This window comes from Rothia sp. HMSC066G07, from assembly GCF_001814485.1.
GTDB lineage: Bacteria > Actinomycetota > Actinomycetes > Actinomycetales > Micrococcaceae > Rothia.
Map to the genome: position 1 here is coordinate 1 of NZ_KV816926.1, position 57671 is coordinate 57671.

40 protein-coding genes are annotated in these 57671 nt (G+C 60.1%); 23 read left to right on the forward strand and 17 right to left on the reverse strand.

Features of this window, described 5'->3' with window-relative positions:
- Nucleotides 1-134 precede the first annotated feature (134 nt).
- Nucleotides 135-1136 carry an aldo/keto reductase gene (locus HMPREF2971_RS05015; protein WP_070691716.1) on the forward strand — a complete coding sequence of 334 codons (1002 nt, stop codon included), beginning with the start codon at nucleotides 135-137 and terminating at the stop codon, nucleotides 1134-1136.
- 225 nt (nucleotides 1137-1361) lie between these two features.
- Nucleotides 1362-2804, forward strand: a complete 1443-nt coding sequence (locus tag HMPREF2971_RS05020) for a sugar porter family MFS transporter (protein ID WP_070691718.1) — start codon at nucleotides 1362-1364, stop codon at nucleotides 2802-2804.
- An 83-nt stretch (nucleotides 2805-2887) separates the two neighbouring features.
- Here HMPREF2971_RS05020 and HMPREF2971_RS05025 read toward each other — a convergent pair whose 3' ends face one another.
- Nucleotides 2888-3169: a type II toxin-antitoxin system prevent-host-death family antitoxin gene (locus HMPREF2971_RS05025; protein WP_070691721.1), complete on the reverse strand. Its 282-nt coding sequence runs from the start codon at nucleotides 3167-3169 to the stop codon at nucleotides 2888-2890.
- Between the two features lie 175 nt (nucleotides 3170-3344).
- Between HMPREF2971_RS05025 and HMPREF2971_RS05030 the strand changes: the two genes are divergently transcribed.
- Nucleotides 3345-3638 carry a type II toxin-antitoxin system RelE family toxin gene (locus tag HMPREF2971_RS05030; protein ID WP_070505728.1) on the forward strand — a complete coding sequence of 98 codons (294 nt, stop codon included), beginning with the start codon at nucleotides 3345-3347 and terminating at the stop codon, nucleotides 3636-3638.
- Between the two features lie 219 nt (nucleotides 3639-3857).
- Complete coding sequence (locus HMPREF2971_RS05035; RefSeq protein ID WP_005509049.1) at nucleotides 3858-5069, forward strand: cytochrome P450; 1212 nt, start codon at nucleotides 3858-3860, stop codon at nucleotides 5067-5069.
- Nucleotides 5070-5258: 189 nt separating this feature from the next.
- Here HMPREF2971_RS05035 and HMPREF2971_RS09445 read toward each other — a convergent pair whose 3' ends face one another.
- Both HMPREF2971_RS09445 and HMPREF2971_RS05045 read right to left on the reverse strand, forming a co-directional pair.
- The gene (locus tag HMPREF2971_RS09445) at nucleotides 5259-6149 is read right to left on the reverse strand and encodes a lytic transglycosylase domain-containing protein (RefSeq protein ID WP_080974198.1); all 891 of its coding nucleotides are present in this window, start codon (nucleotides 6147-6149) and stop codon (nucleotides 5259-5261) included.
- A gap of 214 nt (nucleotides 6150-6363) precedes the next feature.
- Nucleotides 6364-9258: a multicopper oxidase domain-containing protein gene (locus tag HMPREF2971_RS05045; RefSeq protein WP_070691723.1), complete on the reverse strand. Its 2895-nt coding sequence runs from the start codon at nucleotides 9256-9258 to the stop codon at nucleotides 6364-6366.
- Between the two features lie 340 nt (nucleotides 9259-9598).
- Here HMPREF2971_RS05045 and HMPREF2971_RS05050 point away from each other — a divergent pair, with 340 nt between their 5' ends.
- Both HMPREF2971_RS05050 and HMPREF2971_RS05055 read left to right on the forward strand, forming a co-directional pair.
- Complete coding sequence (locus tag HMPREF2971_RS05050) at nucleotides 9599-10987, forward strand: glycosyltransferase 87 family protein (RefSeq protein WP_070691725.1); 1389 nt, start codon at nucleotides 9599-9601, stop codon at nucleotides 10985-10987.
- Complete coding sequence (locus HMPREF2971_RS05055; RefSeq protein ID WP_070691727.1) at nucleotides 10984-12525, forward strand: glycosyltransferase 87 family protein; 1542 nt, start codon at nucleotides 10984-10986, stop codon at nucleotides 12523-12525. Before HMPREF2971_RS05050 ends, HMPREF2971_RS05055 begins: the two co-directional genes overlap by 4 nt.
- A 119-nt stretch (nucleotides 12526-12644) precedes the next feature.
- Here the strand turns inward: HMPREF2971_RS05055 and HMPREF2971_RS05060 are convergent, their stop codons facing one another.
- Nucleotides 12645-14828: a hypothetical protein gene (locus HMPREF2971_RS05060; protein ID WP_070691729.1), complete on the reverse strand. Its 2184-nt coding sequence runs from the start codon at nucleotides 14826-14828 to the stop codon at nucleotides 12645-12647.
- A 242-nt stretch (nucleotides 14829-15070) separates the two neighbouring features.
- Here HMPREF2971_RS05060 and HMPREF2971_RS05065 point away from each other — a divergent pair, with 242 nt between their 5' ends.
- On the forward strand, nucleotides 15071-16051 hold the full coding sequence (locus HMPREF2971_RS05065) for a CPBP family intramembrane glutamic endopeptidase (RefSeq protein ID WP_012904303.1): 981 nt from the start codon (nucleotides 15071-15073) through the stop codon (nucleotides 16049-16051).
- A 144-nt stretch (nucleotides 16052-16195) separates the two neighbouring features.
- Nucleotides 16196-17503 carry a M18 family aminopeptidase gene (locus tag HMPREF2971_RS05070; protein ID WP_049346505.1) on the forward strand — a complete coding sequence of 436 codons (1308 nt, stop codon included), beginning with the start codon at nucleotides 16196-16198 and terminating at the stop codon, nucleotides 17501-17503.
- A gap of 99 nt (nucleotides 17504-17602) precedes the next feature.
- On the opposite strand, the gene HMPREF2971_RS05075 is transcribed toward HMPREF2971_RS05070, so the two are convergent.
- Complete coding sequence (locus HMPREF2971_RS05075) at nucleotides 17603-18349, reverse strand: hypothetical protein (protein WP_070541689.1); 747 nt, start codon at nucleotides 18347-18349, stop codon at nucleotides 17603-17605.
- 311 nt (nucleotides 18350-18660) lie between these two features.
- On the opposite strand from HMPREF2971_RS05075, the gene HMPREF2971_RS05080 reads away from it, so the two are divergent.
- Nucleotides 18661-19230: a hypothetical protein gene (locus HMPREF2971_RS05080; protein WP_044143532.1), complete on the forward strand. Its 570-nt coding sequence runs from the start codon at nucleotides 18661-18663 to the stop codon at nucleotides 19228-19230.
- 326 nt (nucleotides 19231-19556) lie between these two features.
- Nucleotides 19557-20222, forward strand: a complete 666-nt coding sequence (locus tag HMPREF2971_RS05085) for a hypothetical protein (RefSeq protein ID WP_049350438.1) — start codon at nucleotides 19557-19559, stop codon at nucleotides 20220-20222.
- Between the two features lie 110 nt (nucleotides 20223-20332).
- On the opposite strand, the gene pdxT is transcribed toward HMPREF2971_RS05085, so the two are convergent.
- Entirely contained in the window at nucleotides 20333-20971 is a 639-nt protein-coding gene (gene pdxT, locus HMPREF2971_RS05090; RefSeq protein WP_070691732.1) for a pyridoxal 5'-phosphate synthase glutaminase subunit PdxT, read from the reverse strand.
- Between the two features lie 115 nt (nucleotides 20972-21086).
- Nucleotides 21087-21992 (reverse strand): pyridoxal 5'-phosphate synthase lyase subunit PdxS, encoded by a 906-nt coding sequence (gene pdxS / locus HMPREF2971_RS05095; RefSeq protein WP_005507298.1) that lies wholly within the window; start codon nucleotides 21990-21992, stop codon nucleotides 21087-21089.
- Nucleotides 21993-22427: 435 nt separating this feature from the next.
- Between pdxS and HMPREF2971_RS05100 the strand changes: the two genes are divergently transcribed.
- Both HMPREF2971_RS05100 and HMPREF2971_RS05105 read left to right on the forward strand, forming a co-directional pair.
- Nucleotides 22428-24068 carry a Na+/H+ antiporter gene (locus tag HMPREF2971_RS05100; protein ID WP_070691734.1) on the forward strand — a complete coding sequence of 547 codons (1641 nt, stop codon included), beginning with the start codon at nucleotides 22428-22430 and terminating at the stop codon, nucleotides 24066-24068.
- Nucleotides 24069-24280: 212 nt separating this feature from the next.
- Nucleotides 24281-25789, forward strand: a complete 1509-nt coding sequence (locus HMPREF2971_RS05105; protein ID WP_070691736.1) for an MATE family efflux transporter — start codon at nucleotides 24281-24283, stop codon at nucleotides 25787-25789.
- Between the two features lie 114 nt (nucleotides 25790-25903).
- On the opposite strand, the gene nadE is transcribed toward HMPREF2971_RS05105, so the two are convergent.
- On the reverse strand, nucleotides 25904-26737 hold the full coding sequence (gene nadE / locus HMPREF2971_RS05110; protein ID WP_049343527.1) for an ammonia-dependent NAD(+) synthetase: 834 nt from the start codon (nucleotides 26735-26737) through the stop codon (nucleotides 25904-25906).
- A 229-nt stretch (nucleotides 26738-26966) separates the two neighbouring features.
- Here nadE and HMPREF2971_RS09345 point away from each other — a divergent pair, with 229 nt between their 5' ends.
- Nucleotides 26967-27338 carry a recombinase gene (locus HMPREF2971_RS09345; RefSeq protein WP_246825051.1) on the forward strand — a complete coding sequence of 124 codons (372 nt, stop codon included), beginning with the start codon at nucleotides 26967-26969 and terminating at the stop codon, nucleotides 27336-27338.
- A 191-nt stretch (nucleotides 27339-27529) separates the two neighbouring features.
- Here HMPREF2971_RS09345 and HMPREF2971_RS05120 read toward each other — a convergent pair whose 3' ends face one another.
- The 5 genes from HMPREF2971_RS05120 to HMPREF2971_RS05135 form a co-directional block, all read right to left on the reverse strand.
- A complete protein-coding gene (locus tag HMPREF2971_RS05120; RefSeq protein WP_239663408.1) occupies nucleotides 27530-27784 on the reverse strand; it encodes a recombinase in 255 nt (84 codons plus the stop codon).
- A gap of 364 nt (nucleotides 27785-28148) precedes the next feature.
- Nucleotides 28149-28289, reverse strand: coding sequence for a hypothetical protein (locus HMPREF2971_RS09320; protein WP_168165832.1), 141 nt, complete (start codon nucleotides 28287-28289; stop codon nucleotides 28149-28151).
- A gap of 95 nt (nucleotides 28290-28384) precedes the next feature.
- Nucleotides 28385-32158 carry a S8 family serine peptidase gene (locus HMPREF2971_RS05125; protein ID WP_246825052.1) on the reverse strand — a complete coding sequence of 1258 codons (3774 nt, stop codon included), beginning with the start codon at nucleotides 32156-32158 and terminating at the stop codon, nucleotides 28385-28387.
- Nucleotides 32159-32810: 652 nt separating this feature from the next.
- Complete coding sequence (locus HMPREF2971_RS05130; RefSeq protein ID WP_070691738.1) at nucleotides 32811-36797, reverse strand: S8 family serine peptidase; 3987 nt, start codon at nucleotides 36795-36797, stop codon at nucleotides 32811-32813.
- A 241-nt stretch (nucleotides 36798-37038) separates the two neighbouring features.
- Entirely contained in the window at nucleotides 37039-40986 is a 3948-nt protein-coding gene (locus tag HMPREF2971_RS05135; protein WP_371440849.1) for a S8 family serine peptidase, read from the reverse strand.
- Between the two features lie 470 nt (nucleotides 40987-41456).
- Here HMPREF2971_RS05135 and HMPREF2971_RS05140 point away from each other — a divergent pair, with 470 nt between their 5' ends.
- The 6 genes from HMPREF2971_RS05140 (at nucleotide 41457) to HMPREF2971_RS05165 (ending at nucleotide 47812) form a co-directional block, all read left to right on the forward strand.
- Entirely contained in the window at nucleotides 41457-41978 is a 522-nt protein-coding gene (locus HMPREF2971_RS05140) for a hypothetical protein (RefSeq protein WP_246825053.1), read from the forward strand.
- A gap of 99 nt (nucleotides 41979-42077) precedes the next feature.
- The gene (locus HMPREF2971_RS05145; protein WP_070691743.1) at nucleotides 42078-43058 is read left to right on the forward strand and encodes a hypothetical protein; all 981 of its coding nucleotides are present in this window, start codon (nucleotides 42078-42080) and stop codon (nucleotides 43056-43058) included.
- A 183-nt stretch (nucleotides 43059-43241) separates the two neighbouring features.
- Nucleotides 43242-44342 (forward strand): pyruvate ferredoxin oxidoreductase, encoded by a 1101-nt coding sequence (locus HMPREF2971_RS05150; RefSeq protein ID WP_070691745.1) that lies wholly within the window; start codon nucleotides 43242-43244, stop codon nucleotides 44340-44342.
- A 275-nt stretch (nucleotides 44343-44617) separates the two neighbouring features.
- A complete protein-coding gene (locus HMPREF2971_RS05155) occupies nucleotides 44618-45088 on the forward strand; it encodes a DUF4870 domain-containing protein (RefSeq protein ID WP_012904287.1) in 471 nt (156 codons plus the stop codon).
- 236 nt (nucleotides 45089-45324) lie between these two features.
- Nucleotides 45325-46617, forward strand: a complete 1293-nt coding sequence (locus HMPREF2971_RS05160; protein ID WP_049338292.1) for an adenylosuccinate synthase — start codon at nucleotides 45325-45327, stop codon at nucleotides 46615-46617.
- 169 nt (nucleotides 46618-46786) lie between these two features.
- Complete coding sequence (locus tag HMPREF2971_RS05165; protein ID WP_049357905.1) at nucleotides 46787-47812, forward strand: magnesium and cobalt transport protein CorA; 1026 nt, start codon at nucleotides 46787-46789, stop codon at nucleotides 47810-47812.
- Nucleotides 47813-47878: 66 nt separating this feature from the next.
- Here HMPREF2971_RS05165 and HMPREF2971_RS05170 read toward each other — a convergent pair whose 3' ends face one another.
- The 3 genes from HMPREF2971_RS05170 to HMPREF2971_RS05180 all read right to left on the reverse strand — a co-directional run bounded on the left by HMPREF2971_RS05170 (nucleotide 47879) and on the right by HMPREF2971_RS05180 (nucleotide 51218).
- The gene (locus tag HMPREF2971_RS05170; protein ID WP_070641763.1) at nucleotides 47879-48562 is read right to left on the reverse strand and encodes an integrase; all 684 of its coding nucleotides are present in this window, start codon (nucleotides 48560-48562) and stop codon (nucleotides 47879-47881) included.
- Nucleotides 48563-48868: 306 nt separating this feature from the next.
- On the reverse strand, nucleotides 48869-49921 hold the full coding sequence (locus HMPREF2971_RS05175; RefSeq protein WP_070634262.1) for a FecCD family ABC transporter permease: 1053 nt from the start codon (nucleotides 49919-49921) through the stop codon (nucleotides 48869-48871).
- 25 nt (nucleotides 49922-49946) lie between these two features.
- On the reverse strand, nucleotides 49947-51218 hold the full coding sequence (locus HMPREF2971_RS05180) for a FecCD family ABC transporter permease (protein ID WP_070691747.1): 1272 nt from the start codon (nucleotides 51216-51218) through the stop codon (nucleotides 49947-49949).
- 123 nt (nucleotides 51219-51341) lie between these two features.
- Between HMPREF2971_RS05180 and HMPREF2971_RS05185 the strand changes: the two genes are divergently transcribed.
- Complete coding sequence (locus HMPREF2971_RS05185; protein WP_070691865.1) at nucleotides 51342-52364, forward strand: ABC transporter substrate-binding protein; 1023 nt, start codon at nucleotides 51342-51344, stop codon at nucleotides 52362-52364.
- Nucleotides 52365-52630: 266 nt separating this feature from the next.
- A complete protein-coding gene (locus HMPREF2971_RS05190; protein ID WP_070691749.1) occupies nucleotides 52631-53530 on the forward strand; it encodes a YwqG family protein in 900 nt (299 codons plus the stop codon).
- A 93-nt stretch (nucleotides 53531-53623) separates the two neighbouring features.
- Here the strand turns inward: HMPREF2971_RS05190 and HMPREF2971_RS05195 are convergent, their stop codons facing one another.
- Nucleotides 53624-55225 (reverse strand): ATP-binding protein, encoded by a 1602-nt coding sequence (locus HMPREF2971_RS05195; RefSeq protein WP_070691752.1) that lies wholly within the window; start codon nucleotides 55223-55225, stop codon nucleotides 53624-53626.
- 389 nt (nucleotides 55226-55614) lie between these two features.
- Here HMPREF2971_RS05195 and HMPREF2971_RS05200 point away from each other — a divergent pair, with 389 nt between their 5' ends.
- Both HMPREF2971_RS05200 and HMPREF2971_RS05205 read left to right on the forward strand, forming a co-directional pair.
- Nucleotides 55615-57072, forward strand: coding sequence for an O-acetylhomoserine aminocarboxypropyltransferase/cysteine synthase family protein (locus HMPREF2971_RS05200; protein ID WP_070691754.1), 1458 nt, complete (start codon nucleotides 55615-55617; stop codon nucleotides 57070-57072).
- The gene (locus HMPREF2971_RS05205) at nucleotides 57072-57578 is read left to right on the forward strand and encodes a CoA-binding protein (protein WP_049343553.1); all 507 of its coding nucleotides are present in this window, start codon (nucleotides 57072-57074) and stop codon (nucleotides 57576-57578) included. Before HMPREF2971_RS05200 ends, HMPREF2971_RS05205 begins: the two co-directional genes overlap by 1 nt.
- Nucleotides 57579-57671: the final 93 nt, after the last annotated feature.

Consider the following 57671-nt stretch of genomic DNA (forward strand, 5'->3'; position numbering starts at 1 on the left):
GTGGGTGTGTGGTGGAGCAAGGAACCTACCAAGACCTAACGACCGACCCTACATCACGCTTCAGGAAGCTCTTCGCCTCCCAACTGGAGGGGAAATAACCACGCAACATACCCACACAACGTAGAGTTAAAAGCATGGAACGTATTGAATCTCCCGTCTACCGCAGGCTCGGCAACTCCGGCCTCGTCGTACCCAGCGTCGGCATCGGCTGCAACAACCTCGGCCGCCCCGGCACCCCCACCCGCACCCAAGAAGGCACCAACGAAGTCATCGCCGCCGCAGTCGACGCCGGCATCAGCTTCTTCGACATCGCCGACCTCTACGGCGCCGAACCCGGCCTCTCAGAAACCATGTTCGGCACCGCCCTCACTCAGCTCGGCCTCGATCGCGACGAACTGACCATCGTCACCAAATTCGGTCTGCCCGTCGGCGACCTCAACGGCAACGACCGCAACGCTCGCGGATCCCGCCGCTACATCATGCGCGCCGTCGAAGGGTCCCTCCGCCGCCTCGGCACCGACTACATTGACCTGTACTTCTACCACAGCCCCGACCCCAACACCCCCATCGAAGAAACCCTCAGCGCCCTCGACCAGCTCGTACGCGACGGTAAGGTCCGCTACCTGGGCCACTCCAACTTCTCCGGCTGGCAGCTCGCCCACGCCGAACACTGCGCCCACGAACTCGGCACCGAACGGTTCATCGTCGCAGAAAACCACTACAACCTGCTCGACCGCCGCGCAGAACTCGAAATCCTGCCCGCCGCACAGCACTTCGGCATGGGTGTACTGCCGTACTTCCCGCTCGCTAACGGCCTGCTGACCGGCAAGTACCGCCGCGACAACATTCCCGCCGGTTCGCGCCTGTCCCACTCCAAGAAGAACGTGCTCGACGCCGCCAACTGGGACCAGCTCGAAGCCTTCCACAGCTTCTGCACCGAACGCGGCATCACCGAGGTGCAGGCGGCGTTCTCCTGGCTCGCACAGCAGTCGCCGGTCACCTCCGTCATTGCCGGTGCAACCAGCGCCGAACAGGTGCGTGCCAACGCACAGGCGGCATGCCTGCGCTTCGACGCCGAGGACCTCGCCGCCCTGGACGCCATCTTCCCGGCACCCGAGAAGATCGCGCTGTTCTAAACGGTGCTCCTTCTTAAAGGGGCACTCATGCGGTCGCATATGTTGGCCGTAATATACGCTGAAAAATGTCCGTGGTGAGAAATAAATATCACCCGCCGAACGTTTTCGCTAGGATTAGGTGAGGTGCGTCTAACCTGACGCACCTCACCTTACCTATGTACCCACCCCTGCCGCCTGGAACCAGCTCCGGCAGGACCACCCGCCACCGGCACATCAAAGGACACCATGAGCGCACAGAGCACCGCCTCCACCCTGCCCCCTCTGGGCACCGGGAAGCACAGTCGATACCTCGGCATTATTGCACTCATCGCCACCTTCGGCGGTCTGCTCTTCGGCTACGACACCGGAGTGATCAACGGCGCGCTCGAACCCATGAGCCGCGAACTCGGCATGGACTCCACCGCCCAAGGCTGGGTCACCGGATCGCTCGCCTTCGCCGCCGCTATCGGCGCACTCGGATGCGGCCGCATCTCTGACCGGTTCGGCCGCCGAACCACCATCATTGGGCTCTCCACCATCTTCTTCATTGGTGCCCTGACCTGCGTGTTTGCACCCAATGTCGCCGTACTCATCACCGGACGCACCCTGCTCGGCCTGGCGGTCGGCGGCGCCTCCGCCGTAGTGCCCGTATTCCTCGCAGAGCTCGCACCCTACGAAATTCGAGGCTCCCTCTCCGGCCGCAACGAGCTCATGGTCGTGGGCGGTCAGCTTGCCGCGTTCATCGTGAACGCCCTCATCGGCAACGTATGGGGCGAACACGACGGCGTGTGGCGCTGGATGTTCGCCATCTGCACCCTGCCCGCCATCGGCCTGTTCATCGGTATGCTGCGAGTGCCCGAGTCGCCGCGCTGGCTGCTGCGCGTCGGCAAGCGTGAACAGGCTCTTGAGGTTATGAAGCGCATCCGCTCCGCCGAACGTGCCGAAGCTGAAATCGCCGACATTGAACGCACCCTGCAGGTGGAGGCGACCACCCAGAACAATGCGGCGGGTAAGGAAAGCATGGGTGTGCGCGGCTGGTTTGTACGCATCCTGCTCGTCGGTATTCTGGTTGGTGCGGGCCAGCAGCTGACCGGCATTAACTCGATCATGTACTACGGCATTAAGGTGCTCAAGGAAGCCGGTTTCAGCGAATCCGCGGCGCTCATCGCGAACATTGCGCCGGGTACGATTGCGGTGCTCGGCTCCATCCTGTCGCTGCGTCTGATGGAGCGTGTGCCGCGCCGCGTCATAGTCATTACCGGCTATAGTTCGACCGCGTTTTTCCACGTGCTGATTGCGGGCGCATCCATGCTGCTACCCGCCGATAATGCGGCGCGCCCCTGGATTCTGCTGGTGCTCATCGTCTGCTTTGTGGGCGCGATGCAGACCTGCCTGAACGTGTCCACGTGGGTGATTATGAGTGAGCTGTTCCCGCTGCGTGTGCGTGCGGCGGGTATGGGCATTTCGGCGTTTAGCGGCTGGATGATGAATGGTGTGCTGTCGCTGGCGTTCCCCGTGATTCTGGGTGCGGTCGGTCTGACTGGCTCCTTCATCGGCTTTGCCGTGGTGAATGTGGTCATTGCGCTGCTGATGTTCCGCAACCTGCCGGAGACTCGCGGCGTGAGCCTGGAACAGGTGGAGCGCGGCGTGATGGACGGCAGCATCTACCCTTCCGCACACAAACGCTAGATTCGGCGGTTTTTAGGCAAGAATGAGGCGGGCGGCCCCTCCCCGGTGGAGGTGCCGCCCGCCTTGCAATATGCGTTGAATGACTAGTCAGCTGGGTTCTCTGCGAGGAACTCGTCGAGCCCGATGCGGTAGCCGTCATCTTCGGTGCGTGCCTTGCGAAGAGCCTCAATGTCGAGGAGCTCTTCGTACTCTTCCAGCAGCTTCAAATCTTCGTAGGAGATGAGCGCGGCAACAGTCTTACCATTGCGGCTGATGAGGGGACGTTCGCCGGAGAACACGGCTTCATTGACTTTGGTTCCGAGGTTGTCGCGGAGTTCTTTAAGAGTCGTGACATTGGAACGAGTCCGGTGAGTGGTGACAGTCATGACTGGTTCCTTTCTGGGGTTTGTCCGTTAGCTCCGAGGATAGTTCTTGTGCAGATTCCATCCAGGGGGCTACTTATATAGTTTATATAGTACTACAATGTAAAGTATGTAAAAAGTGTACACTTTTTCTGCTAAGGTTGAGGTTAAGATTTAAAGCTCTGCCTGAAGGATGCAGATGACTGCAAACCATCTCTCAAACCCCGCGTACCGGGTCGAATTGACGCGCAAAGCAGCGAAAGAACTGAAGAAAATCCAACGAGAAGACCGGGCAGTCTTCGAGAAAATTATCGCCTGCCTCCGGTCCCTTGGTGATGACCCATATATGACGGGAGTCAAGAAGCTACAGGGCGAAGAAGGGTACAGGGCACGAGTAGGGAATTACCGCATTCTGTACACCATTGATAACGGTGCGGTTGTTGTTGAGGTCTTCCGAGTTGGTCATCGGCGAGAAGTCTATCGCGGCCTGTAGAGTGAACGCGGCGTGATGGGTTGTAGTGCTGCCGCGACCGCACTGTTCGTTGAATGAGAAGCAAGGAACCCCTACCCTGCGCCACCAACCCATAAGTGATACGGTCAAAGAACAACTAATGGATTCACGTGCTGAAATGCACGCCCGACCCTGCACATACGCATCGCCCGGACGCCCGCATCCAGCACGCCACAACTCTATAACGAACACGGGTGAACAATGACTGAGAACGTACACAACGACTGGGACCTCCGAAGCGAAGAAGTACAGAAAGACCAGGTAGCCGCCTACGACGCAATGCGCCGCCGCTGCCCCGTCGCCCACGACGAATTCATGGGCTACTCCGTCTTCAAAAACGCCGACGTACAGCACGTACTTGACCACCCCGAAATCTACTCCAACGTCGTCTCCACCCGCCACATCGCCGTCCCCAACGGCATGGACGCCCCCGAACACACCACCTTCCGCGCCGTCAACGACAAGTACTTCACCCCCGAACGCCTCGAAAAGTTCGCACCCGTCATCCGCGACGCCGTGAAGACCCTCATCGCAGAACTGCCCCGCGGCGAAGAGGTAGACGTCATGCAGGGCTTCGGTCAGGCATACGCAATGCGCGTGCAGAACGCCTTCATGGGCTGGCCCGCATGCCTCGAACAGCCCCTCACCGAGTGGATCGAGAAGAACCGCGTCGCCACCCTGCGCCGCGACCGCGAAGAAATCGCTAAGGTCGCCCTCGAATTTGACGGCTACATCCGTCAGCTGCTCGACGAACGCCGCGAGGACGCTGCCGCCGGCAACCCCAAGGACGTCACCGCCGAACTGCTCACCGACACCGTACAGCTGCCCGGCGAAGAACCCCGCACCATGACCGACGAAGAAATCGTCAGCCTCATCCGCAACTGGACCGTGGGCGAGCTGTCCACCGTCTCCGCAACCGTGGGCGTATTCGTCAACTTCCTGGCACGCAACCGCGCCGAGCAGGACCGCCTGCGCGCATCCCTCGCCGACGGCAACGCACTCGACGACCGCAGCGAAATCGCCCTCGCCGTCGAAGAAATCATGCGACTCGAAGACACCCTCGTCACCAACCGCCGCATCACTACTCAGGACACCGAACTCGGCGGCCGCACCCTGCCCGCCGGCTCCCGCGTGACCATCAACTGGGCAAGCGCAAACCGCGACGAGGACGCCTTCGAAGACGCCCTCACTTACAACCCGCACCGTGACCAGTCCCGCAACCTCGTGTACGGCGACGGTATCCACGTCTGCCCCGGCGCGCCCCTGGCACGCCTGGAACTGCGCATCCTGCTCGAGGAGCTGCTGCGCGGCACCGAGTCCATCGAGATCGCGGACGAGAGCGAGAAGCCCGCAACCGTAAACGCCGTGTACCCGGTCTCCGGCTACTCGGTCGTGCGCGCCATCTTCAACTAGGCACGCTCCAGCTCTAAAAAGTGCGAGGCGCCGAACCCCGAGAATAGGGGTCGGCACCTCACGCTGTTAAGAGTAAATATAAGAGTGAATAGTAGGGTAGTGGCGGCCGGTATCAGCCGCTCACTATAGATAAAGCGGAATATTCCCAGACGGCTATATAGCCTAGTGGAATACTCAATAAAGCTGAATCTAGCGGCCGGAACTCGTTGCCGAAGGCTTCACCGAAGAACCCGCAGAACCGCTCGCAGACGCACGAGTCGAAGCACTCGCAGAAGCAGAAGCCTCCGCCGCAGCTGATGCCGACTCCTCCGGGGACAGAGCCGTACCATCCGCATGAACACCAGCCATCGCCGGAGTCACACCATTAACGAAGCTCAACTTCGCCTGCTTGAACTGGTACTCGGGAGAGCAGGTCAGCTTATACTTCGAATTCGCCAGCTCGCGAATCGACTTCACATAATTCTGAGTCTCCTCATACGGGGGAACACCGCCGTACTTCTCCACAGAACCCGGACCCGCGTTATAACCGGCGAGAACCACATCCTGTAGCTCATCCTCATTGGAGGCGTACTTCGCCAAACGAGTACGCAACTCAGCCAAGTAGCGTGCCTGTGCCGCAATCGCATCGTGCGGGTTCAGAACATTACCGCCATTGCCGAAGCTGTAGTGGCCGCCGCTCCACGCATCATCAGTGAACTGTGCAATACCCTTAGCGCCCTGGTGGGACACAACGCCCACACGCCAGTGGCTCTCGGTCTCAATCTGCGCCGCCAGCACGCCGGGACGGAAACCCGACACCTTAGAGCCCTCCTCAAAATCGGAGCGGAGAGCCGCCGGAGCATACGATAGCTCCGTCATGCCGCAGTAATCGTCGTAGGTGGCTGCCAAGCCGGCAACACCGCCACCCAGAAGGACCGCAGAGGCAATAATCTGCCAATGCGCAAGAACCCCGGCGAGAAAGCGAAGCGGGAAAGCTTTACGCTGCCGAGGAGAAATTTGTTGATCCGCCGGAACGGAAATGTGGTTGGAGGCGCTCGTAGCGTTACGCTCGGAAGGGGCGCCCGAAGTGCTATCTGCCATTCCTATAGACTAGCGCACCATCGCCGTTTATGGTGAAAAAACTCCCCTCCGTTGAGGTGAAAACCATAGTCAGAGAGTTCTTGGCGCGTCTTTACCGGAGTCAACATCAAGTGCAGGTACAGACTCCGTGCACGTGAAGGATGACCCCACCCGGTACACCTTTGACAGGGAGCACCAGGCGGGGTCAATCCATGATGGGGAGCTTCAGGAGTCCCTAACGGTTCGTCACCACGATCTTGCCGGCGGCACCGCGCTCCATCTCCGAGAAGGAGTGATTCACGAACGTGTACGTGCCAGACTCTAGGAACTGCATCTCCACGAAGCCGCCCTGAGCGGGCGCCAAATCGAGTGCCTGGCTGTGGCCGTCACGGCTACCGAACGCATCTGCGCCGCGGCGCATCAGGTAGCCGCCCTCCTTGTAGACCGTGTCGAACTGCGAACCGACCACGTGGAAGCTCGTGCCGTGGTTCGGGCCCGCAGCCATTACCCAAACACGGATACGCTCGCCCTTCTTCACCTGCAGCGGCTTCGCCTTGTACTGGGTTGCGTGGCCGTTGAACATGGTCAGCGTGGGGGTGCCCGCCGCAATCAGCTCCGGCGAGTTCTCCGCCAGCTTGTTACCGTCGGAGGCGGTCTTGCCGGTGTCGTGCAGGTACGCCTCGCCCTGAACCATCACGTACTCGTGATCGACCGGGTCAAGGTCCGCCGGGTCAATGATGACCGCGCCGTACATGCCCTGAGTCATGTGCAGGCTCAGCGGGGCGGTACCGCAGTGGTACAGCCAGATACCGGCACCCTTCGCCTCAAAACGGTAGACGAGACGCTCACCGGGGGCGATGGTTTTCATCGTGTTATCGGGGGAGACCATGCCCGCGTGGAAGTCCAGCGAGTGGCCCATCGTGCCGTTATTGATGAGTGTAATTTCAAAAATGTCGCCGACCTTGCCGCGCAGAATCGGTGCCATGTTCTGCCCGTTGAACGTCCACATGTGAACGGTCACGCCGGGCGCCACCTCGCGGTCGACTTCCTCAACTTCCAGGGTGACCTTGCGGACGGTCTTGCCGTTCACCTGCGTGGCGGTGTTCGGTGCCGGGATGTTCGGGTCGCGGTACTTGTAGCCGCTGCCGGGCGCTGCGGACATGTCAATCCTGCTGTTCGCAACGGTCATGAGGGTCGGGGTGCTACCCGACGCGGCGTGGTTGTGGGTGCCTGTAGAACCGTGGTTGTGGTCGCCCTGCGCCACCTGGTTTGCGGAGGCGCCGGTCGCCTTCACCTTGAACACCATGCCCAGGGAGCGGTGACCCGCCACGGAGCAGTAGCCTTCCTGGTCGGCGGTAATGACGCCGGCGTCAACGGTTTTCGTTTCGCCGGGGTTGATGGTGCCGGTGGTTGCGCCGTTGTCGAAGGTCAGGTCGTGGGTCATGCCCTCGTCGTCGTTGGTAACCTCGACGACCAGGCGGTTACCTGCGGGGACCTCTACCTCGGCGGGGGTGAAGCGGTAGTTGCTGGTCGCCTTCACCTGCACGGTGGTGGTCTGACCGGTCGCAGCCACAGAGCCCGCCGAGGAGAACGACGGCAGGTTCAACGCGGACGGGTTCACGGCGAAGCCCAGCAGGAACGCCATGGCAACCGCCAACGCCGCCTGGAAGCTCTGCTTGGCGTGCGGGACGGGCTCCGGGGTGAGCGCCTCCGGGGTGAAGACGGGCTTTTCGCCGCGGGCGCGTGCCGCCATCATTTCCTTGCGGGTGTTCACGGACGCCTTCACGCCGCGCACCATGAGCGGAATGAACGCCATGAGCGCCAACGCACCCACGATAGCGACGGCAATCTTAATGGACTGGCCCACCATGGAGCTGGGCATCATGAAGATGAGCAGCGCCAGGTTCACGGCGGTTACGCGTGCCGCCGCGAAACGGCTGAACTCCTTGTTGGAGGCGCGCACCACCGCCGGGCCGCCGCCCATACGCTGAGGCAGCAAGTAGCTCATTGCGCCGAGCAACAGCTGCAGCAGGAAACCAACCACGAAGATGGGGGTCACGGCGCGCATGTCCAGCTGCGCGAAGGGGGTGGTTGCCACCATGTAGGCGGTCGCCGCTACACCAACAATCAGCCAGAGGAAGCCCATACCGACGCTCATCGGCGGGTACTCGTTCGGGCGCTTGGTTTGCAGGGTACGCACCATCACCCAGGCGACAATCAGCAGGCCGAGCAGGTAGACGACCAGACCCGCGGCAGCGAGCGGACGCATCCCAAAAATTGCGCCGACAAGGGTCAACACCAGGCCGCCGCACATCAGGTACAGGGCGCGCAGGCTGTGGGTGAGCGCCTTATCGACCATCTTCGTGCGCAGCATGGTCGGCCAGAACGTCACCAGCGTACCCACCGCGGTAATACCGACGAAGCCGAGTACGTTCACCGCCTCGTGCGCGAGCAGGAACTGCGAATGCAGGGTGCCGGACAGGTTCGGGTAGGCAATCATGCCACCAAATGCCGCACCGAGGGGCAGCATGAGTGCCGCAACAATGTAGAAGCGAATGGTCACACCGAATCGCGACGGCAGAGCCTGACGCACCTGCTTCAGCAGGTAGATGCCGTGCCAGGCGACCATCGAACCGACAATGAGGGCGCCCACCACCGTGGCGGCGTAGAGGCCGGGCACGCTCAGCTGACCGACCATGCCGATCATGAGCACGAGAATACCGGCGTTCAGAATGAAGATGCGGCGCACCTGGGTTCCGCGGTGCTCGTCAGGAATCTTGATTTTCATGAGCGCTTCGGTGAAGTGCTGCGACCAAATCAGAATCGAGTTCGTAATCAGGCCGAGGGTGACGATGTGCACCATCAGCCAGCCGCTATTCGGGATAAACCTGTGCAGCAGAAGCACGGCGATAAGGGTAAACATCCAGTGCGAGACCGGCTTGGAGGCGCGACGATGCCACGTACCGCGACCGGATGCACGGCGTGCAATCTCTTCGGGGGTGAGGTTCGCGCCGGGCGCCTCAGCGGGACGCATGCCAATGCTCAGGCCGGAGGAGCCGCCTCCGGAGACGCTTGCGGGCTTGCCGCTCGTGTTCTCGCCTTCGGGTGGGGTGCCGAGATGTTCACTCACGTAATCACTGCTTTCATTGCTGGTTGTTCGTGGACGTCGGTGTGCGGGGCACCGTCAGCCCCTGCGTTGGGGCGGGTGCCAATAAGCCCATTATATTGCCCGGTTAGTACCAATTTTGAAGACATTACGTGCATATGAAGGCGGCTTGTAGCGTGATAGTTCTGCTGCGCACCCGAGCGAATCTGCCCCTATGAATCTGCCCGAGCGAATCTGCTCCTGGGATTCTTCTCCCCGATGCACCCTTCACAGGTGCGCGCGATAAACTATTAGGATTCCAAAATCAGATGCCCGCCCACCCTAAGCGCGCATCCGCCGGCACCAAGGTAAGGACAAGCACCTCGTGACAAGGACTGATTCCACTACCCCCGTGTGGGGAAAAATTGCTATTGCGGCACTCATCCTCATCATTGGCGGTGGATACGTCGTCAAATTGCTCACTAACCCCTTCGCCGGTATGGATTTCTCCATCTACCGCCTGGGCGCGATGACCATTTTCGATAACGAGGGCTTCACCCAGGACCTGTACTCCCCGACCCTGAACGATCACGGCGAGATTAAGCCGCCGTTCACATACCCGCCGTTTGCGGCGATGCTGTTCTTGCCGTTCGCGTTCCTGCCTCTGGAGGTCGGCAAGGTCATTATGGTGGTCGGTTCGGCTGTGGTGGCGTGGTGGATTTCCACGATCATTTACAACTACGTAAATGCGCGCGGCCGTGAACTGCCCCTGCAGCAGTACTTTGGTCGTGCCGGCACGATTGCGGTGCTGACTATTCTGGTGGTTTCGGCGGGCCCGTGGCAGCGCACCCTGGACCTGATTCAGATTAACCCGTTCATTACGGCGCTGATTCTTGCCGATTTTGTCCGCCCGGCGACCCGCGTGCCGCGCGGCGTGCTGATTGGTATTGCGGGCGGCGTGAAGCTGACCCCGCTCGTGTTTGGTCTGATTCTGCTGGTCCGCCGCGACTGGAAGGGCATCGCGACCCTGGGTGCGACGTTCTTCGGCACCATTGCGCTGGGCTTCATTCTGATGCCCAAGGACGCGCCGGAATTCTGGTTCTCCGCGCTGACGAACCCCTCGCGTGTGGGCGGCCTGAACTTTGTGGATAACGTCTCGATTCAGGGCTGGCTGCTGCACTTCGGTCTCTCTGAGAGCGCCGCGAAGCCCGTCTACTACGTCCTGGCGCTGGTCACGATTGTGCTGACCGCCGCGTTGCTGTACCAGCTGGAACGCCGCGGTGCCGCGCTGGCGCAGGTGGCGGTGACCGCCTCCCTAATGGTGGCGCTGTCGCCGATTAGCTGGTCGCACCACAACGTGCTGCTGCCCCTGCTGGCGTTCGTGTTCATCATGGATGCGTTCCCCACCTATTTTGCGGTTCAGCCTGCGTGGCTGCGGGTGACAGCGACCGTGTTCGCGGTGGTTGCGGTGTTGGGCCTGTATATTTCGCCGATTAGGATTGCGTCCTGGTTCCACGGTAGCGCTGATGGTTTGGAACAGCTGGCTCCGGGCGCGTTGGCGGTTTCGGCTATTCCCGCGTTCTGCCTGTGGGTGACGATGACGCTCTGGTCGGTTGCCGCCCTGAGCGCGCCGGTGCGTGGCGCGAAGGTTGAGCCCGTGCAGTACGGTTCCGTGCGTAGCGATGCGCCTCTGGGCTGGTGGGGCGCTCGCGCCCTGGTGACCGAGAGCGCCGAGTCTGTGCGCGCCGCCGCTTCCCGTGAGGCAACCGCGTGAGCCGCGAGAAGAATCGTGAGAAGAACGCCGAGGCGGCTGCGCCTATAATCCCGTGGGCTTCGGCTGGCTCTACGGCTGAACCTGCACCGGTTGCGGAACCGGCTGTTGAAAGCGCTGTAGAAAGCGCGGAGCCTGCCGCATCCTCTGCAGCCACCGCGGAAAAAGCGGCAAAGGAAGAAGTCGCCGAAGAAACCGCCAAGGAGCTTGCCAAGCCTGCGCGTCGCAGCTTCTTTGACCGCATCCCCGGCATGCGTAGCGGCGCTCTCTGGGCGCACCTGCTGTTCATCCTGGTTGCCCTCTACGCCTTCGACTACGTGACGCACGCGGCGGCTGACGATATTTACGTGTACCGCCTGGGCGCTGTCTCCCTGGCGGACGGCCCGGACGGCTACCAGCTGTACACCTTCCGCACGCGCGGCCTGCCGTTCACCTACCCACCGTTTGCGGCGTTGCTCTTCTACCCGCTCGCGTTCCTCACCGAGCCGCAGAGCATGCTGCTGATTACCGCCATTATTTGCGCGCTCTGCTACTGGTGCGCGTACCTGTTGTACTCCTACGCGCGTAGCCGCTCGTGGCGTCTGCCGTTGCAGAAGCACCTGGGTCATTGGGGTATGGTGTCGCTGATTGCGGCGCTGATTTGGATGTGCGGCCCGTGGCGTTTGACCACGCATTTTGGGCAGATTAACGCCATCATTCTGATGCTGATTCTCGCCGATTTTATGCGCCCGGCAACCCGCGTTCCGCGCGGTGTGCTGCTGGGTATTGCGGCGGGTATTAAGCTGACCCCGCTCGCGTTCGGTCTGCTGCTGCTCATGCGTAAGGACTGGAAGGGCATCGCGACCCTGGGTGCTAGCTTCGCCGCGACCGTGGGTATCGGCTTCCTGGTGATCCGTGAGGAGTCGCTGACGTTCTGGTTCCATGCGGTGCATGACACTTCGCGTGTGGGCTGGTTCAGCTACTTCGATAACGTGTCGATTATGGGTACGCTGACCCACGCGGGCCTGCAGCATCACCTGACGGCTACCGCCCTGTCGGTGGTGCAGGTGGCGTTGACTCTGCTGATTGTGCTGGTCACGGCGGTTCTGTTGGTTCCGCTGATTCGTGCCCGCGCACTCATGGCGCAGCTGGCGCTGACCGCGTTCATGATGCTACAGATTTCGCCGATTAGCTGGTCGCACCACAACACCTGGTACCCGCTGATGCTCGCCGCCGTGGTTATGGAGATCTTCCCGCTCATGTACCAGCGGGTCAGCTCCTTTGTTTTCACACTGGCTGTTGTTTTGGCGACCGCGGCGCTGGTGGGCATGTACATTTCGCCGTTCTGGATTGTGCTGGCGTTCTCCCCGCACTTCAGCTCGGATCAGATTCTGATGGTGCCCGAAGGCTCCCTGGGCCTGATGGCGGGCACCATGCCGTACCAGCTGATGTACCTGTTTATTCTGGTGACGTTCTTTGTGTACCTGGCGAATCGTCAGCTGGTGGAAAATGCGGCACGCGCCGCGGGCGCCGAGCTGGCGGAGGCGAGGTACTCCCGCTAAAGCGGCGGGCGCCTCCAGCAGGTGCACAGCTTTCACCGGGCATAAAAGTATCCCCCGCACCCATCACGGATGCGGGGGATATTTTTATACCCAGCCTGCTGACCTAGTCAGTCACGCTGTTAGTTAGTGCCGATGCTCCAAGTAATGTTGGAGTCGGTACGAACCTGCATGTAGCTCTTGTTGCTCTGAACCCACTGCATGCTGCTCTTCACGGTCGGGATGGTCGAGGAGAAGAACGGGTCGTTCTTGGTTGCGTTCAGAACGGTGAAGCCGCGGGTGGTCGGGCCGCTGGTCTGGAACTCCATGGTTGCCTCGGTGCCTTCGTAGGTGAAAGCGTAGAAGTTCATGGTGCTCTGGAACTTCTCACCCTTCTTGTAGTGGGGTGCGGAGTCTGCATCGTAGACGCGGATGGTCCATTCGCCCTTACCGGTCAGCTCCAGCTTGCGGGTGGGGGTGGAGTGGCCGCTCGCGTCAATCCACGCGGTGCCCTTGAGCTCCTTGCCGTCGCGGGTGGAGTCGATAACGCTCACACCCGAGGTGATGCCGCCCTTATCGTCACGGCTGGTGATGAAGGCGTTGACCACACCGTCTGCGGGCTTGAACTCGTAGTAGAGCAGGCCTGCGGACACATCGCCCTTGATCTTCTCAATGTCGATGGTGTCCTTGTTGTCGGCGACGGTCTTCTTGTATTCCTTGAACTCACCCTCGGGCATCTTCGCTTCAGCAGCAGCGATGGGCGCTGCGGAAGAAGCGGAAGCTGCCGCCGCGCTCTCAGATGCGGGAGCGGAAGAAGCCTCAGACGATGCTGCCGCGGAGGACGCCTCAGCGGAAGTAGCCGCCGCGCTCGATGCCGCCGCAGAATTGGAGGCGGGGTTCGAGCCGCCACGCGGAATCAGCATGACAATTGCCAGGATGATGACAATCAGCAGAGCCAGCGCACCACCGATAACACCCCAAATCTTGGTGCCGGAGAGCAGACCCTTCTTCTCGGAGCCGTCCTCGCCGTTGCCCTGGTTGCCGGGCTCGGTCATGTAGGGGTTGCTGAGCGCCACGGTTGCCTGGTCCTGATCGGAAACCTGACCCTGGTAGGGCTGCTGAGCGTTGTACGGCTGACCCTGGTAGGGGTTGCCCTGGAACTGGCCGCCCTGAGCGTTCTGACCCTGGAAACCCTGGTCCTGGTAGTTGCCACTCTGGAAGTTCTGGCCCTGGAAGCCCTCAGCCTGGTTCGGCTGGAAGCCGTTCGGTGCCTGACCCGCCGGGATGAACTGTGCGTTCTGGTCACCCTGCACGTTCTGGCCGGGCTGTACGTTCTGGCCGGGCTGTTCCGAGAGGTTCACGGTACGCTCGGACAGGTTGACGGTGCGCTCGGTTTCGGGGGTGTGGAACTCAACGAGCGGGGAGCTCTCAATAGTGTGGGGCGCCTCAGCAGCGGGTGCCTCAGCCGCGGGAGCCTCAGCAACCGGCTCAACTGCCGGTTCCGCGGCAGCGGGTGCCTCGGGGGCAACCTCGGCGACCGGCTCAACAACAACGGGCTCTGCAACAGGTTCGGAAACGACCGGCTCAGAAGCGGCGGGCTCGGAAACAGCAGGCTCGGACAGTGCCGGCTCAGCAACCGGAGCCTCAACAACGTGCGCCTCAACGGGCTGCTCGGAAGCAACCTGCTCAGCTACGGGAGCCTCAGCAACCGGAGCCTCAACAGCGGGCTCTTCAACTGCGGAAGACTGGGATGCGAGAACCTGCTCGGGCAGAGCGGTGCCGGTCAGCGGAACCTGAGTCAGGTGACGCATCGGCTTGGGCTCGGAGGACTCCTCAGCGGACTCAGCCTGGGACGCCTCAACGTGGGGCGCCTCTACCTGCTGTGCCTCAACGTGGGATGCCTCAGCCTGGGGTGCTGCCGCCTCCGGAACCTCGACGACCTGCTCACCTTCGAGCTCAGCGGCGAGCTGCTCCAGGTCAACGTCCTCAACGGTCAGCGGTGCCGCAACCTCGGCGGGCTGCTCAGCCTCAACAGCGGACTCAGCCGCGGGTGCCTCAACAACGTGCGCCTCAGCAGACTGCTCGGAAGCAACCTGCTCAGCGACTACGGGCTCAGCGGGAGCCGCCTCAGCAGCGGACTGCTCGGGAACCAGCGGCTCAATAGTAGCCTCTTCAACCTGAATGGGTTCGGGCTCGGGCTCTTCGACCCACAGCTGCCAACCTTCAGGAACGGGACCCCACGCGGGGTCGGGGCGCCACGTAGGAGTGGGGGCCCATCCAGCAGGAGGAGCGGGCCAGTTGGGCGGCGGATTGAAGACGAGTGCCATAAGAAAGCAGCCTTTCTGGTGCTGAAAAAACACCCCGGAAGAGCGGTCATCAGCGACTATGTATATGAGCGTATTATCGCTACAAATTATGGCATAGGTTCAGAAAATGAACCCCGTGAATGGTAGGTTTTTAGCCTTATTCACGGCTTTTTCAATGGTTTTGGAACATTCCGTATCAATCGGCACTTGAAGGTTTCCGTATGCCCGGTCACCATCGACCCCGCGGAGGCTAGGATTAAAGAATGAACACTACACCGCCTCCCGCACCCCCGCAGGTAGCCGCCGGAACCCCCGCTGCTCCTGCGCCTGTTGCAGGTCTTGCCTACCACCGTCTCTCCCACGCCGACCCGAAATCCCGCTGGTTCTCACCCCTGCTGGAAGGTCTGCTCGGTGTCGCCGTATTTATTGGCCTCAACCTGATCATTTCAGTTGCCCTGGCTGCGACGATTATGGGTTCGGGACTTTCCCTCCAGGATGTAGCTACGAACCGCGCCGTCATTATGGAACACCCGGCGCTGTTCGCGCTGACCTTCCTCTCCCTTATCGCGATTGTGCCTTCGCTCTTTTTGGCGCGCCTGGTCGTGGGCCCGAAGCCCTGGGGTCTGATCCATTCGGTGGCGGGCCGTCTGCGCCGCTCACTGCTGCTTCCGTACCTGGGTTTGAGCTTCGCGGTTTACGGCATCTACTACGCCGTGATGCTGGCGTTGAGCGGTGAGAGCCTGCCCGAATACCGCTATTTTCAACCTCCACAGGTTGAATTTTGGGTTTATGTGGCGATGATGCTGCTCCTGGTACCCGTGCAGTGCTACGCCGAAGAGCTCGCCTACCGCGGCTTCATGATGCAGATGCTGGGCCGCTGGCTCCGCACCCCCTGGCTACCGATTGTGCTGCCCGCCGTGCTGTTCATGCTCTCCCACGCCTACGACCCCTGGGGTCAGAGCACGATTCTCGCGATGGGTATTTACGCCGGTTTCCTCTGCTGGTACACCGGCGGCCTGGAAGCCTCCATCAGCCTGCACGTGGCAAATAACGTGATCCTGATGCTGCTGTCCATGGTGGCTGGTCTGGATCCGTTCGCCTCCGAGGGTGTGACCCCCGTGGATGCACTGCAGGGCATCGCCCTGGAAGGCGTGTACGTGGTGCTCGCCTGCCTGATCTTCAACGCGCGCGCTCGCCGCGGCGAGGTTTCACGTGAAACACAACCGCTTAAGGTTGATAAATAGGCTATTTGGCGGGTTGTTCTAGACCAGCTACCCCAGCCCGCCCACCCCGCTCCATTCGAGCCTCACCAGGGCTCATACTTCACGCCGCGTGGATTATCGGCCCCGGTCACCCCGTCAACACCCAAGAAAAGGTAGGGTTAAACCATGACTGTTGATGCTGTAAAAAATATTGAAGACCTCGCCGCATTCGTGGCGGAGTCGCCGGTCTCTTACCTCGCCGCGCGCACGGTAGCGCGCCGCCTGCAAGCAGCGGGCTTCACCGAGCTTGTAGAGACCGAAGCATGGGACCCGCAGATCGCAACCGGCCGCCACTTCGTCGTCCGTGACGGCGCGATTATCGCCTGGGCTGGCGGCGCGAAGGCGCAGAAGGCAAGCGGTTACCGCGTGCTGGGTGCGCACACTGACTCGCCCTCTCTGAAGGTCAAGCCTTCCTCCTCCATCACCACGAAGGGCTGGCACCAGATTGCTGTTGAGAACTACGGCGGCGCACTGCTGAACTCCTTCCTCGATCGCGAGCTGTGCGTGGCGGGCCGCCTCACCGTCCTTGAGGGCGGGGAGCTGAAGGACCGCCTGGTGCGCACCGGCCCGATTGCGCGCATCCCGCAGCTGGCGCCGCACCTGGACCACAAGCGGAACGAACTGGTGCTGGACAAGCAGTTCAACATGTACCCCGTGTGGGGCGTGGACCCGGCGGAGAACGACGTGCTCGGCTACATGGCGAAGCACGTGATTGACGGCGAGCCGGTCGACCCGGAAAGCATTGTGGGTTACGACCTGCTGTTCGCTGATTCGCAGCCGCCGCGCCGCTTTGGTGCGGATCAGGAGCTGTTCGCTTCCGGTCGCTTGGATAACCTGTCTTCGGTGCATGCGGGTTTGACCGCCCTGGAGCGTTACGTTGCCGATAACGCGGATGAGCACGCTACCGAGACTGTGATGCTTGCGGCGTTTGACCATGAGGAGCTTGGTTCGGAGTCGCGTAGTGGTGCGGCGGGCCCGTTCCTGGAGGATATTTTGGTGCGCCTGTCCGCTGCGCGCGGTGAGAGCACGGAGGAGTACCGCCGTTCGGTGGCGGCGTCGTTCTGCCTGTCGGCTGATGCCGGTCACCTGGTGCACCCGAACTATCAGGGTCACCACGATCCGACCGTGCAGCCGCTGCCCGGTGGTGGTCCGCTGCTGAAGATTAACGCGAACCAGCGTTATGCGACGGATTCGGTGGGTGCCGGCGTGTTTGCTGCGGCGTGTGCGAAGGCTGGTGTTCCGTATCAGGAGTTCGTGTCGAATAACAATATGCCGTGTGGTTCGACGATTGGCCCGATTACGGCGACTCGCCTGGGTATGCGTACTGTGGATGTGGGCATTGGTCTGCTGTCGATGCATTCGATGCGCGAGATGTGCCATGTGGACGATATGGCGTACATGACGCGCGCGGTGGAAGGCTTCTTCCGCCTCTAAATTGAATCCCTATTGGGAGTTTAAATAGTTGTGGCGGTGACCGAATAACGGTCACCGCCACAACTATTTTTAAACAGACTCAGATTAGACGGGGTTCGATTAGACAGGGTTGTCGGGGCTGGGCAGGGTTACCACCTCAGACCAGCGAGTATCCTTAGCGGCCGCACGGTTCGCGTCGCTCTTCTGCTTCACATCGGCGGGTGCCTGCTGCGCCCACGCCTCAAAAGCAACAATGTAGTTCTCGGGGTAGTTTGCCGCGAGCAGCTCCTGTCGGGTCGGGAAGTACTCCTTGCCCTCTCGAATATCGACATAGTTGCTTGCCTTGTAGGGGTCGGCGCTCTGGATGTCAGTGCGCGGGCCGGAGGCTACCTTTCCGCTTGCCACGTTATTGTCATCGATAGCGCGTACCCATGCCGCAGCGTAGGTGTGATCGGCCTTGTTCTTCTCGTACAGTGCCAGGCACTCGGATCCTGCTGATTCAGCTTCGGCGCGGGTGGGGAAGTTCGCCTGGTTGCGCACAACATGCCGTGCAGATACATAGGAAGGGAGCGCAGTACCGCGGTCGGCGCTGATGGCTTCCTGCTGCTTGAGGGTTTGAGCTTTCGCGGTTTCGTCAGGTTCAAGACAGGGGGTGGAGCTCTTCTTCGCCGCGGAAGAGGAGGCGGACCCGGTGGAGCTTGCTGCTGACGGGGAGGAAGCCACGGTCGTATTCGAGGGTGCCGGAGTGCTGGATGCCGTGCTGGTGGAGCTGCCGCAGGAAGCAAGAAGCATGGGAAGAATCGCCAACGCGGCACCGCGTCGTAGACCGCTGGAACGGAGCGAAAGAAAAACAGGGGTGTGGGTCATGAGACCACCTCACAAGAGGGATGGAACGATATATTGCGTCTAAACATACCCAAATATTTGATACATGGTCAATGGAAAATACCATCTTAGTTTAAAACCAACACTCTAGACGCAAGATGTGCAACCCAGTAGTCTTAAAGTTCTGACCTGCTTAAACATGAGGTAGACGGGGTAAGAGTGCGGAGGGTTTGCAGGTCGCCTACTTGTCTTAGCATTGGCTTCGGGGCTTAGTGGATAAGAAAAACAATATTGAGGCTATGCGTTCGGTGTTCCGCTACTAGCTTTTTATGCTACTGAAAGGAAATGGCATCATGAATTCTACTTATAAAATGTTCGCCGTAAATGAGAAAATAATTTTGTATATCTTATTTCTCATTGTATTGCAATTTTTCTATATTTTCCCAACTGCCCTGTATGCAGATTTCTATAGATTTGTATCGCCATGTGATAGGTGGCAAAGTGCATATTTCGACTATATACCCTTCTTTGTGGTGGGAGTTGTATCAGCTAGCTTATGGCAGACTTTTAGTATGTGGCTGGGTGTAAAGCTTCGTATAGGAATTTTTTGGATCGCATCGCTATATTTAGTTTTTAAAATGTATGGGACTTATGAAATTTTAAAAGGCAATATCTTAAGTTCATGTAAAGTCCCTACAGAATATATGCATGGAATATTGTGGCCATATGATCTACAGGCATTCATTCTCTGGGGTCCCGATATTATCTCATGCGTTATTTTTATAGCAGTTTTTATTGCATGTTCTAAGCGTAGCTACTGGGTGCCAACCCTCGCAGCTATAGCCGCATTTGTTGTGCAGTGCGTCATCTTGGTACTGCTCTGGGAATACGTTAGGGGACTTATCTATTTCCTCCTGCAGTAGCGTTGGGCCGTTGAGGTGCAGGCTTTTACGGAGTTCGAGGTTGCATAAAGGGCGCTCCAACCGTGCCCCTCTGGATATGTTGGCTTCTGCTGATTATCGGGCAAATAACAATATCTGATGCTGGTGTCTTTGTGCCGTATTTGCTTCAAGAGCCCGGTTGCTTCCGTGTTTGCACAAGTCAAGACGCTGAACAAGCTTGTCCGTCGATTTTCTTTCGAGCTGTTGGATTTTAAAAAATAAACATAATTTTCTCTTGACCACGTATCAAAACCGCCCGTATAGTGAGGGTCAATTCGGTATGTTCCAGCCCACAATGAGGTGACATTATGGCCCTGAATTCTAGGACCCCCAACCCCCGCTATAACGCACTGCGATACGGCGCCGCTCTCTTAACCCTGCCCCTGTTCCTTGCCGCCTGCGGCGGTGCGAACACCGCGGCAAGTAGCACCTCCTCACCCTCCACGGCGAGCGCCTCAGCAACGGCAAGCACCACGCCGCCCATCAGCTGCTCCTCATACTCCGCCGAAGCTCTCGCATCAGCAGAAGCCACCAAGCCCGTCCCGCGCACCGATGAACAATACCCCGCGTACATCCAGTACCGGAACATCCTCGCAGACGGCGCCCACATCATTGAGCCCAGTGAAATCGACAGCAAGTGCCACGCCGCACTCAAAGCAGGGCGGAGCACCTTCCCCGAATACGTTCAAAACATCGATGCCTATAACGCCCACCCCAGCGTCGGACTCTCCGACCCCTTCGCCGGTAGCGAGTACCGAGACATCAAGAACCGCAACGAATTCATTCCCCACCGCGCAGACCTGGAAGAAGCCGCCTACCCCGAGATGATTATTCGTCTCTACGAAAAGTGGTACGAGGCAGCCCCCGCAGACATCAAGACGCTCAGCGACGGCAACCGTGCACGATTCCTCGCCACAAGCGCCTACCAGCAGTGGAAGGCCCAGCCCCAAACCCCCAGCAGCTCCCGCCCATAAGTCCACTCACGCATAAACCCGCGCAAAAACAGTTGTGGCGGTGACCGAACAACGGTCATCGCCACAACTCTTTAAACGGTCATTACCGGGCTTATTTTTTGGGGGAGGGGCTACTTGCCCTTCACCTCGCGTGCCAGAGCCAGTAGCTCCTCATGCACCGTCGTATCGCCCGTAACCTCCGGGTGGAAAGAAATACCAATCAGGTTGCCCGAACGCACACCCACAATCTTCCCCTCATGACGAGCCGTCACCTGCACACCCTCACCAGTGCCAGTCACAATCGGCGCACGAATAAACGCCGTATCAATAACCACCTCATCACCGGCAGGGGTCAGCCACGGCAGGCGCACCTCCGCAGAATCAACCTGCGAACCAAACGCGTTACGACCCACCGAAACATCCAAAACACCCAGCGACTGCTGACCCGGCGCCGGATCATCAATACGCTCCGACAACATAATCAGGCCAGCACAGGTACCCAGAGTCGGCAGACCCGAAGAAATCGCCTCAATCAGCGGCTCACGCACACCAAAAATACGGGTCAAACGGTCAATCGTCGACGACTCACCACCCGGCAAAACCAGCGCATCCAGACCCTCAAGCTGCTCACCGGTACGCACCCAACGCACCTGCGCACCCAGGGACTCCAGCATCAGCGCATGCTCACGCACGCCGCCCTGCAACGCCAAAACACCAACCGTCAAACCCTCACCCGGCAAAACACCGGTAGGCTGAACCTTCTCAACCATCACCGCTCCCTTCACAAAACAACAAACACAACAAACACAAGGAGGGTGGGACCCGCCTCAGCGAACCCCACCCCCTCATCAAACACTCACCCCGAATACGGGGTGCGCGCACGAATTACCAGCCGCGCTCCGCCAGGCGGTGCGGTGCCGGAATGTCAGCAACGTTAATGCCGACCATAGCCTCACCCAGGCCGCGAGAAGCCTCAGCAACCTTCTCCGGGTCATTGTAGAAAGCAGTAGCCTTCACAATAGCCTTCGCACGAGCAACAGGGTCGCCCGACTTGAAGATACCGGAACCAACGAACACGCCGTCAGCACCCAGCTGCATCATCATCGCAGCGTCGGCGGGGGTAGCCACACCACCAGCGGTGAACATCACCACGGGCAGCTTACCGGTCTGAGCAACCTCACGAACCAGCTCGTACGGTGCGGCCAGTTCCTTAGCCTTCACGTACAGCTCGTCGGGCATGGTGTTGTACAGGCCCTGCAGCTCAGCAATCTGACGCTTAATGGTGCGGATGTGCTTGGTAGCCTCAGAGACGTCACCGGTGCCAGCCTCGCCCTTAGAACGGATCATAGCGGCACCCTCGGTGATGCGGCGCAGAGCCTCACCCAGGTTGGTAGCACCGCACACGAACGGAACCTTGAACTGGTGCTTGTCAATGTGGTTCACGTAGTCAGCGGGGGAGAGAACCTCAGACTCGTCAATGTAGTCGACCTTCAGGGTCTCCAGGATCTGAGCCTCAACGAAGTGGCCGATGCGTGCCTTCGCCATGACCGGAATTGAAACAGCATCAATGATGCCCTCAATCATGTCCGGGTCAGACATACGAGCCACGCCGCCCTGCGCACGAATATCCGCGGGAACGCGCTCGAGAGCCATGACGGCAACAGCGCCAGCATCTTCAGCGATCTTAGCCTGTTCGGGGGTGACGACGTCCATGATGACGCCGCCCTTGAGCATGTCGGCCAGGCCGCGCTTAACAAGCGGGCTGCCGGTTACGGTGTTGTTATCAGTCATGACCTTATCTTCTCACGTTCTGAGTGTTCGCGCGCACTCACGGGGTCGGATTTTCTGTTCTCTGACACAGTACGACCCCAAGTTCACGTCAGAACGACACAAAACGTCATGAAAAGCGGTTAGAGTAGGGCGGTTCATGGGCTGAGCAGGCCCGGCTGAGCAGACCCGCCGGATGCACGCAGGTCGCCTCCCATAAACTCACATCCCGAGCGGCCATAAGGCAAGGTTTTGCTCAGGGTAAACATCCACCCACCCGCACTGAACAACGGTAAAATACAGAAGCTACGCCCGCACTCGTCCCCACGCGGAAGCCTCACGGCCCAGGGAACGAGCAAAACATTTTGGGCACCCTGGCACCCGCACACTCGCGGACATCAGCCGTCTATCAGACGCACACCATGAACCAGCCGCCACATCCAAAAGGAACACACCAAATTGCTTGAAGTCATCATTGCCCTATCGCTGGCAATTCTTCTGGGTAATATCCTCGCCCATAAAATACGGATAACCCCCGCCATTCTGCTCATTTTCCTGGGGCTTGTGCTGGCGCTCATCCCCGTTCACGCCATGCACGAGGTGCGCGAGGTCGGGCTGCCACCGCACGTGATTCTCGAAATCTTCCTGCCCGTGATGCTGTTCTGGGAGACCCGAAACACCTCCTGGCGTGAGGCGCGCGCTCGTCTGCGCGGCATTCTGCTCTCGGGCACGGTGCTCGTAATTTTCACGGCGTTCGTTATCGCCTGGGTGCTTCACACATTTATGGGCGTCTACCTGTGGCATGTGGCGCTGATTATCGGTGTGGCGCTCGCCCCCACCGATGCTGTGGCCGTGGCAACGCTCAACGGCAAACTCCCCAAATCTTCCATCACCACCCTTAAAGCGGAAGCACTCATTAACGACGGCACCACCCTAGTTCTTTTCGCACTCGCCCTGCAGCTTGCGGGTGGTCATGAACTTACCCTGGGGACTGCATCCGGAATGTTCTTCTTCTCGTTCCTGATTGGAACTCTCGTTGGCCTGGCCGTCGGATGGGGTGTAGATAAGCTGCGTGCGCACATCGGCAACCCCATGAACTTCAGCGTGTTCATGTTTACCGTGCCGTTTATTGCTTTCTTCCTGTCTGAAGAAATCGAGCCTTTTGAAGGCATGAAAGGTTCCGGAGTGGTGGCTGTGGTGGTCGCCGCTTTCTACCTGACCTATCGCGGACCGGATACCATCAAACCCCAAAACCGTTTCTACGGTCTGCCCATCTGGTCGTTTGTCTCCTATGTCATGAACGGTGCGCTCTTCGTGCTCGTGGGTGTTCAGCTGCCCAGCGCCACAGCGCCTGTGGATGATGTTCTTCGTGAATACAACTATGCGTGGGCTTTGACGTTCGCCGTGATTGTGGTGGCATGGCTTGTTTCCATTGCGGCGCGTTTTATTTTCCTGCACGTCTCGATCGGTATTATTCGTGCCCTTGACCGTTCAGAAAAGCAGAAGCAGCTGCGCACAACTTTCCGTGGCCGTGTAGTGAGTACCTTTGCGGGACTGCGCGGCGGTGTTTCCCTCGCGGTGGCTCTCTCCGTGCCGACTGATGTTCCCGCGCGTGACTTTATTATCTTTGTTGTTGCGGGCGTGGTTCTGCTGTCGATGGTGGTTCAGGGGATGCTCCTGCCGCTCGTTATTAGGTGGGCGAAAATTCCGGTTGATACCACCGAAGAAGATGAGATTAATGAAGCAATCCGCACGATCATTGCCGAGTCCTTCGACTCTGTGGCTGAGATCGGCCAGGAAATTGGTGCACCACAGTGGATTATCGACCGCATTGCCGACGAACAGATGTACAACGCGAGTATACACCGCAACCTGCACGCCGTTCGTAAAGACGGTGCGAATGCGCCGGAAGAAGCCCGCCGCATTATTGAAGCGGGCGACCTTGAGAAAGAGCTGCGCCTGCGGCATTTGGAGAAGCAACGCAGCGTGCTCAAGCGCCTGCGTAATGAGCGCATAATCGACACGAATGTGCTCCACGCGATTCAGGAAATCCTGGATATTGAGGAGGTTCGCGTGCTTGGTCCGGTTGAACTCGAATAGCTCACACTCCTACATGCGATACGTATGAGGCGAGGCGCCCCACCCCCAACAGCGGGGGAGGGGCGCCTCGTTACTTTTTATGCCTAAACCTCTAGCCCCACCACTACGTGGAGGCGGTACAATACACTAGCCCGTTTTTCGCGCGAACCACGCCTCTTACCGCGTCATTCATCGCGCACCGGACACGACACAGACCAGAACCACAGGAGTCTATGGCACCTCAGCAGACTGAAAACAACGCGCCCAAAAACGGCGCACCCGCAGGACACGGCCCGCACGGTCCCCACGGCGCAGGCGAAGACCCGCAGAACATCTACCTGCTCAAAGACGCCCCCATCCTCAAGGCGCTCCTCTCCCTCGGCGTGCCCATAGCACTCGGCCTCGCCATCACCAGCATCTACAACGTGGTGAACTCCTACTTCGTCGGCCACTACGGCGGCACCGAAGACCTCGCCGCCACCAGCTACAGCGAGCCCGTCTTCGGCGTCATCATGGCGATCGCAGGACTGTTCGGCCTGGGCTCCTCAACCCTCGCCTCCCGCAAGCTCGGTGAAGGCCAGCCCGCCCACGAAATTCACCGCGTCACCTCCTTCGCCCTCTACTCGGCGCTCGGTGCCGGTATCGTCGCGGCGGCTATCGGCTTCATCCTCGCCGACCCGATCACCAGCATCATGGGTGCATCCGGCGGCTCCTACGAACCGACCCGCATCTACTTGCACCTCATGTTCCTCGGCGCGCCCCTCGCTATCGGCATGTTCACCCTCGAACAGCTCGTCCGATCCGAAGGATACGCCAAGCAGTCCATGTACGGCATCATCGTCGGCACCGTCGTCACCTGCATCTTCGACGTGCTGTTCATCGCCATCATGGGCATGGGCGTCGCCGGTGCCGGTTGGGCAATGTTGCTGGCGAACGGCGCATCCATGCTGTACTACCTGCTGTTCCTGATGCGCAAGAGCGAGAACTTCTCCGCGAACATCCGCGACTTCTCCCTCGACCCCGCCATCATCAAGCCCGTGGTCGCCGTCGGTGCCGCCGAGCTCATTCAGAGCCTCAACCTGATCTTCGCCGCCCTGCTGCTGAACAACCTCGCCGCCTCCTACGGTGACGACACCGTCGCAGCGTTCGGTCTGGCAATGCGCCTGAACATGGTCCCCGAAATGCTGTGTATGGGCCTGTGCATGGGCGGTATCCCGCTGTACGCCTACGCGTACGGTGCCCGCAACGGTGCCCGCGTGAAGCAGGCGCTGCGCACCGCAACCATGCTGTCCGTCATTACCTCCGTAACCATCACCATTCCGGTGCTGATTTTCCGCCGTGAACTGCTCGCCGTGGTTGGTGATGAGCGCCTGGTCTCCACCGGCGAAGAGGTCTTGGTCGCGCTGATGCTTGCCGCCGTGTTCAACGCGGTCAGCATCGTGTTCGTTTCCTGGTTCCAGGCGGCCGGTAAGGGCGGCCCGGCAATGCTGATGACCCTCGGCATTGCGCTGCTGTTCTTCCCCGCCGTGTACTTCGGCAACATGTGGTTCGGCTTTAAGGGTCTGACCTGGGCGTTCCCCTTCACTCAGGTGCTTGCCTGCGTGCTGGGTCTGGTGCTGTTCCTTGCTACGGGCGGCTCGAAGGTACCGCCCGCTGAGCCTGAGGTAGAAGCTGAAGGTTCTGAGGAGTCTGACGCTCAGGCTGCCCAGATTTCTGGCGCACAGCCCGAGCAGAAGGCGTAGTCCTCGGTCTGCGAAAGCATAGTAAAAGCCCCGGACTCCCACCAAGGGAGCCGGGGCATTTACGTTAGTTCTATGGCGGTTAAAGCGCTAGTGTTTCGGCGCTAGTTCTTCCACCTAGTTCTTCCACCAGGAATCAAAAATCGTCACCGGAGTAGTGCGCTTATGGCGGCTACGCAGGTAAATCTGCTCCAGCTTCGCAGCTGCCGCCTCGTCGATTTCCTTACCCTCCAGGTAGTCGTCAATCTGCGGGTAGGTCAGACCCAGCTCATCCTCATCGGTACGGCCGGGCACGCCGTCCAGCAGGTCAGCAGTCGGCGGCTTAGCCCACAGACGCTCAGACGCACCCAGCACCCGCAGCAGCAGCTGGTTCTGGCGCTTATTCAGGCCGTACAGCGGCAGCAGGTCCGCGCCGCCGTCACCGAACTTCGTGAAGAAACCCGTAATGGACTCCGCCGCATGGTCGGTACCCACCACCAGGTAGCCGGGGCCGCCAGCAACCGCGTACTGGGCGATCATGCGGGCGCGCGCCTTCACATTACCCTTGTTGAAGTCGCTGATCTGCTCGCCGGTCGCCTCAGTGTAGGCGCTGTCGAAACCGTCCACGGCTTCGGCAATGTTGAAGGTCAGGGAGCGGGTGGGCTGGATGAAACGCAGCGCCTCCTGCGCGTCCTCTTCGTCGTGCTGCACACGGTAGGGCAGGCGCACCGCCACAAACTCGGTGGTGCGGCCGCGCTCGTTGAGGCGGTCCACCGCCAGCTGGCAGAGGCGGCCCGCCAGGGTGGAGTCGATGCCGCCGCTGATGCCCAGTACCAGGCCGCGGCTTCCGGTGGCTTCCAGGTAGTCGCAGATGAACTGGATGCGGCGCTCCACTTCTTCGCGTGCCTGCTCTTCGGTCATGTTGGGCTTGACGCCCATTTCACGGATGATCTGTGCCTGTAATTCACGCATGACTTAAGTGTACGCTCCACCTTATAGCCCGTGCGGTGAACCGCCGAGGGAGGCGAGGTAGTGTTCCACACGGTGCGTTCAGACCCGCCTGCGCGGCGGGTTCGGTGCTGCTCTAGCCTTCCTCCAGTTCCGCAAATACGCAGCGTACTCACAGGTTGCAATCCTTGTTCCAGCCCCCCTGTTTGCTAGGATGAGTGTACGGTTCAAATACCGTTCAAAACAGCTGGTGATGAGGGAAAACACCCATACACCCGCTACGCCGCAGAACACGTCAACCAAGGACGGTGAAGACAGCACCAGGGCAAAAACAAAAACTGAACTCTACGACGAGCTCGTAGACATCGAAACCAGCCTCGACAACCACCCGCTCACCTCGGGGAAAATAGCGGAGGCGAACATCATCATCGAGCAGATGAAGGAGCAGGGCGCCACCCCGGAAGAAATCAATGAGGCACTCATCCAGCAGAGGCTGCCCTCCCTTGTGGAGATTGGTAAGAGTACCTTGCTGCAGTCTTTTAGCCTCTGGAAGCTCAATCACCGCAAGTTAAAGGTGGAAGCCGCCATTGAGAAGCTTAACCGCAAAGAAGCCCGCCGGCGCTAACTAGCCCGCCTCGGGCAGAGGTGAGGCAAGCAAATACCCCCGGCAGATGCGTAAAGCACCCACCGGGGGTATTTAGCTAGAATGAGAATGGCGTCAAAAAATAAATTACATCCCTAATAGTATTAAATCATTTTAGGTGTATTAATTTTTTCGACGATCTTCCTTGCGGGAGATTTTTTCGATTGACGCCTCTATATTATTTTTTTATAGTTAAGCCACCAAAGGCTAAACATCCCGCTAATAGTATTTTTGCCAATATCGACAATACTTGGAAGTCCTTGGTCTTTGAGGGATTTTTCAATCTCTTCATGTGAATAACCCTGTTCTTTCATGATTTCAACAAGGCTACTAGCTTCGGCGTGAGGCCCAGAAATCATTGGGTGGTGATCAATCTTGTTCTGTATGTCAACAAGCTCGTCGTAGAGGGCTTCTTTATTTTTTGCCATGAGTATCAACGCCCCATAATGCATCGAAGGCCTGCGTAGCCAACACCTGCCAGAATTGCCTCGGGAGATCCAGTAACCAAGGGCAAGATGCCCCAGCGAAGATTGGAAAAAATATTAGACATAATTTCCTCCTAATAATAAGTTGAAAAATTAACCATGTGTTGTGGTTCATAGAGTAGCAGATTTTGGGTGAGTTAAACCAGGAAAACACTGTTGAAAATATCACATATTTGCACTGTATTGAAATATGTTTGATTTTGTGCTTTTCTATGGTTTTCATAAAATATTTTCATAAAAATTTCTTGGGTTTATGTGGGTTTAAGGGCTTGTGGTGTTTACCGGGGGTATTTCTTTCGAAGGAATATCAGCGGCTTAGATGTTCAAAGACGCTCTCATAGCGATCAACGAAGTCCACCGCCGCGTTCAGAAGCTCCTCCTGGTCGAGGACATCCCGAGTAGCTGACAGCGTCTCATCCTCGCCGTTCTGAACCTGTAACTCACGCATAAGTTAAGTCTACGCCGCAGACATAACAGCCCACAGAAAAGGCCGTGCCGGGGCAGAAAACTCCACTCCGACACGGCCCTCACATCCGCATCCGACTAGCGGTTATTCAGCACACGCACGTTATAGCGGTGCAAGAACGCCGCCATCGCGCCACGCTCAATCGGCTGAACCGGACGGAACGAACCATCCGCCCAACCCGTCGTAATACGCTGCTCAGCCAACCACAAAATCTCACGGTAGAACTGGCTATCGGTCGACACGTCACTAAACGGCGAAGCCACCGGAGCCGAATACGCCGGCGAACCCGCAAAACGGTAGAAGAACGCCGCCATAGCATCACGGTTCACCGCAGCATTCGGGCGGAACGTACCATCCGACCAGCCGGTCGTAATACCGCGGGCACGCATCCACTCAATCTCCTTGTAGAACGGGTGGTCACGCGGCACATCCTTAAAGCTCGGGGTGCTCGGCGCAGTGAACTGCGGCGAACCCGCCATACGGTAGAAGAACGCCGCCATCGCGCCGCGCTCCACCGAGCCGTTCGGGCGGAACGTGCCGTCCGGGTAGCCGGTCGTAATACGACGCTGAGCCAGCCAGTTAATGTCATTCACGAACGGGTAATCCGCCGGAACATCCGTAAAGTGCGCGCTCGCGGCGGTATCCTCAGAGTTCGACGAGACACGCAGAACCTGCGCGCGCTCACCCGCAGCCCCATTTACGCCGGACAGGTCGCCGGTCGCGTTGTGCATGTGCAGGAACAGTGCAGAAACGTTCTTCGCATCGCTGTTACGGTGAGCCACCAGCTGCGCGGAGGGTGCGTCCACGAACAGGTTCGGAACGCCCGCAGACTCGCCGCTGAACCACAGCTTCGGTGCCGCATAGTTGAACACCACCGAATCAGTCGTATCAACCACGGTCGTAGCGGAGAACGCGCTCGAAGTGGTCACCGAGTACGAAATCTCGGTGGACTCGGCGTTCGGATCCAGGCCCAGAACGCTCAGCGGAACAGTCATCACCAGGGTGTTCGAATCCATGATGTTGGTGTCCGTATCACCCCAGGTACCGTTCAGCGGGTACAGGGCATTCTCGATGGCCTGCCACTTACCGTTGCTGCGCTTAGAAACCTTCACCAGCGGGTAGTCCAGGCCCTTCTCACGCACCGTCTGCAGGCGGTAGTCGCTCGTGCCGTCCTTGTCGGTATCAACGAACACGTAGTAGGTGCCGCGCGGGGTCACCTCCTGCCAGTTACCCCAGGTGGAAATACCGAAGGACAGGCGCGCGTCGGAGGTGTCCGCGCCGGCAGCCTTCAACGCCGCCACATCCGAGGCGGCACCCACGTACTGCAGATCCATGCGGGAATCCGAGCCCACACCCAGCTTCGTGGTGGGGATGCGCGGGCTCGAAGCGCCCAGCTCAAAAGCACCCAGCAGGGAGCGGTAACCGCCCTGATCCACCGCGGTACCCTGCAGGGTCAGGGTCTGCTCGGTCGCGCCGGAACCCTCCGCATCGAAGGCGATATCGGAGCCAGCCACACGCATCGCGGAGACAGGCTTCGGTGCCACATGCAGCGGCATGCGCAGGGTCTTCACCGCAGCCGAAGAGTCAGCATCGGTCAGAATCAGGCGGCCCGAAGCGCTCGCAATGTACTGGCGGGCACCCGAAATGGTGACCGTACCGGTCGAGTAGTTCACCGAATCCTGGTTCGGGTACATGGACGGGTCGCGGGTCTTTTCCAGCTTCGACGGGTCAATGCGCACCGTCACGGTGAACGTTGCCTTCTGACCGGCACCCACAGACACGGACTGCGGGTAGGAGAACTCCACACCCGGGATGCTCGTGCTGCCCTCATAGTTCAGGGTGTAGGTGTGCGCCACCGAGTCGGTATTCTCAACGCTCACGCGGTGCTGCAGGGTCTGCACACCGGCGTTCGGGGTGTACTCGAGCACACCGAAAGTGTCCGAAACCTGTTCGGGGCGTGCCGCGTTGAACAGCATGACGCGGTCAGCCACCGCCGCACGCGTGTTGATGCGGCCGGTACCCACGCGGTCCACCGCGTAGGGGTTGCCCCAGGCGTCCTGCATGTGGTGGTCGGCGGTGTTCATGATGACGGTCTTAAGCATGCGCGGACCGTACTCCGGGTGCGCCTGCATGATCAGCGCCGCAACACCGGCAACAAACGGCGTGGACATGGACGTACCGGTCTTCACGCTCGAACCGGTGCCGCTACCAACCTCGATGGAGGAAATGTTCGTGCCCGGTGCCGCAACGTCCGGCTTGGTGATGCCGTGCGAACCGTGCAGGCCACGCGCGGTGGAGGTGTTCGCCTGATCCAGCTTGCCGTTGGGCACACGGATTGAGTCGCGCAGGTTCTCGCCGAGCTGCAGGGTCAGCTCACCCGAATCAATCTGCGCGGAAAGGCGCTCCACCTGGCTCTTTGCCAGGCGCACGCCCGGAATGGAGGAGTTACCGCCGATAGCGGTGTCACCAACCTCAGTGTTCGAGGTGAGCACCACGCCGGTCGCGCCAGCCGCCTGCAGGTTGTCGAAGCGTACCTTCGAACCGCAGGGGGCGGTGCCGTCAGCGTCCGCCCAGTCGATGAGAGCCCACTTGCCCTTCAGTGCTGCAGCTTCCTCTTCGGTGAATGCCTCGCAGGCGTAGCGGTTGCGGGAGGCGGCACGCACCACGGTGCCGCGTAGCTGCTCCTCGGTCGCCTTCGAGTAGTCGAAGCTCACCGAGTAGTCACCGTAGGTGTCTGCCTCGTTCGCGGGGGCGAGAATCTTCACGCGGTCTACCAGCTGGGTCGAGCCGATGGAGTTCGCCACGGTCAGGCCGTAGGCGCTGGTGCCGGGGCCGCCCGAGTTGGAGTAGGTGTCGCCCACGGCGTTGTAGTTGTTGGCGTTACCCGCCGCGACCACGGAGAGGATGCCCTCGCGGTAGAGGGAGCCGACCGCGTAGTTCACGGTCTCATCAAACACGCCGAACTCGTTGCCGAGCGACAGGTTCGCGATGTCGGCGCGGTCGGAGAAGTCGCCGTCGTCATTGGGGTCGAGCACGCGGTCCAGGCCCTTGGGGACGAACGCGGTGGTGCCCTTACAACCGAAGATGCGCAGGCCAATCAGCTGGGCGTCCGGTGCGGAGCCGGGGCCGATCTTCATGTCCTTGAGCTGCTCTTCGGTGAGCTTGGAGTAGTCGCCGTGGAAGGTGCTGCCGTCCGCGTTCACGCCGTAACCTGCCGCGGTGCCGGCCACGTGGCTACCGTGGCCGCCGCAGTCGAGCGGGTTAGCGTCCGGGTGGGGGGTGGAGGTTTCCTTCTTAGCGGAGTTGTAGTCGTCACCGACCAGGTCGTAGCCGCCGAGGAACTTCTTCGGATCGTAGCTGCCCTCGGGAATCGTGTCGGATGCCTTCGCCTTCTCGAAGGCTTCCTGCGTGCCGGGGCCACCCAAATCGGCGTGAGTGTAGTCGATACCGGTATCGAGCACGACAATCTTCACGCCCTTGCCGGTGTAGCCGGTGGAGGCGGGGTTCGCCGGGCTCTTCGCCCACACGGAGAGCGTGTCCGTATCAATGAGGGTGCCGCTGTTCTGCGGTGCCATGTCCTCAATGATGCTGATGCGTTCCACATCGTCACGGTTCGCGAGCGCACGAATCTGCTCGACGTTACCGTAGAGCGCCACGCCGCGCATCGTGTTGTGGGTGGTGTACAGGACCTGCGCGCCGGATTCCTTCGCCGCGGAGGCGCCCTGCTGCTGCACGCTGGCGCGGATTGCCTGCACCTGTGCTTGCGCGTTGACGGGTGCCTGCGCGCGGGAGCGGACCGCGTCCGGCTGGGTCTGGGCGTACGCGCCCTGACCTTTGAATCGGACGAACACGGCGCGTTCGCCGGTGGCGCCGTCCAGGCTGGGGAGAGAACTTCGTTGTTGTTCTCGCCGGTGCCGGTGTTCTGGTGGGGGGCGTCCCGGTCTGCGCTGCGTACTACGCCCGGTGCCGCGTAGGCGGCGGTACCGAACGGTAGAGCGGTCAGCCCGAGGGTGAGCCCCAGAGTGAGTGCGCCGCAGCTGCGTGCCAGCTGCTTGAGGCGGCCCGGCTGTGTGTGCCGGGCGGCTCGCGCGGGGGTAGCTTCAGGGAATGTTGCCACTGAATGCTCCTTTTTAGTGATGGTGCGTTTCTTAGCGGTTTCTGCACCGAGGTTCTGCGCGGAGAGTTATACGCCGAGAGTTCTACTCGGAGAGCTGTACGGCAAGGGTTCTGCACCGAGAGTGCTACGGTGCGTCTGCACTGTGTTTCCAGTGCGCCTCCAGTGCGTCTGTGCGGCGTAAACGTCAAGGTTCATGCCGATGGTGAAGAAACCTTCACTTATTGTCTCAACGATTCTTTATATAACCTAGTCAAACTCGTATTACGGAACATTACGCGTAAATAACAAAGCACCCAACCACAGAAAAAGGGAGCCGCACCGCCGCAGATAAACTGCAACGGTACGGCTCCCTCGGTAGAACCTATAGGTTCTTAGATTCCGGAACCCTAGATTTCAGGGCTTTCCTTCAGCACACCCGTGCTGTAGCGGTACACGAACGCCGCCATAGCGTCGCGGTGCACCGGCTCCACGGGGCGGAACGAACCATCGGGCCAGCCGGTGGTCACGCCCTGCTCAGCCAGCCACGAAATCTCGCGGTAGAACTGCTTGTCGGTCGGAACGTCCGTGAAACGAGCCTGCGCGGGGGCAGTGTACTCGGGCGAACCAGCGTAACGGTAGAAGAACGCAGCCATCGCGTCACGGTTCACCGAACCCTCCGGACGGTACGTACCATCGGGCCAGCCGGTCGTGATGCCCTGAGCCTTCATCCACTCAATCTCCTTGTAGTAGGGGTGGTTGAGCGGAACATCAGAGAAGCTCGGGGTGGACGGCGCGGTGTACTGCGGCGAGCCGCTCATACGGTAGAAGTACGCAGCCATGGTTGCGCGGTCCATGTTGTTCAGCGGACGGAAGGTGCCGTCCTGGTAGCCGCGGTCAATCTGACGGGCAGCAATCCACGTGATTTCACGGTAGAACTGGTTATCCGCCGGAACGTCGGTGAAGCGTGCATCGTGGATGGTACGAGCCACCTTCACGACCTGCGCACGGTCGCCAGCGGCAACACCGTTAGCGGTTTTACGGCCGCTCAGGTCACCGGTCGCGTTGTGCATGTGCAGGAACAGAGCCTGACGCTCCTTGTTGTTGTTCTTGCGGTGAACGGTCAGCTGACCGCCGTCACGGTCCACGAACAGGCCGGGCACGCCCGACTCCTCACCGGTGAACCAAACACCGGGGTTGAAGGGGGAATACTCGATAGCCGAGGTGGTGTCCACGTAGGGGTTGCCATCGTTGTGCCAGGTGTCGGTCTGCACCGTGTACTTGATGCTCTGAGCCTTCTCAGCGGTCAGGCCCAGGTCCTTCAGCGGTACACCCAGAATCATAGTGTTGGTGTCCATGATGTTGGTGTCGGTGTCGCCCCAGGCGCTGTTCAGCGGGTAGCGAGCCACCACGGTGGATGCGTTACCGGAGATGGACCAGACCTTCACCAGCGGGTAGTCCAGACCCTTCTCGCGGGTCACCTCCAGAACGTAATCTGCGGTGGAGTCGTTGTTCGTATCAATCTGCACCTGCACCTGACGTCCCCAGTGCATAGTGTCCCAAGTACCCCAGGTCGAAATACCGAAGAACAGAGAACCATCGTTCGGGTTCTTACCGGCAGCCTTCAACGCCGGAGCGTCCGAGGCGGCACCCACATACTGCAGGTCAACAGACTGGTTCGACGGCAGCTTCAGCTGACCGGACGGAATGCGGTCACTGACCGCACCCAGCTCAAACGCACCCAGCAGCGAACGGTAACCGCCCTGGTTCAGGGTCGTACCGCGCAGAGTCACCGTGGACTCCTTATCTGCAGTGCCTTTGTAGTCAATACGGGACGCATCAACACGCATCGCCGAAACAGGCTTCGGCGCCACATGAATCGACTGGCGGATCGCTTCGCGGCCATTCTCAGAGAAAATCAGGCGACCAGAAGCGCTCGCAATGTACTGGCGCTTACCAGCAGCCAGAGTCTTACCGGTCGTCCAGTCCTGAGCGACCTGGTCGGCGCTCATCGCCGGGTCCATGGTCTTCTCCAGCTTGGACGGGTCAATACGCACGGTCACGGTCACGTTCTTACGCTCACCGGCGCCCACGCTCACCTGCTGCGGGTAGGAGTACTCCACACCCGGGATGGTCGTGCTTGCCTCGTAGCTCAGAGTGTAGGTGTGAGCCTGCGAATCGGTGTTGTCCAGCACGATTTCACGCTGAACAGTTTGAATACCCGAATCGGGGGTGTACTCCAGCACACCAAACGCGGTCGAAACACGCTCGGGGGTCTTCGCATCGTACGCAATGACCTTCGCGTCCACGGCTGCGCGAGCATTCACCATGCCCGTACCCACACGATCCACCGCGTACTGCGCACCCTGCTCATTCTTGATCGGGGTGGACGCGCCGTTCATCAGCGCAGCCTTAATCATCTGCGGGTTGTAATCCTGATGCGCCTGCATCACCAGAGCGGCAATACCGGTCACATGCGGGGTCGCCATGGAGGTACCGGTGAAGGAAACACCCTTATTACCCGTGCCCACAGCGGCAGAGACAATCTCAGTACCCGGTGCCGCAAGGTCAGGCTTAATGAAGCCATCAGAACCGTGCTGACCGCGAGCGCTCGAGGAATTCAAATCAAAAGCGTGCGAGTGAGGACCGCGGCCCGAAGCCTTGTAGTCCAGGTTCATCTCGACGGTCACCGGACCGGCAGCCAGAGCCTTCTCCAGGTCCTTCGTCGAAGAAGCAGTCAGACGCAGACCCGGAATGGTCGTATTACCACCAATGCCGATCGTGTAGCGCTCAGCCTTACCGGCCATCACCACGCCAACACCGCCGGCAGCCTGAACGTTATCGAAACGCACCTTCGAACCGCACGGGAACGACAAGTCGTCCTGATCCCACTCGAAGTAAACCCACTTACCCTTCAAAGCCTTCGCCTCTTCAGCGGTGAAAGCCTCGCAAGCGTAACGGTTACGCTTCGGCGCGGCAACAACCTCGCCGCGCAACTGATCAGCGGACGCCTTCGAATAATCGAAGTTCACCGAATAATCACCCTGCAACCACTCCAAACCAGTCTTCGTGGTCACGCGGGCACGGTCAATCGGCTGAGTGGAGCCGTAGGCGTTCGCCACCGACAGCGCCGCAGCAGCATTCGCCGGGCTACCCGAATCGGAGTAGGTGTCACCCACACCGTTGTAGTTATTGGCGTTACCGGCAGCAGCCACAGTGAACACACCCTGGCGCGCCATCGTATCAATCATGTACGACTCAGGGTCGTCAGCCGGGGCGAACTCGCCACCGAGCGACAGGTTCACAATGTCGGCGCGGTCAGAGAAATCACCGTCACCATTCGGGTCCATCACGGTATCGAGCGCCTTCATCACAACACTCGAATTGCCGTAGCAACCGAACACACGAATCGCCAAAATCTGAGCCTCAGGAGCAGTACCGGGGCCAATGGACATGCCCTTCAGCTGCTCCTCCGTCAGGTTCTTGTAATCGCCACGGTAAGTCGTACCGTTCGCCGTCACACCATAACCGGCGGCAGTACCCGCCACGTGCGTGCCGTGACCGCCAGAACCGAAACCATCCGGGCGGCAATCCAGCGGGTTATTATCCGGCTGCGGAGTCGACTTCTCAGCCACCGACGCATTGTAGTCATCACCGACCAAGTCAATGCCGCCAATGAACTTATTACGATCAATCAGACCCGAATCAGCGGACGGAAGCTCCGTCATCGCCTTAGCCTTCAGATACGAATCCACCGTACCGGGGCCACCAAAATCAGCGTGCGTATAGTCAACACCGGAGTCAACAACCGCAATCTTCACGCCCTTACCCGTGTACCCCGTATTCTCACGAGTCCACGTGGCAAGAGTCTTCGTATCAATCTCGCTACCGGAGTTCATACGCTCCTTCGCGATAATCGGCGAAATACGCTCCACATCCGGGCGCTCCGCCAACGCACGAATCTGCGCAGCATCACCAGTAATCGCCGCACCACGCATCGCATTATGCGTGGTGTACATCAGCTTAGAACCAGAAGCAGCCGCCACAGACTGAGCCTGCGACTGCACCTGAGCTGCAATAGCCTGCACCTGCGCCTGACGGTTCGCCGGCGCCTCCTTACGTGCCAGAACAGCCGCGGACTGGGTCTGCTCATACGCACCCTTGCCCTTGAACTGCACATACACGGTAATTTGGCCTTCAGCCTTCTGCAGGCCCGGGCTGATACGCGAGGCAGCGTCACCGGATGCGCTCGCAGTGCTTCCTTCGACCTGCTGGGGGCTCTGAGCGTGAGCTGCAGAGAAAGTGGCGGGAACGCCGAGAGTAAGGGCAAGAGCTGCACTCAAACCGGTCGCACCGACAGCCTTCATTCTGCGGCGTGGCGCATGAGGCGTTGTCATGGAATCCTCCTTCGGATTTTCTATTTTTCGATAGTGCTGTGTGCTCTGTGGTTGTGTATCGGTGATACGCGGAGGCGGCCCCACCGGCAGACGACGAGTGAGTGCATCCGCCGGTGAAACCGCCACCAAAACTTGAGAGGTTCCGGGATTTCAGGCCCCGGATTCTGTCGGTTCCAGGTGCCCCTCCCACCCCATGCAGGGGGGAGGGGACCCGAACTGTTCGCTACCGGTTCACTACCGTCTAGCGGCCGGTCTGGTTAGCAACCTTCTCGGTGTAGCGGTAGATGAACGCCGCCATCGCGTCGCGGGCAATGGGGGTCACCGGGCGGTAGGTGCCGTCCGGCCAGCCGGTGCTGATGCCCTTCGAAGCCAGCCACGTGATTTCACGGTAGAACTGGTTATCGGTGGAAACATCGCTGAAGTGGCTGGTCGCGGGCAGGTCCACGTGCGGGGAACCCGCTGCACGGTAGAAGAACGCAGCCATGGCGTCACGGTTCACCGGTGCGGAGGGGCGGAACGTGCCGTCCGAGTAGCCGGTGGTGATGCCCTGAGCCTTCATCCACTCAATCTCCTTGTAGAAGGGGTGCGTGGTGGGCACGTCCTTGAAGCTCGGGGTGGAGGGGGCAGTGAACTGCGGGGAACCCTGCATGCGGTAGAAGAACGCCGCCATTGCGCCACGTTCCACGGACTCCAGCGGGCGGTAGGTGCCGTCCGGGTAGCCGGTGGTGATGCGACGCTGAGCCAACCAAGAAATCTCAGTGTAGAACTGGTCGGTGTTCTTCACATCGCTAAAGCGGGACGGAGTGATGTACTCGGTCTGCTGCTCCTTGATGTTCAGCACCTCGGCGCGGTTGCCCTTGGCGCCGTTGGTGCCGGAGAGGTCGCCGGTGCCGTTGTGCAGGTGCAGCAGCAGCGCCTTGGCGGGGGTACCGGATTCGCCGAGCGCGGGGATCGCGTCAGCGGAGCGGTGCACCGTCAAGGTGGTGGTGGAGGCATCCGGGTGAAGGCCAGCCACGGCGGAGGAGTCGCCGCTGAACCACAGCTTGGGGCTGAAGGGGCGGTACTTGATCCAGCCGGTTTCGCTGACGTTACCCCACTCGTACTGGGTGGTTGCGCTGACTCGGTACTGGATGTCCGGGTTGTTTGCGCTGGTCAGGCCCAGGTCCTTGAGGGGTGCACCCATGATGAGGGTGTTGGTGTCCATCATGTTGGTGTCCACATCACCCCAGGCGCCGTTGAGCGGGTAGTAGCCGAGCTCGACGAGGTTGCCGTTCTTGTAGCCGTAGAGGCGAACCAGCGGGTAGTCCAGACCCTTAGCGCGGTCGGTGACCAGCTTGTAGTCGGCTCGGTTGTTGCCGTCAGTGTCGATTTCTACGGTGAAGGTGTTCTCGTAGGAGACAACATCCCAGTTCGCCCAGGTGGAGATACCGAAGCGCAGGGTGCCGTCATCAGCGTTGCCACCGGCTGCCTTCAGCGCGGGCGCATCCGAGGAAGCACCGACGTACTGCAGGTTCGCCTTAACGTTGCTGTTCAGCGACAGGGAGGTGGGAGCCACACGGTCCACGCTCGCACCGTACTCGAACGCGCCGAGCAGGGAGCGGTAGCCGCCCTGGTTGACCTCGGTGCCGCGCAGCGAGATCTGGGACTTGGTCCAGCCGGTGTCTGCCTTCTGAGCCTCGTCGCTGGAGGGCTTCTGGGTGAAGGTGACGGTGTCTTCGGCAGCGTGCATGGTGCTCACGGGCTTGGGTGCCACGTGAACGGGCAGGCGCAGTGCCTTGGTGCCGTCTTCGGTGAGGACGAGTCGGCCGGATGCGCTGGCAATGTACTGACGGTACTGTGCGGGAACGGTTTCGTTGCCGGTGTAGTAGTCAGTTGCGTTCTGGGTGGTGTCCATTGCCGCGTCACGGGTCTTCTCCAGCTTGGACGGGTCGATGCGCACGGCGACTTCGAACTTCTTAGTTTCACCGGGTGCAAGGGTGACCGCGGAGGGGAAGGAGTATTCCACGCCGGGAATATTAGTGCTTTCAGCGTAGGACAGGGCGTAGGTGTGCGCCACAGAATCAGTGTTCTCGACCGTCACCTCGCGGGTGAGGGTCTGAACGCCAGCATCCGGTGCGTACTCGAGCACACCGAAGCTCAGGGACACGGTACCGCTCTTGTCAGTGTTGTAGACGAGGGACTTCGACTGCACGGCAGCGAGGGTGTCGACTCGTCCGGCGCCCACACGGTCCACCGCGTACGCGGCACCGGATTCGGTGCGCACATCGTGGGTTGCGGTGTTCATGAGGGCGGACTTGACCTGTGCGGGGGTGTAGGTCGGGTGGCTCTGCATGACCAGGGCGGCGGAGCCGGTCACGTAGGGTGCCGCCATGGAGGTGCCGCTGAAGGTCACAGAGTTGTTACCGGTCGCTACCGCCGCGGAGGTGATGTACGAGCCGGGTGCCGCAATGTCGGGCTTGGTGTAGCCGTAGCTGCCGTGGAAGCCGCGGGCACTCATGGGGTTCAGCTGATCCAGCTTATCGGTGTCCACGCGCAGGGAGGACTTCAGCTCGTTGCCGAGGCGCACGGTCAGGGGCTTACCTGCCGCTTCTGCTGCGGTGATCTGTGCACGCAGGTCCTTAGCGGCGGATGCTGCCAGGCGGAAGCCGGGCAGGGTATCGTTACCGGCAATACCCAGGCCGGGTTCTTCGTCATTGCCTACAAGCAGCACGCCCTTGGCGCCTGCCGCCTCCAGGTTGTCGAAGCGCACCTTGGAGCCGCAGGCGAGTTCACCGTCATCTTTAGCCCAGTCGATGAGCACCCACTTGCCCTTTACAGCTGCCGCTTCGTCGGCGCTGAGGGCGTTGCAGGCGTAGCGGTTGTTCTCGGAGATTGCGGTGAGTTCACCGGTAAATTCCTTGGTGCCCGCCTGTGCCCAGGGGTAGGAGACGCTGTAGTCGCCGCGTACCTTGCGGGTGGTGCCGGTGGCGGGGTCGGTCAGCTCTGCTGCATCCACGACGCGGGTGGAGCCGTAGGCGTTAGCTACGGTGATTGCGCTGGCTGCGGTGGCGGGGTGACCGGAGTTGGAGTAGGTGTCGCCGCGCAGGCTGTAGTCGTTGGCGTTACCCGCGGAGATTACGGAGAGCACGCCGGCGCGGGTGAGCGCGTCAACGGCGTAGGCTTCGGGGTCATCCTGCGGGGAGAATTCGCCGCCGAGGGACATGTTGACCACGTTCACGCGGTCGGAGAAGTCGCCGTCACCGTTGGGGTCGAGGGCACGGTCGAGCGCCTCGATAACGACGTTGGTGCTGCCACTGCAACCGAAGACGCGGAAGGCGTAGATTTCAGCGTCGGGTGCAACACCGGGGCCAATCTTCATGGTCTTGAGCTGCTCTGCGGTGAGCTTGCTGTAGTCGCCGGTGAAGGTGGTGCCGTCGGCGTTCACGCCGTAGCCTGCCGCGGTGCCCGCCACGTGGGTGCCGTGGCCGCCGGTGGTGCAGTCGAGCGGGTTGCCGTCGGGGGTTGCGGTGTTGCTGCCGTCGTAGGCGTCACCAACGAGGTCGTAGCCGCCAGCAACCTTGGTGCGGTTGATGAGCCCGGAGTCTGCGGAGGGCAGCTCGGTGAGCTTGGATGCCTTCTCGTAGTCTTCGAGCTTGCCGCTACCGCCGAAGTCGGTGTGGGTGTAGTCGATGCCGGAGTCGATGACGGCGATCTTCACGCCCTTGCCGGTGTATCCGCCCGCGCCAGCGGGGTTGGTGGTGCCGGTCCAGGTGGCGAGGGAGCCTGCGTCAACGGCGGCGCCCGCGTTCTGGCGGTACTTGGGCAGGATGGGCGAGATCTTCTCTACGTCGGAGCGGTTGGCGAGTGCCTTGATGGACTCGGCGTCACCGCGCACTGCCACGCCGCGTACTGCGTTGTGGGTGGTGTAGAGGACCTGCGCGCCGGACTGGCTGCTGACCTGCTGTGCCTGGCTCTGCACCTGGGAGGCGATTGCCTGCACCTGCGAGCTGGTGTTGACGGGTGCCTGCACGCCGGCGCGTACGCCTGCGGGCTGGGTCTGTTCAAAGGCGCCCTTACCTTTGAAGCGGACGAAGGCGGTGACGGTGCCGCTGGCGTTCTTCATGCTTTCGCTGAGTACCTGCTTGACGGCATCGGGGTCTTCCGCGGCGTGGGCGGTGGTGCCCAGTGCTGCGAGGGGGCTCAGCGCCATGCTGAGGGTGAGTAGCCCGCTGCTGATTCGGCGTCGGTGCGACCGGCCGCGGGGGTTTGGGGAGGCGGTGTGTGTCACGGTGCTCCTTTGCTTGGCTCCCGGGGTGTTTCTGGGAGGCTTGTGGTGTTGTTCTGGTGGGTTCCAGCTGAACTTGAACACACTAGATGTGAACTAGGATACACCCCAAAGTGGCTTGTGAAGCGTTTATTACTCCTAAATGCATCAAAATGTGGACATGTTCGACTCTTTTCTTTTTCACGTTTTTCATTTGCATTTGGGTTCAGGTTCTTTTCAGGTTCGGTTGTTACTGTAAAACCATCTATTGAACATCTATCAAAAATGCTGGGATATGGAGGGCCGAACCATGGTCAAGCGACGCGTTTCCACTGAGGATTCTGTTCTGCTGATATCCCCCCCAGGTTATGTACGGCCGCCCCGGTCCACGGTTGGAACGCATCCATAGGGGAGAGGTGCAGGGCATCCTCACCGAGCACAGCTCATCCGCCTGGCAGATTGGCGAGGTGGTAGGCTACGCCCCCATGGAGAAGCCCCGCGAAACCTTCAACCCGAAGAGCTTCTTCACTGATTGGAGCGGCTTCACCTGGTACGTGCTGGGTCCACTGCTGCGGATGGTGTTCTGGGTAGCTCTCTTGATCGCGCCGGTGAGCCCAATGTTCCTCTCCCAAGGTCCTTGGGGAATAAGTGAGGAAATAGGGACGGTGATCTTGATGGTCATCTTTATCCCCCCGCTACTACTCATTGTGGGTTTCGTCGGCATCCTCGCAGGACTCTGGTGGCTGTTCCTCTGCGTAGGAAAGTTTCTGAATGCTGTTGGGGATGCCATCGAATCGACGCGCCTGCTCGTTAGACAGCACAAGATTCAGCAGGATTTTCAATTCCGGCAGGTGTACGAGTGCACCCCGCTTGACGGTGGTTCAGCCACGGCGTTGCTACACCGCATCTTTGAATCGCGCGATGAGGAGGAATCATGACCGCCGATAGTAGCTGGGGGATAGCCCCCGCGCACTGAACACACAGTGTAGATAACACAACAGACACATAACAGCAGACAAGCATTGGAGGAGGTTGCCGTGGCGGAGCATAGCGAAGCACCGAAAAACCCGCAGAACCCGACCGAGAAGAGCGATGGTAAGTATCAGCCCCTGTGGGATACGGATCAGCCCGCCCCCGATTACTCGGCTTTGCTTCTTCACGGAACGCCGGTTCCCGCACCGACCGGGGATATTCCCGAGCCGGTGAAGGAGGTCCTGGAAATACAGAAGGCTCGTTCTGCATCCGCGCCTGCTGTCCCATCGGTTCCTGCAGCACCTGATTCTGCGGTGCCCAACCCTGCAGCGCCCAATTCTGCGGCGTCTACTCTGGCGGTTTCGGCTCCTGCGCCTTCTGTGCAGGCTGCGTACTTTTTCCCTTCGGCGATGGGTCACCCGGTGCTGAACCGGCCGCTGTATGGCCGCCCGGGCCCCACAATGCGCCGAATGTCCCCGATGGGCACGGATGCTGCTGCATCTGCATACCAGCAGGTGCCAAGTGTGTTTCCCACCTGGCAGGAGGGGAAAGTAGTGGGTACACCACGACCTATTGGGTACATCTCAGCGACCCCACTTGCGGGTAAGGTGCGTGTATCAGACCTGTGGTGGAAGGCGTGGCCTGAGTTCATAGTGCTCTTCTTCGTGGGTGTGGTGTTTAATCCCCTGACTTATCTTCTGTTGGCTACTGTTACAGAGGATCCTAGCTTCGGTGGGTTTATTTTCTATCTCTTTCTGATGCTTTCTCTGGCGACATTTGGTCTTCCCCTGTTCTTGTGGGCTGGTGCGCTGATTTTTGTGCTACTCCGAGTGAGCCGAAAGTATCGGGCGCTGAAGTGGAAGGCCATGCCACTCGGGTCGTTCTGGTTCTATCTGGTGTACGACCGTCTGCCCAAGAACGCTGAGGAGATGCAGGGGATCCTGGGCACGGCCTCTTCGATGTCTTCGGTGGCGCCAGCCCCTCAGCCGCCGAGTGCCCCGAGCCCTACCTCAAGCCCTACGCCAAACTCGGCGGAAGGATTATAGTCGACTTCTTGTGAGTCCTTGGACTCCGGTAGTGCTGACCCCCGGCAATGTTAACACTTTTCAGTGTTAGCGCTTGTCCGGGGGTTTTCTCAGCTTTCGTTCGGCAGGTTTCAAGGGACTGCCCAGCGCACGCTGGTACGGTGGTGCCACTAGGAGTATGTCTGGTAAGCGAAGGAGACGACCATGGCAGACCGCCCCGCTGTAAAGAATGAAGCCGCAAAGAGGAAAACTGCAAAGAAGGAAGAGGCGTACCAGCCCCTCTGGGACACCGACCAGTCCATCCCGGAATACATGACGCTACTCATGGATCAGCAGGCCTCAGAACAAGAAGACGCTGAGCTGCACGAAGCCTCCGACAGCGAAGACTCCGACGGTAGCAACGAACCGGAAGACACCTCAGAAGGTACTCACGAAAACGAAGTAGAAAACCACCCGGTAGCGCTCGCCTCCACTCAGTCCACCGGGCCCGCCCAGCCTATGCTTTCTGCCCGTGAGCGGGCACAGGCAATGCAGACTCAGGCAATGCAGACTCAGACGACGCACGCCTACGGCGAGTACGTTCGGCTGGAACACCTCGGTCTGCAACCGGGCGCTATTCTGCCGGTCATCCCCGACCCGCTCTTCGGCACCCCCGACTCAAAACTCATCGAAATGCGCCTGCTGGACCGCTCGCTTGAATCCTCCGCACCCATGCAGGCGTGCGCTACCCACCTGAACCCGGTCAAATATGAGGAGAACCCTGTATCGCGGGCAGCCAAGCAGCAGCCGGTGGGCTACGTACCCATCAATAATCCGTTGGCTGGCACCAACATTGAAGAGATCGAGAGTCAGCGCACCTTCTGGAAGACCGTGCTTATTGTCCTACTGATACTGAACCCGTTTGTGCTGGTTCCTTTGGTGAGCATGTTCGATAGTAGTGCCGGCATGTCGATGCTGTTCTTCTTCATCATTATCGGTCTGGGCTCATTTTTAGTGGTGCCGATCCTATGGATTGTGGGTATTGTTCAGGCGGTGAAGCATAAGAATCAGCTGAGGGAACTCCTCCAGAAAATAGAGACGGCACATGCCGAGTTCTGGTACTACCTCGTGTACAACCGCCTGCCGGACGGCTACACGGGCGTCAATGGCTTCACGAAGGAAGAAGAGGATTCTTTCTCGGTGTACGAGTTTCTGAAAAAGCAAGAACACGCAAAGCTACACGAGGCCGCCGCACAGCGCGAGGCTGCCGCACTACATAAGCCCGCCGCGCATCCTGCGCTCGCTGATGAAGAGAAACAGGACTAACCTCGGCCAGCCCACACCGTATAACGACCTGCCCCTCCACGTACGTAACACCGCGTGGAGGGGCAGGGGCGTCTTTTTGTGTCATATTCGGGTTTCTTCGTCTGTTGTCCGGCGAGGGTTAATATTCCATTTACTTTGCCTTGATAGGGTGAAACCATCACGAGCGTTGCGACCAAGTAGAGCGAGGCGGGCACCCTCCGAGAACGGCGAGTTAGCCTGCCGCCGCACCTCAACGATTAGCTGTATCCACTCATCGATAGATTAGGAAAAGAACGATGTCCCAGAACCCGAACCCTGAACAGTACAACCAGTACTCCCAGCAGGCACCCTCCTACTCGCAGGCGCCGGGTCAGCAGCCCAACGGTTACGTAGTCTCCTCCAAGGACGACCAGAACATGGCGATGCTCGCGCACCTGGCTTCTGCAATTCTGTCTCTGCTGTCCTTCGCATCCGCAAGTATTCTCGCGCCGCTGGTCATGTGGTTCATCTACAAGGACAAGCCCGGTTACTCCTTCACTAAGGAAGCATCCCGCCGCGCGTTCAACTTCAACTTCTCCCTGTGGGTCATCAGCATGGCTTCCTGGCTGCTGATTATTCTGACCTTCGGCATCCTGGGCATCATCCTGTGGGTCGTCCCGATGGTTGTGGCTATCCTGATGGTTATCTTCCACAGCCTGGCTGCTCTGGCCGCAAACCGCGGTGAGCAGTACACCTACCCGATGACCTTCATCGAGATCATCAAGTAGTCTTCATAAGCTCATACCGGTAGCGCCCCCGTCCAAATATCGGATGGGGGCGTTGCCGTGCCCGGTGAGGCTCACCGGCACCGTATCCGGCACGCCTACCGCCCCGTCACACGGGACTTAAAGGGGCGGGCACGGTATCATTAGAAGAGGTATGCCTACCCGGATCATGAGGCGGTAGGTCGCCGCCGCGCCGTGAAATCCGGTGCGTATCTTCAAGGCTTTCAAGGAGCACAAAAATGTCAGCTGTCGTGATTGTGGGCGCCCAGTGGGGCGATGAGGGTAAGGGTAAGGCAACCGACCTGCTCGGCCCCCGCGTAGACTACGTGGTCAAGCCCAACGGCGGTAACAACGCCGGTCACACCGTGGTGGTGAACGGCCAGAAGTTTGAGCTGAAGCTGCTGCCCGCGGGTATTCTGAGCGATAACGCCGTCCCCGTGATTGGTAACGGCGTGGTTGTTAACCCCGAGGCTCTTTTCGCTGAGATTGACGGCCTTGAGGCCCGCGGCGCTGACACCTCCCGCCTGAAGATTTCCGCTAACGCACACCTGGTCGCACCCTACCACCAGACCATGGACAAGGTGACCGAGCGTTTCCTCGGCAAGCGCGCTATCGGCACTACCGGCCGCGGTATCGGCCCCGCCTACATGGATAAGGTTGGCCGCCTCGGCGTGCGTGTTCAGGACATCCTGGACGAGTCGATCCTGCGTCAGAAGGTTGAAGGCGCACTGCGCCAGAAGAACGAACTGCTGGTGAAGGTCTACAACCGCCGCCACGTTGAGGTTGACGAAATCGTCGAGTACTTCATGTCTTACGCTGAGCGTCTGAAGCCGATGATTGTGGACACCACCCAGCTGCTGAACAAGGCACTGGACGAGGGTAAGACCCTGCTGATGGAGGGCGGCCAGGCAACCTTCCTGGACGTTGACCACGGCACCTACCCGTTCGTGACCTCCTCCAACCCGACCTCCGGCGGCGCGTGCGTCGGTTCGGGGGTGGGCCCGACCCGCATCTCCCGTGTGATTGGTATTCAGAAGGCGTACACCACTCGCGTGGGTGCTGGCCCCTTCCCGACTGAGCTGTTCGATGAGATGGGCGAGTTCCTGCGCACCACCGGCGGCGAGTTCGGCGTGAACACTGGCCGCCCGCGTCGTTGCGGCTGGTACGACGCCGTGCTGGCGCGTCAGGCTGTGCGCATCAACGGTTTCACCGACCTGTTCATCACCAAGCTGGACGTGCTGACTGGCCTGGATAAGATCCCGGTCTGCGTGGCTTACGACGTTGACGGTGTGCGCCACGACGAGATGCCGATGACTCAGACCGAGTTCCACCACGCTAAGCCGATTTTCGAGTACTACGATGGCTGGACCGAGAACATTTCGGATGCGAAGAGCCTGGATGAGCTGCCCGAAAACGCCCGCAAGTACGTGCTGAAGCTGGAAGAGATTTCTGGCTGCCGTATTTCTGCAATTGGTGTGGGCCCGGACCGCGACCAGACCATCGTGGTCCGCGACCTCATCAACGAAGACTAAGCTAATAAGCTCAATACGTGAAAGCCCCCGGAGGGTGCCTTACAGGTGCCTTCCGGGGGCTTTTCCATGCCAGGTGCACACGCGGTGCACATGACCAGGCGGGGCGTGTGCCGTATGCTGGAAAGAGCGCCCACACACGTGGCGCCAAAGCGTTCAGAGGAGAAAAACGATGTCCTATATCACCGGAGCTATCTACCCGAGCTCGGACCGCCCTCAGCTGGGTGCCACCGAGGAAGAAACCCTCCGCGCCTACGCGGACGAGAACACCGCCGTAGCCCTCGGATACGCCAACCCCGACATCCACGAACTACACGCCCTGCAAAAAACCTTCAACCTGCACGAACTCGCCATCGAAGACGCCGGACGAGGCCACCAGCGCGCCAAACTAGAACGATACGGCGACTCCCTCTTCACCGTCATCCGCCCCGCCATCTACCTCGACAAAGAAGAAGAAGTGCGCCTCAGCGAACTGCACCTCTTCACCGGCCCCCGCTACACCCTCGCACTCGTTCGCGACGAACAGCGCATCAACGACAAGTTCAACCTGCTCTACGCCACCCCCGATGCATCCCCCGCCCGACTGCTGCACCGCATCCTCGACAGCACCGTCGACAGGTACGCCCCCGTGCTCGAGGGACTCGAGAACGACAACGACGAGATTGAAGACATCCTGTTCTCCGCGCACGACCGCCAAGACGCCAACTCCCTGGCGCAGCGCATATACGAGCTACTCAACCAGGTGATTGACTTTCAGCGAGCCTGCCGACCCCTCGAACCGATGATGGGTCGCATCATTGAAGGCCTACGCACCGGCGCGCTCGACCCGTCCCCCTACCCGGGCGCGAGCCAGGGCGAGGTTGAAGACGAGGCCGTGGAACTTGCCCGCCAGTTCCGTAATGTGCTCGACCACGTGGTGCACACGAAGGAACGCCTTGAGGATCTTCGTAGCTCCCTCGAAAACGCCCTGCGCGTGCACGACACCCTGCTCGGTCAGCAACAGAACGACGACACCAAGAAAATTTCCGCCTATGCGGCGCTACTCATGGTGCCCACCATTGTTGGCTCGGTGTACGGCATGAACTTTGAGGTCATGCCCGAGCTCAAGTGGGAGTTCGGCTACCCGGCGGCCCTGCTGCTGATGCTGGTCTCCTGTCTGCTCCTCTACTGGTTCTTCAAGAAGAATAAGTGGCTCTAACAGTCCACAAAACGCCACTGGCTAGGCCTTTAAACGCGTATGCCGCGTAGGGCATACACACATGCCTTACGCGGCGCGGTCGTACTGTGCGCGCATTGCGCGGCGGCAATCGCGACGCTCACGCTTGAACTTCTTACACACAGCCTCCGAATCGGCAAACATGTAGAAGTCCTCCGGCTCAGCCGACAGACCCAAAGTCGACAAGTGAACCAGCGACAGCATCGCGTAGAACATCTCGCGGCGCAGCTCAAAATTGCAGGCACCTGGAGCGGACTCCACCGCAAACACGCCGCCGGTGCACTCCAGCGCGCGCATCGCCCAGTGCTGAGTCCACAGGTCACCATTGACCGGGCTCACGCCCAGGCGAGTTAGCGCCAGGCCGGTACCCTGCACACGCTCAAAGCGCAGGCACATCTCCAGGTCCTTTTCCAGGGGGAACACGAACAGCAGAGCGTTCTGTGCCGCTGCACGCAGCTCAGCCAGGTTCACCTCGTAACCGGAAGCACCCTGAGTCAGGTGACGCATCACGCGGCCCATGGTCGAAGAGGCCGGCGCGGTGCGGAAGCACGAACCGTCAGCCACCAGCTGCTCCAGAACGCCGCGGAGCTCCTCCACGTTGAAACGCTCCATACGGACGATGGTGCCCGCCTGCATCAGCAGGTTAAACTCTGCATCACGGCACAGCTGCTCATCGGCGGTGCAGGAAATCTCTGCGTTTGCGTACTGGCTCTCGTGAGTGGTGTTTTCCATGACCGTTCCTTCCGTAGATGCTGAATCAACCTAGCGGCAACACCGCAGGAGACGGCGTGCCCGGTTGGAAGGATCGTCCCTTCCAACACCTACACTCTATGAGCGACCCCTGACACGATAAGCAGTTTTTAATCTACCCCGGGGTAAAACTGGGAAAATTCTGAAAAATTCTGAAACTACCCGTGAAACCCGGTGAAACCGCCCGTGAAACCTAGCGAAACCCAGCGAAACCCCGTGAAATAGAGAAAACCGGGTGCCCCCACAGTCGGGAACACCCGGTCACTCATACGGAGTAAGACGGCGCAACTAGCGCTGACGGTACAGCAACCACAGCATATACACGCCACCCAACGCGCCCGTCACCAGGCCCACCGGAATCTGGAACGGCGCCAACGCACGAGCCGACACAAAATCAGCCAGCACCAAAATTACCGAACCCAGCAACGCCGAATGCCACATCGCCATACCCGGAGTGTTCCACAGGCGGCGCGCAATCTGCGGGGCAACCAGCGCCAAAAAACCAATCGGGCCGGCAACAGAAATCGCCACAGCCACCAGGAGTACGGCGGCCGCCACCAGCATGTTCACGGTCCTCTTCACCGGCAGACCCAAACCCGCTGCCAAATCGTCGCCGAGCTCCAAGACGCGCAGGCGATGCGTCAGCATCAGCACCAGCGGAATAGCCACCAGCAGCAGCACCGCCTGCACCGACATCTGATTCCACGACAGCGCATTCAGCGAACCGTGCTGCCAGGTCTTCGCCGCCTCCGCCTTCTCCAAATCACCGCGCGTAATCAGGTAATCATTCACGGAACTGAGCATCGCACTCACCGCAATACCGATTAGCACCATCTTCTGACCCATTGTCGCGCCACCGCGCACACCCGCCAGAAGCATCACCACAGCCGCCGTCGCAAAACCGCCAATAATAGCGCCCATGCCCATACCCACGCCGGTAGAACTCAACGACCCAATCAGCACCACAGACAGGGCACCGGTCGCCGAACCCACCGTGAAGCCGATAATATCCGGCGAACCCAGCGCATTACGCGACACCGACTGAAAAATAGCGCCCGACAAACCCAAAGCCGCACCCACCACCACGGCGGCAAGCATACGCGGCAGACGCTGATTCAACACCAGCTGACGCTCAATCTCCGTGCCCTCACCCTGAAAAATCAGGCGAAACACCTGATCAGGGCTCATCTGATAACTACCAAACACCAGGGAGGCGACCGCCGCCACCACAAGCACCGCCACCACCAGCAGGGTACGCGGAATAGGGGTGCGGTAACGCCCCGGGATACGCACAGACCCGGCAACAGCAGACCCGGCTACAGAACGAGACACAACGCTCACAATAAAACCTCTCAGAAACCGGGGCCTACAAACCAGATACGCCAGTCGAACCAGACGAACCACGCGCAACAGGGCGCTGAGCACGATGCGGACCGTGCTCCGACACATGAGCCGGGCCCGCCTCGTCGTGCGCCTGCGCCTTCGAACCCATGCGGCCCTTCTTCGCACCGCGCGCACCGGCACTCAAACGCAGCACCAGAACCATCAGCACCGGGGCACCAATAAAGGCGGTCACAATACCCACCTCAAGCTCACTCGGCATCACCAGAACGCGACCCAGAATATCGGAGGCAAGTACCAACACCGGGCCGTACACCAGCGACAGCGGCAGCACGCGCGCAATGTCGGAACCCACCAGCAGACGCACCACATGCGGCACGACCAGGCCCACAAAACCAATCGGGCCCGCAATCGCAGTCGCCGCACCACACAGCGCCATGATCGCAATAATCGTCGCGCCACGCACCATTGTCACCGGTACACCCAGGCCAGCTGCCGCATCCTCGCCGAGTGCCAGGGCACGCAGAGGACCGATCAGCATGAACGACAGCACCAAACCCAACGCAACAAAGGGCAGCGCAGACAGCACCTGCTCAAAGGTGCGGTTCTCCAGCGAACCCACCACCCAGAAACGGTGCGAATCAAAAGCCTTCGAATTAAACATCGTGATAATGCCGGTAATCGTGCCCAGGCAGGCATTCACCGCCACACCCGTCAGCACCAGACGCGCCGTCGAATCCAGGTTCGGTTTAGAATCCACCAGGCCCATGACGAACACCAGCGCCGCCGCCAGACCCGAACCGGCCAGCGCCAGCCAGAGCTGAACGAACGGGGACGACACCCCAAAAACGCCCACACCGACCACCACGGAGGCGGCAGCACCCGAGTTCACACCCAGCAGACCCGGCTCAGCCAGCGGGTTACGGCTCAACGCCTGCATGAGCACACCCGACACCGCCAACGCGGCACCCACCAGCAACGCCGCGGCGGTACGCGGGGCACGCTTCGCCCAAATCAGCTTCGACTCGATGGTGTTCGCCTCCGGGTGGAGGAAACCGTCAATCGAGCGGTCCAGGGTGAACAGGCGCGAACCCACCGTAAACGACAGGGCGCAAAGCAGCACTAGCAGAACGCCGCCAATAATGAGCGCAACCGCCAGACGCGAGATAGACTTGCCACCCTGACCGCCAGAGGAGGCGCCAGATACGGCGTCCGAAGAAGCGGAGAGGGCACGAATTTTCGCCAGGGAGGCAGCGCTGACGGTGGGTCCGGAAGAGGGGGAGGTCTGTGGTGTCATAGGCTTTGGAGGTGGTGGGGGAGCGGTGTGCTCCCGTGCGGACGGAGGATGCTTAACGTATCAATAGATAAGTATTAAGTATCGCATATGCATATATGAGGTTATCCTAATAATATGGCAAATATGACGAACAAGATCACCCGCCGCTCCTTCGGCGCACTCGCACTCGGTTCCTTCAGTGCCCTCGCCCTGGCGGCATGCGGCTCCTCCAACACTTCCGGCTCTTCCTCCTCCGCGTCTGCTTCTGCGACCGGTAAGAAGGTGGCACCCTCCGCCCTGCCCTCCGGCATGGGCACCACCACCGTTGACGGCGAATTCCCCCGCACCGTCAAGCACTTCCGCGGTGAAACCACCATCAAATCCGCACCCTCCAAGGTCGTGATTCTCTCCACCGGTCAGCTCGACGGTGTGCTCTCCCTGGGCGTCGTGCCGGTCGGCGCAGCAACCGCAGGCGACGCCGACCTGGTCCCCACCTACCTGAAGACCAAGTTCTCCAATAAGTCCGCAGAGCTCGACAAGATTGCCAAGGTCGGCAAGCGCACCGACCCGGACGTTGAGGCCATCGCAAACCTCAAGCCCGACCTGATCCTCATCAACAACACCAACAAGAAGGACGAGCTGTACGAGTCCCTCGCCAAGATCGCGCCGACCGTGGTCACCGAGGGCACCGGCATCAACTGGAAGCAGGACTTCCTGCTGATTGCCGCCGCGCTGGGCACCACCGAGAAGGCTGAGAAGCTCATGGAGGAGTACAACACCAAGGCGAAGTCGGTCGGTCAGAAGGCTGGCAGCGAGAAGACCTTCTCCTTCCTGTACGCTTCCGCTGACCGCACCCGCATCTTCGCGAAGTCCTCGTTCGTGGGCTCCATCTGCGCGGATGCGTCCCTGGCACGTCCCGCAGCTGCGCAGGTTGCGAAGACCTCCATCGACTTGAGCTCCGAGCAGCTCGACCAGGCTGACGGCGACTACCTGTTCTACGGTGTGCAGGGCGGCGACGAGTCCAAGCTGACCGGTGAGGCGCTGTGGAGCACCCTCAAGGCTGTTACCGAGAAGCACGCGCACAGCGTGGATGCTGACATGTTCTTCCTGAACGCTGGCCCGGCTGCCGCGCTTGGTGTTCTGGAGACCATCGAGAAGGCGCTCTAAGCCTTTCTCGTCTCGTGTAGAGATTCGTTTTCGCTGGAAGCCCCGCATCTGTATCTTTCACGTCCTGCGCGTGAGGGTGAGGAGGCGGGGCTTTCTGCACGCTCTGCACCAGCGTTTCTGCCTGCCGGATGCACTCGTGACCGAAACCGGTGCGCGCCTGCCCGAAATAGGGTCTAATGGGGGTAGAAGGCGCCGCGGTACCGTTGCCTCGCGCCTTCACACCGAACCTTTCACACCGATTAATTCACCGACGAAACGAGCAAATCATGCCGATGAATAACCCCTCCGAAGAGACCCTGGCGCAGGCACGCCGCGTCATCGACGCGCTCAACGAGCGTGGCGCGCGTAAGCAGGCGATTCGCCTGAAGGTCAGCAGCCCGGACGCGCCGCTGCCGCAGACCGCATCCAAGTTTGGTGGCCGACCGTACCTGCCCGCGGGCGAGTCTGCACCGACCAATGAGAAGGGTGAGCCGCTGGGCATGATTGCGCAGATTAACTGCGCCGACCTGCCCGAAAAAGACATTTACCCGGCGACCGGCATGCTGCAGTTCTGGATCAACCCCAACGATGAAGAGTGCATGTGGGGTTACGACTACGAGAACCCGCTCTCGCAGAAGAATCACCGCGTTATCTACTACGAGACGCTGGGCGAGCCGAACCCGGATGCCCCGTACCCGACCGTGAACTGGGATGACTACGGCTGGCCCTTCGGCCGTGACGGCAAGGGTACCGCTGAGGAGGTTGTCGAGTACGCGCTCGCCTTCGAGACCTGGGAGCAGGGCTTCCTGGATGGCGGCTTCGAAATCTACGACCAGTTCGCTGACGCCTGGGACGAGATGTACCCGGATCAGAAGCTTCCCGAGGAACCGAACGCACGCGATAACGCCTCCTACAACCTGCTGGAGCCCTTCGAATCGGAGGAGAGGGATTACTCACATATTGGCGGCTACCCCTCGTTCGTGCAGGAGGACCCGCGCGATGAGTTCGAGGAGCTGCGCGGCCACACGGTGAACCTGCTGACCATCGAATCGGAGTGGGGTGAGGACGCCGAGGAGGGCGTGTACGTGATGTGGGGTGATGCCGGTGCGGCGAACTGGCTAATTACCCCGGAGGCGCTTGCCGCCCGCGACTTCTCGCAGGTCGTCTTTGAGTGGGCCTGCGGCTAAACGTGGTTTTGGCTGAATAGTCGAATGGGGAGGGAAATAGAGAATAACCGCTCTATTTCCCTCCCCTTTTTGTGTACCTTTTATCGGGTACGTCTAAGCAGCGCGATACTTACGGTTCTTACTACGCGGCGGAGCCGTAGGAACAATCAGCTTCGCCTCCACAAGACGGCGCAGATCATTCGTGATGGAGGTACGTGAAGCACCCCGACCCCAATGCTCTTGGATATATGTCGTGGAAACAGCCTCGCCCTGTGCACGCAGGCCACGCACAATACCAGCCTGGCGTTCGCTGAGGCCGTCAAGCGACGCATCGGCCCCCGCCGGTTCGACGGCGTCGGCTGAATGTTTGCCCGTGGAATGGGTTGCTTGCTGAGTCTTATCCTCAGGCGCGGTCTTCTGTTCCGTAGAAGACGCACCCTGCGGGGGCTGCATCAGAGTGACCTGCACATAGAGTAGACGGTCAGCAAACTGGGGAGCGGGCAGACCCGCCTCCTTCAGCGCGCGCAGAACCGTGGGAATACCGGAAGCCCTATTCTCTGCAATCAAACGCCCCGTACCCGGATCGGGCAGATCAGTCAGAATGCTTGCCAAGTAGCTGTTGCGGGTTGAAGAAACACCGGGCTGACCGAAATCTCGGATAGTCACAGCACCGTAGATACCGCCCGGGCTACGCACCACCAGGCGGTTGGTGTAGAGCTCAACCTGCACCTGCGAGCCGCGCGCACCCGGCGAGTAGTCGCGGTGCATGAGGGCGTTGACCAGGAGCTCGCGGATAGCCTCCAGCGGATACTCGTAGCGCTCAACCCGCCCGATACCGCTGCTGTTGAGGCCCTCCATCGTGGACGTTTTGCGCATATTGCGAACTAAAACGCCCATAGCTTCATCCAACATGGAGGGGATAGGGCCGGTACAGCTGTGATTGTCCAGGAAGCGTCGACCGTCCTCAGTAACCTCACCAAGCTCTTCACCGGGAAGAACAACAACGCTCATCATCAGCTGCGGGAAGAACGCCTGCGGGTATGAGCCCATGGCGAGAAGCGCTCCAAGAGTGGGTACTTCTCGGCCCTCAGAATCGATGCGTAGAATGCGTGCCTGCAGAAGAACCTCACGGTCAGAAAGCGCCGCAAAAACACGAGGCTGCTCCTCGCGCAGGCGAGCGACATAGGCACTCACAAGGGTGGGGGAGAGGTCCTTGAAGCTTGCCTCGCTGACCAGCTCCTCGTCGTAGCGGGGCTGACTGCGGTTCTCTAGGAGGCGGTCAATCTCGTACTTGGTGAGGCGAATATCGGCCTCGCCGACGCGCTGGTAGGAGCCGTTATACATGCCGTGTGCTTCGATGTAGTAAGGCTTCTGCGTCGGGTCGCCGGGGAGCACATCGATGCGCACGATACGGTGCTGCTCGTCTGCCGCCTCAACCTGAATATCTACCGGGGGTCGAGGTGTGATCTTGGAACGGATTGCCTCAACGGATGCGTCGTGGACTGCCTGTGCGTTGAAACCTTCAACTGGCTGTAGACCTTCTGCCGGGTCGGTGAGGCCAAGAAGAATGGTGCCACCGTCTCCATTGGCGAAGGCACTAACGGTTTCAAGAACGGACTTGGGGAACCCGCCAGCTGCAGCTTTGACTTCTACTCGCCCGTTTTCAGCCTGGCTACGGCGTAGGTTTTTGATGAGTTCGGCGGTGTTTGTTTCCATGCATGCTCCCGATGGCTACTTCTTGGTGAACGTCATAGCAACGTCATAACAACATCATAACAATTTCTGTCATGATGTTGTTATGATCCTGCGATGATGTTGTTATGATGCGATATTTTTGGTGTGCATTGAATTTTGAAAACCCCGGAATTACAGGATAAAACCGGGTATTTCTATCGGCACTGATTGGGCGCGCATCATAACAGTCGTCATAACAACTTCTGCTATGACGGTTGTTATGACGGCTGATATGATGCCCCGTCATAATCCGCAATAAACGACATATAGGTACCCGCACTTGGTGCACCCCGCCGCCGGTGGCACAGTATAAAGTCGAGCCACTATCGACTCCCCGCACACAGGCGGGCAGATACACCAGGAGCAAACCAATGGCTGAACACACTTTCGGCTTCCGCACCCGCGCACTACACGCGGGCGGCACCCCCGACGCCGAGCACGGTGCCCGCGCGGTCCCCATCTACCAGACCACCTCCTTCGTCTTCAAAGACGCTGACGACGCCGCGAACCTCTTCTCCCTGCAGAAGTACGGCAACATCTACTCGCGCCTGTCCAACCCGACCGTCGCCGCGCTGGAGGAGCGCATCGCCTCCCTCGAAGGCGGCATCGGCGCGGTAGCGACCGCCTCCGGCATGGCTGCCGAGTTCATCACCTTCGCGGCTCTGTGCCAGCAGGGCGACCACATTGTTGCTTCTTCGCAGCTGTACGGCGGCACCGTCACCCAGCTGGACGTGTCCCTGCGCCGCTTCGGCATTGAAACCACCTTCGTGCCCGGCACCGACCCCGCCGACTACAAGGCGGCACTGACCGAGAACACCAAGGCAATCTACACCGAGATCGTGGCGAACCCCTCCGGTGAGGTTGCCGACCTGGAAGGCCTCGCAGAGGTCGCCCACGAGGCGGGCATCCCCCTGGTCGTGGACGCCACCATCTCCACCCCCTACCTGATTCGCCCCCTCGAGCACGGCGCGGACATCGTTATCCACTCGGTCACCAAGTTCCTGGGTGGCCACGGCACCACCCTCGGCGGTGTCGTCGTCGAGTCCGGCCGCTTCAACTGGGGCAACGGCAACTTCCCGTCCATGACCGAGCCCGTGCCCTCCTACAACGGCGTGTCCTGGTGGGGTAACTTCGGCGAGTACGGCTTCCTCACCAAGCTGCGTTCCGAGCAGCTGCGTGACTTCGGCCCGTCGCTGAGCCCGCAGGCCGCGTTCAACCTGTTGCAGGGCGTCGAGACTCTGCCGCAGCGCATGGACGCTCACCTGGCCAACGCCAAGCAGATCGTCAACTGGCTGGTTGAGGATGAGCGCATCGCCTACGTGAACTACGCCGGCCTGGAAGACCACCCGCACCACGAGCGCGCGAAGAAGCTGCTGCCGCTGGGCGTCGGTTCCGTGTTCTCCTTCGGTGTGAAGGCGACCGAGAAGGCCTCGGGCCGCCTGGTCGGTGGCGAGTTCATCGGTGCGCTGCAGCTGGCAAGCCACCTGGCGAACATCGGTGACTCCCGCACCCTGGTTCTGCACCCGGGTTCGACCACGCACCAGCAGCTTTCGAGCGAGCAGCTTGAGGCCGCCGGCGTGGGCGAGGACCTGATCCGCATCTCTGTGGGTCTGGAAGACGTGGAAGACATCGTCTGGGACCTGGATCAGGCGCTGACCTACGCGACCGGCCTGAACCACGCCGGTGAGCGTGTGGGCGAGTCCAGCGCGGACAAGGTTGTGGAGGCTGAGGAGGCGGTTGCCGCCGCCAAGGCCGCCGAGGACGCTGCCGCCGCTGAGGCTGCTGGCGCATCCTGCTCCCTGCCTACTACCACTCAGGAGGAGAAGTAATGACTGAGAAGCGTACCTGGGTGGGTCCTTCCGCCCCTGAGCGTCTGAACATTCTGCGTAATACCCGCACGATTGCGATCGTGGGTATGAGCGATAAGATTTCGCGCGCCTCCTACTTCGTGGCGACATACCTGCAGTCGGCTTCGCCGTACAAGCTGTATTTTGTGAACCCGATTCTGGCGGCAAAGGGCAAGCTCGTGCTGGGTCAGCCGGTGTACCCGTCGCTGCAGGACCTGCCGGAGGTCCCGGATCTGGTGGAGATTTTCCGCCGTAACGAGGACCTGCCGGGCGTGGTTCAGGAGGCCGTGGATCTGGGCGCAAAGACCGTGTGGATGCAGCTGGGCTCCTGGAACGAGGAGGCCGCCGCAATCGGTGAGGCCGCCGGCCTGAACGTGGTGATGGATAAGTGCGTGAAGATTGAGCACGCACGTTTCCACGGAGGCCTGCACCTGGCCGGTTTCAACACGGGCGTGATTTCTGCGAAGCGTCAGGTGCTGTCGAAGTAGTCTGCGCTGTTGAGCCGCGGTTACCGTAGCGTGTAATTACAAAAATCAAGCGCGTATTCGTCAGCGTGTAAAAGAGGGGCGTACCCGGGGTGA

What these genes read in the sequence shown, in the direction of transcription:
- HMPREF2971_RS05015 (WP_070691716.1), top strand. Translation starts at nt 135, where the DNA reads ATGGAACGTATTGAATCTCCCGTCTACCGCAGGCTCGGCAACTCCGGC.
- HMPREF2971_RS05020 (WP_070691718.1), top strand. Translation starts at nt 1,362, where the DNA reads ATGAGCGCACAGAGCACCGCCTCCACCCTGCCCCCTCTGGGCACCGGG.
- HMPREF2971_RS05025 (WP_070691721.1), bottom strand. Translation starts at nt 3,169, where the DNA reads ATGACTGTCACCACTCACCGGACTCGTTCCAATGTCACGACTCTTAAA.
- HMPREF2971_RS05030 (WP_070505728.1), top strand. Translation starts at nt 3,345, where the DNA reads ATGACTGCAAACCATCTCTCAAACCCCGCGTACCGGGTCGAATTGACG.
- HMPREF2971_RS05035 (WP_005509049.1), top strand. Translation starts at nt 3,858, where the DNA reads ATGACTGAGAACGTACACAACGACTGGGACCTCCGAAGCGAAGAAGTA.
- HMPREF2971_RS09445 (WP_080974198.1), bottom strand. Translation starts at nt 6,149, where the DNA reads ATGGCAGATAGCACTTCGGGCGCCCCTTCCGAGCGTAACGCTACGAGC.
- HMPREF2971_RS05060 (WP_070691729.1), bottom strand. Translation starts at nt 14,828, where the DNA reads ATGGCACTCGTCTTCAATCCGCCGCCCAACTGGCCCGCTCCTCCTGCT.
- HMPREF2971_RS05065 (WP_012904303.1), top strand. Translation starts at nt 15,071, where the DNA reads ATGAACACTACACCGCCTCCCGCACCCCCGCAGGTAGCCGCCGGAACC.
- HMPREF2971_RS05070 (WP_049346505.1), top strand. Translation starts at nt 16,196, where the DNA reads ATGACTGTTGATGCTGTAAAAAATATTGAAGACCTCGCCGCATTCGTG.
- HMPREF2971_RS05075 (WP_070541689.1), bottom strand. Translation starts at nt 18,349, where the DNA reads ATGACCCACACCCCTGTTTTTCTTTCGCTCCGTTCCAGCGGTCTACGA.
- HMPREF2971_RS05080 (WP_044143532.1), top strand. Translation starts at nt 18,661, where the DNA reads ATGAATTCTACTTATAAAATGTTCGCCGTAAATGAGAAAATAATTTTG.
- HMPREF2971_RS05085 (WP_049350438.1), top strand. Translation starts at nt 19,557, where the DNA reads ATGGCCCTGAATTCTAGGACCCCCAACCCCCGCTATAACGCACTGCGA.
- pdxT (WP_070691732.1), bottom strand. Translation starts at nt 20,971, where the DNA reads ATGGTTGAGAAGGTTCAGCCTACCGGTGTTTTGCCGGGTGAGGGTTTG.
- pdxS (WP_005507298.1), bottom strand. Translation starts at nt 21,992, where the DNA reads ATGACTGATAACAACACCGTAACCGGCAGCCCGCTTGTTAAGCGCGGC.
- HMPREF2971_RS05105 (WP_070691736.1), top strand. Translation starts at nt 24,281, where the DNA reads ATGGCACCTCAGCAGACTGAAAACAACGCGCCCAAAAACGGCGCACCC.
- nadE (WP_049343527.1), bottom strand. Translation starts at nt 26,737, where the DNA reads ATGCGTGAATTACAGGCACAGATCATCCGTGAAATGGGCGTCAAGCCC.
- HMPREF2971_RS09345 (WP_246825051.1), top strand. Translation starts at nt 26,967, where the DNA reads ATGAGGGAAAACACCCATACACCCGCTACGCCGCAGAACACGTCAACC.
- HMPREF2971_RS05120 (WP_239663408.1), bottom strand. Translation starts at nt 27,784, where the DNA reads ATGGCAAAAAATAAAGAAGCCCTCTACGACGAGCTTGTTGACATACAG.
- HMPREF2971_RS09320 (WP_168165832.1), bottom strand. Translation starts at nt 28,289, where the DNA reads ATGCGTGAGTTACAGGTTCAGAACGGCGAGGATGAGACGCTGTCAGCT.
- HMPREF2971_RS05130 (WP_070691738.1), bottom strand. Translation starts at nt 36,797, where the DNA reads ATGACAACGCCTCATGCGCCACGCCGCAGAATGAAGGCTGTCGGTGCG.
- HMPREF2971_RS05135 (WP_371440849.1), bottom strand. Translation starts at nt 40,986, where the DNA reads ATGGCGCTGAGCCCCCTCGCAGCACTGGGCACCACCGCCCACGCCGCG.
- HMPREF2971_RS05150 (WP_070691745.1), top strand. Translation starts at nt 43,242, where the DNA reads ATGGCAGACCGCCCCGCTGTAAAGAATGAAGCCGCAAAGAGGAAAACT.
- HMPREF2971_RS05155 (WP_012904287.1), top strand. Translation starts at nt 44,618, where the DNA reads ATGTCCCAGAACCCGAACCCTGAACAGTACAACCAGTACTCCCAGCAG.
- HMPREF2971_RS05160 (WP_049338292.1), top strand. Translation starts at nt 45,325, where the DNA reads ATGTCAGCTGTCGTGATTGTGGGCGCCCAGTGGGGCGATGAGGGTAAG.
- HMPREF2971_RS05165 (WP_049357905.1), top strand. Translation starts at nt 46,787, where the DNA reads ATGTCCTATATCACCGGAGCTATCTACCCGAGCTCGGACCGCCCTCAG.
- HMPREF2971_RS05170 (WP_070641763.1), bottom strand. Translation starts at nt 48,562, where the DNA reads ATGGAAAACACCACTCACGAGAGCCAGTACGCAAACGCAGAGATTTCC.
- HMPREF2971_RS05180 (WP_070691747.1), bottom strand. Translation starts at nt 51,218, where the DNA reads ATGACACCACAGACCTCCCCCTCTTCCGGACCCACCGTCAGCGCTGCC.
- HMPREF2971_RS05185 (WP_070691865.1), top strand. Translation starts at nt 51,342, where the DNA reads ATGACGAACAAGATCACCCGCCGCTCCTTCGGCGCACTCGCACTCGGT.
- HMPREF2971_RS05190 (WP_070691749.1), top strand. Translation starts at nt 52,631, where the DNA reads ATGCCGATGAATAACCCCTCCGAAGAGACCCTGGCGCAGGCACGCCGC.
- HMPREF2971_RS05195 (WP_070691752.1), bottom strand. Translation starts at nt 55,225, where the DNA reads ATGGAAACAAACACCGCCGAACTCATCAAAAACCTACGCCGTAGCCAG.
- HMPREF2971_RS05200 (WP_070691754.1), top strand. Translation starts at nt 55,615, where the DNA reads ATGGCTGAACACACTTTCGGCTTCCGCACCCGCGCACTACACGCGGGC.
- HMPREF2971_RS05205 (WP_049343553.1), top strand. Translation starts at nt 57,072, where the DNA reads ATGACTGAGAAGCGTACCTGGGTGGGTCCTTCCGCCCCTGAGCGTCTG.